This window comes from Crocosphaera sp. XPORK-15E (assembly GCF_034931425.1).
Lineage (GTDB): Bacteria > Cyanobacteriota > Cyanobacteriia > Cyanobacteriales > Microcystaceae > UHCC-0190.
Window position 1 is genome coordinate 57,672 of sequence record NZ_JAYGHQ010000013.1, and the last position, 57,671, is coordinate 115,342.

Below are 57,671 nucleotides of genomic sequence, written 5' to 3' on the forward strand. Positions count from 1 at the left end.
AAAAGTTTAGGTTAGATTCTAATCTTAAAAACCAATTTTTATCTAATAATTGCTCTAAAATATAGGGACATTCTTGAGGAAAATCTACAGAAAATCCCGTTTTTTCTTGAACATACTCTAAAGCATCTTGATAGATTACCGTTAATTCATTGCCTAAATAATTGTGTAGATTAGTGGTTAAGTATTTTCGTAATTTAGGAAGATTAGGAGAATCAATTAGTATTATTAAAGATGGCAAAGTTGTTACTTTAACGGCTGAACAAATCCCACCTTTAACAGAATATAGTCTTTAAGAATTCCTTGGATGATTTGTCGGGAATCTTGAACAGTTGCTTTCAGTTTGTTAAAGATGCTCATAGTTAGTTAATTGAATAAGTTGATAGATTAGAAATCATTTACAAGCTGCTCGATTTGCTTGCTAAATTGTTGTAGTTCTTGAGATTTTTGAGTAATCATAGTTTTGTTGGTTTGACGTTTTTCTATGGTTTCTTGATAGAGTTTTTCTTGTGCTTCTAACATATTTTCATAAAGAGATATGAATTCTGTGATAATGCTATCTGCTTTTTCCACTCGCTGATCAATAGTTGAGAACACTATCTCATCAAGTTTCTTTTTCATAGGGTCTAGGGATTTTCTAAAAGACTTCCACCCTTGCTCAAAAATTTTCTTTTTAAGTTTGATTTCTTTGTCCTTATCATGTTTTCTACTAAACCCGTCTATTCCAAAACCAGCAACCGATATAACTAAAAAGAAAGACCACACAGGCCATGCTAAAGGGGCTAATGCTAAATGTAAGAAACCCGCTACACAAGCACCTACTACATCAGCACCTATTTTTAATCCTCCAAAAATAAACTCTGTGTCAATTTGGCCAAGAGTTATATTCAGTTCGTTAGTTAGATTACTTTTTATCTGCTGATCTATTCCATCTATACCCGTTTTAATTTTGTCAAACTCTAGCTTTAAATGATGGTCTAGAATGAGACAATTCTCTTTAATAATAGGAATTAAATCGTTTTTTTCAAAATTAGTTATTTCACATTTTAAATCTTCAAAAAATTGCTGTTGATAATCTTTAATAACAGCTTTTTGATTCCAAAACATTGAATGTGAAGAATTCCAACGAATAACTTTATCAGTCAATCTATTTTTTAAGTTTTCTTTTCCCCAATTGTCTAAAGCTTCGTGAAGCTTCTCTTTGATTTGTTCGGAAGTTTCAGAAGCAAGTTTGTTGATTCGTCCGTCACAACCACTGACTTGACCTATTTGTTCTATCACTTTTTGCTTTTCAGCTTCATATATATTTAACTTGTTTTCAAAGTCTTGGTCTGTTTGTCCCAATTGTTTTATACTAACTTCAACTAAATTATGTATTTGATTAGGAACTTTCTGAAATTTTAGTAAACCCCTATCTTTAGCCAGGAAAGTCTCAAGAGACTGGGTAAAATATTGAAAATTATCTAAATGTTGGCTATCAGATTGTTCAATAATTGCCTTTAGAACTTTTTGAGCAGATAAAAAATGAATTCTGTTTTCACCAGCTATCAGAGCAGTTTCTCCCAAACAAATTCTTTCAATTCGTTCTTTAACGTCTTGACGTTCTTGTTCTTCTTCATCATCCAAAAGATCCCATTTATTAACCACAAGAAAAAGATTATGAGCAGGTTGCTTTGAATTTCCCCCATTGAGAGAGGTTTTTAATTCTTGAATAAGTTCTCGTTCTCCTTGCGTTAAAGGACGAGAAGCATCTGTTAAAAAAATAATAGCATCTATATCTTCAAGGAGTTGTTTCGTAACAGCAGTACGGTCAGGATGTTCATTTAAGCCTGGAGAATCAAGAAACGTTACTCCATTTTTACATAATTCTAAATTGGGATGCTCAAAAATAATTTCCTTAATTTGATTTTTCTTCAGTCCTTCGCTGGCACTATCTAAAGCGATATCTTTATCAATAGACGCTTTTTCTTGATACTGTTCTAAGGAAATATTTTCTTGTTTCCCATTCTTATATACACAGATAACTCGCTTTTGTTTGCCATATTTGAGAACACTGACAGTTCCACTACAAGGAATCGTTCTAACAGGTTGAATTTTTTCCCCTAATAAGGCATTTAATAAAGTTGATTTTCCTTGGCTAAAGTCCCCCACAACAGCTACTCTAAATGCGTCTGAATTTAGGAATTGACGAATTTTTTCTAAATCTTGAATCTGATCATGAGCAAGAACTCCCCCTTGATTACAGTCCATGAGAGTAAGAAGCATTTGATGACATAAAGATTCAATCTTTTGCCGATAAACTTGAAATTTTTCTAATTCTTTATAAACTACGTTCCCTTTTTTATCTAGAGCATTAGGTTTAGCTTGTGAAAAAAATGAAAAAATATCAACTAGCGTTTTATTCATGGGGATCTGTTTATCGAGTGGGTTTCTGACTCTAACATTCCCAGATGTCACTAAAAAATTAACAACATTCCCAAAAAATACGGATGAGTTAGCGAACCTAACCGATTAATCTGAAAAAAGATGTTCTTTACACCAGGAAAACGGCAAAATGTTGTTTCAGTTCTCTCCCCTCATTGAAGCAGGAATCGCAGCAGGTAAATATGCACCAGTCTTTTCTTCTGGGGTTCCCATTGGTCTTGCCAGAGATGCAGCCACAGGGCAGTTTGTTGGTCTTGCCCAAGGTTTTATAAACAGTGCAGGGATGGCAGCCAACCCCCTAACCGCCTCCCTACAAATCGTGACCAGTGGCGCACAAATGTATCAAACCCATAGAGGTTTTCAAGTCGTGCAACAAGGGCTTCAATCTATCCAAGCCAGTGTAGGAGTCTTGCAAGCTACTACCGCCGTCATTGGGGTAGGAGTGGCCGCAGGGGTTGCGCTTTCTGCTGTGAATCTCTATCACACCCTAAAATTAAGAAAAGCCGTAGAGAGACTGGAAATAAACGTAGAAAACGGTTTTATTGACTTAAAGCAAGCTTTGAAAGACCAAGGACGAGAAATTATTCAACTCATAGAAGAAGTCGCTCAAGATATTAAATTTGAACAACATCGTTTAATTTTAGTCAAAGCCTATGGTTTGTTTACAAAGGCAATAAATCGTTTGCGTTCAGCCCTTCAATTACAAGATATTAGCCGCAGAAATGCTGAAATCGATTCAGCACGAGGAATGTTATATGAAGCTCTAGCAGACTATACTAACCCCCAATTACTTGAGGAAATATCAGCCCCAGGAATCCTTCGCCGCGCCGAATGTGCTTGGGGTATTGAACAAACCATTATCTCAACTTACCAGATGCAAGGGGAGTTATCCGTTGTTAGCGATCGCCTAAAGTGTCTCCAAGGTAAGATCCGCCAAGATACGGTTAAAGTCGTTAAATCTTGTGAAACTGAAGACGAGCTTGATTTTCTGTTTCCTGAAATCAGCCGAATTCGTTATCATGATCTAGTTGTCATCGAGTCTTGGCAAACTCAAAATGATTGGATAAAGTCCCTCCCTTCTGAAGACCTAAAATTACTTCAAAGTGCTGATTTTAGCGAGACAGATGTTCCTCTTAGTAATAATCAAAAAGACATTCCACTTATCCCATCAGAACCTTTAGAACTTTCGCTTTATAAAGAGTTACAAGAAAAGTCTCATCCTGGTTCTCTACGAGATCAGTTATTCTTTATGATGGACTCTAATTTACGTCAAAACGCTGAATTATATATTAGTCAGCAAGCTAATTTATCGGCACATAAAACCTTAGCTTCATCCAATTTACAAATCGCTTCAGATTTAACCGTTGCTAATCTTTACTGGTATTTTAAATTAAGAGATGATTCAGAGGATATTTTAAAGTAGTAAAAGCCCTACAGAAAAGGTGTTATAAATCCGCCAAGAGACGGTTAAAGTTAGCGAGATTTATTTAATTCATGTTCTTTGTAAGCTTTAGCAGAAGCTTTTATCCAAGTGCTTGCAGCTATGACAAAGGGAACAAACATGACAAAAAACCCAGTGAATAAAGGATGTTGACGACCAAAAGGATTATTCATTAAAAAGGCAATAATTAAGCCACAATAAACTAATCCTACTAAGGGCAAACCAATAACTAATAGGGCAAATTTCGTATCTTTATCCACGGGAAACACTCCTCATTTTTTGTAAGAATATCGGTTAATTTGTGGGGTTTGGCTGTCCCATAACCTTTGCAAAGACTGGACGTTCCATCATCCTTTTTGCATATTCTGCCACAGCAGGATATTCATTAAAGTTCATTTTTAACATAAACTGAGCAAAGGTAAGAACTGAACCCACAGCAACATCAGCAACGGTGAATTCATCCCCAACTAAATAGGATTTATTGGCTAAAATTGTCTCTAAAGCTGATAATAATTTGGGAGTCTCCTTTTCTCGGTTTGCTTCCACAAATAAACCTGTTGCTAAGGAAGAATTACCAAACAATACCCATTGATAAAATACGCTTTTTTCCTCAACAGAAGTGGGTAATTTACCGTATTTTTCGGCCAAATAAAGTAAAATTGCCCCCGACTCCCACAGTGTAAAATCCCCGTCTACAATTGCTGGAACTTTGCCCATAGGATTAATGGCTAAAAATTCAGGTTGACGATGTTCTCCTGCTTGCATATCTAAGAGAACAAATTCATAGGGAACCCCTAATTCTTCCAAATACCATTGAACAATCGTTGCCCGTGAAATTTTACCACCATAAAGTTTTAACATGGATTGTTCTTCTCCTAATCAATTAAGGATTAATGACATCTACGTGGTTTTTTTCTGCTCAGGTTTTTGGGTTGCTAACTGAGTCAAAATTTGAGGATTTTCCTGTAAGAATTTTAACACACTATTTTGATCAATAGCAACATCCGAATCGAATCCTTTAACTAATTGTTGTCCCCAATTCATAACCGTTGGATTTTGTAAAAGTTTCGTTAAAATAGTCAAGCCACTGGTGGCCATTAATAGCTTAGTAGGGTCGCCATTTTCTCCGTTTTGAGTTCCGGCAAGAATAATAGGATTATTTCCCAATACCCCTGGTTGTGGTGCTAAAGCGGCCATAATTTCAGGTAACACTTTAATCAGTTTTTCTAGATTGTCTTCCGCAAGTTGTACAGTTAAAGCTTTGACAGAAATTGTATTTTGTGCTGCAATTTTTGCTTTTTCACCCTCTGCTTCTTTGAGAGATTTATCTAATTCTGCCGCCGCTTTAATTTGAATTGCTTCTGCAAGTTGTAAAGCGATACTCTTTTCGTTTTCTGCCATCAGTCTTTTTTGCTCTAATTCCCCTTTTTGAGCGATTAAAGCGGTTTCTTTCTGTTGTTCAGCTTTAATAAGGGCAATTTCTTTGTGAGTTTCTTCTTCAGCCCTTTGAATCGCGTCTTCCTGCTCTATTTTAGCCATAGAAACTGCTGTTTGCGATTCAATCAGATCTTTTTCAGCCACCGCTAATTCTTGATTCTTTTCTTTGATTCTAATCCCTTTAGCTATTTCTGCCGATTCGACTGTTTCTTTCTTTTGAATTTCAGCCACCTCTAATTCTTGATTCTTTTCTTTGATTCTAATCCCTTTCTCGATTTCTGCTGATTCGACAGCTTCTTTTTGTTGAATTTCAGCCACCTCTAATTCTTGATTTTTTTGCTTAATTCTAATGCCTTTCTCGATTTCTGCTGATTCGACAGCTTCTTTTTGTTGAATTTCAGCCACCTCTAATTCTTGATTTTTTTGTTTAATTCTAATGCCTTTATCAATTTCTGCCGATTCAAGAGCTTCTTTTTGTTGAATTTGTCGCTCTTGTATTTCTTGTGCAGAGGAGATCATTCCTTCTTTAATTTCTTGTTCTTTTTGCACTTTAATCAATTCTTGTGTAGCCCTTTCTGTTTGTCGGACTTCAAGAATTTGCCTTTCATTAGCAGTAGTCATTTGCTCAATTTGCAGACTATTTTCTAACTCTTTTTGCCTTAATTGCCGTTCGGCCGACAATTGTTTTTGGGTTTCTTGTAGTTTTAGTAAAGCAATTTCTGTTTTCGTTTCCTCTTGTACTTTTTCCAGTTCTTTTTTATTCTGTTGTACGATAGATTCTCGCGTAACAACTGCTTGAATATCTAAATAATTATCAGGATTATAATGATTAAGTTCATCAATGTTAGTAATGGCAATATTGAGTAATTGCAAGCCATAACGGGCCAAATCAGGTTCTATCTTAGATTTAAGATGATTTGTTACCATGTCCACGCTGCCTTGTAATTCCCCTAAATTCGCTTGAGAAGCAGCATCACGCAAATGGCCTTCCAGAATATCATTGACTCGTTTTTTGATGTCTTCTTCTTCTACTAAGATTTCTTTGTCCCCTTTTTTTCCACTTCCGAGCAACATGGCCGCGTTACGAATACTCTCTAAATCTGGGTTAACTCGTACCTGTAAACTGCCGTTAAATACTGCTTTGAGAAAATCTTTAGTTCTTAAGGGCTTTTCTACAGTATTACCCCGTACAACAGTAACCGTCACCTGATTAAGTGAAACAATGGTAATGGCTTCAAATCCAGGGAAAAAGAGGGTAGAACGAGTTATAACCTGTTTATCACGGGTGGGGCCTGAGATGACAAAAGCTTCATTGGTGTTACAAACCCGATAAAATCTAGTAAACATCAAGTAACTGATCATCAGCACCCCTAGGATGCTACCGCCAACAATTCCGACGGGTACAAGCCAAGCCCAATCGCTGTTAAGGGGGATTTGAGCGATATAGGGGGTTTCAACCGTAGAAGCCACCTCAATATAACTGGTTTGGGGTTGTTTGGGAGAGAATTTTCGGATTAAATTTAATTCTAGTTGTGGATTCATGGAATTATGACCTCAAATTATTGACAGCAATTCTTAACTTTATTGTTATAGTTCATTTATTGGTTTGTCAATTCATAAGTTCAGAAAATAAGTTCATATTATTCATAAAAGAAAAGAGAAAATTGATTTATATTAGGGGGTTATCCTTGATCGCTTTCATTTCATCGTAACTATCGGCTTTTACTACGGCATAGCGTCGAGGTGAAACTAAACCCAGAATGTAGACTTGATCTCCTACTTGAAAATGGCGATCGCTGGCATTTTCCCAAGGCAAACCATAAATTTGCACAGAATATTGCCCAACAGTATCATAAACATTAATCTCCATCAGTTCCTCTCCCAAGACAGAAAGAACTTTTCCTTTACAACCAATAAATCGCTCAGGAATCAGTTGTTCAGCAGTGGTATGGGTTTTTAATAAAGGTTTAAAGTGGGCAAAAATGCCGACTAGGAGTCTGGCCAACATTAACCCGACTCCTTTGATTATAAAGGATTCGGTCACATTAGGATACAAACCATATTGCCAATGCCACCATAAATTACCGCCCCAGCCGATCATCCCTATCATAAAGGGATAAATACCCAACAGAAAGAGTATGGGTGCTGATCCAACCCCGACCAAGGCTAATAATAGTCCAAAAACCGGAATTCTTAATAGGGGAACTGTAGTAGACTCCCCTTCCATCAAATCTGGTGCAAAACCCGTCAAGATGGCTAGGATCATTAACAGTAATCCTATAATTGCCATAATGATCAATCCTTGATTGGCCGGGGCTAAGAGATAACTCGCGGTTAAACTCATATCTTGCACCTATTTAAAATTGACAAGTTAACAGCAGTCTTTTGCTCTATTGTCAGGGTTCACTGCTTCATTTTGCAATTCATAAGTTCAGAAAATAAGTTCATATTCTTCACAAAATAAGTTCATACTACTGTTCCCGTTAAAGGGGAACTGGCGATCGCATATTCTTTAACGGGTATTCGTCCCCCTAAATAAGCGAGTCTTCCTGCTTCTGTAGCCATTCCCATCGCTTTAGCCATGATAACGGGATTTTGAGCTAAGGCGATCGCACTATTAATTAACACTGCATCCGCGCCCATTTCCATCGCTTGAGAGGCTTCACTAGGGGTTCCGATCCCCGCATCTACGACTACAGGAATCTTCGCTTCTTCGATAATAATAGCAATATTAGCCTGATTACGAATGCCTTGGCCCGAACCAATGGGAGAACCTAATGGCATCACCGTAGCACATCCTACATCTTCTAACCGCTTAGCCAATAGAGGATCAGCGTTAATATAAGGCAGTACAGCAAACCCTTCTTTAACCAACTGTTCAGCCGCTTCTAGGGTTCCTATGGGGTCAGGTAACAAATATTTATCATAAGGAATCACTTCTAGTTTGACAAAATTATTGTCTTCCTGGCCCAATAATTTAGCCATTTCTCGACCTAAACGGGCGACTCTGATGGCTTCTTCTGCGGTTTTACAGCCCGCAGTATTGGGCAACATCCAAATTTTACCCCAATCTAAAGCTTCTGCTAACCCTTCATGGCCGGGGGCGTTAGTTTGGACTCTCCTCACCGCAACCGTCACAATTTGACATCCACTGGCCACCACACTTTGCTGCATAATTGGGATGCTAGGATATTTACCTGTTCCTGTCATCAACCGCGAGTGAAATTTGCGCCCGGCAATGATTAATTCATCTACAGGGGAAAGCTGAGAAGTTCCGTTGTTGCCATTAATAGCTTGGGGAACTGCATAATGATTAAAAGTGGTCATAGATAGGGGTGGGGGAGAAGGTTTACTGTAGAAGCGATCGCCTTTAAAATTATCCAATAAGGGATCAGTTTTTTGGTTAATTACTAAATCAGCAATCATAGATGCTGTCACTGGGGCCAATAAAATACCGTTGCGATAATGTCCTGTGGCTAAAATTAAGTTATCACAACCATATTGACCTAAAATGGGCAATTCATCGGGAGTACCGGGCCGATAACCCCACCAAAATTCTTCGATGGGCCAGTCTGCTATTTTAGGATAAAGTCGGGTTGCTCGTTTAATCAGGGTTTCGATGCCTTGGGGGGTATTATGGGGAGTCCATCCCACATCTTCGGAGGTGGCCCCTATGATCAAACGTCCATTCTGTCGGGGGACTAAGTAGGTTTGTGGCCCGTATAATACCCTTTGTAGGGTATAGGGTTCATTTGGTTGTTGAGGCATCCTCACAGCTAACATTTGCCCTTTGATGGGACGCACGGGCAGGGGTAAAATTTGACTGGCCCAAGATCCACTAGCAATAATGTAGGTGTTACCTTCTAATTCTCCTTGGTTCGTTAAAATACTGGTAATTTTGCCCTGTTTTTGTTGTAGGGTATTTACAGTTACGCCATCTTTTATCTCAACCCCTAATTGTTGGGCTGCTTGACGTAGGGCCGGCATTACTTGGCGGTTGTCTACTTGTCCATCTTCAGGATACCACCAACCTCCTACCACATCATCCCCTAACCCTGGTTGATAGAGACGAATGGCGGTTTTATCTAACCATTGTCCCTTAGAATTGTTGCGTAATTCGACAGGGGGTAAGTCATAGACAGGGGCCAAGATACCACAAGGATTGTAACCGAGATCGAGTCCGGTGAGATCTTGCAGTTTCCGCACCCATTCAGGATATAACCAGCGAGACTTTAAACATAAGTCTAACAGTGGGCCAGAGGGTAATTCTTCCGCATAAGGGGCTAACATTCCTGCTGCTGCTACGGAGGCAGTTTGGGGGAAGTTTCGGTTACAAACAGTGACAGATGCGCCCCGCAGTTTTAAGTCTACTGCGATCGCCGTTCCAATGATGCCACCGCCTATGATGATAATATCGTTTGTTGCGTTCATGGTTTATCAGTAATTTCACCCCACTCTTACCTTAACTTGTTTGGGGTCTGGATTGGAAGGGATCACTGATGAAAATTTTAGTTTTGTTGTTTCTTCAGTCCAAGCAACAAAGTCGGTTTCATACAATTTTGCAAGGGTTTTAAGCATTAAAATTAAACTCCTTTATTGTCAGGTCAAGTTTATTGATTATTCACTTTCGGTAAATCCTTCTACAAAACCAACTGCTGCTTTATAGAATACATTATTTTCGCTGTAATGTTCTCCTACTTTAATTAATGCCGTTTTACCCCCATTTAACCATCGTTCCCTATCAAATACTGGTTTAATAACTTCCCATTTCTGCGGTTGATTTCTTTGAATTTCAGTAAATTCAGCTTGTATGATTTCTGTAGCTTCTGTTTCGTTAATGTTGGGATTTTCATGATTTAGCTTATTTAACATTTCTCTAATTTCATCGAGAGAATTTTTTATAGATGAGTCAGAAGTATAGTTATTCTGGTTTCCTTCAGCTTGATTTTTTTCATGATACTGAGTATTTCCATAAAAATTAAATGTACGTTGATCTGACATGGGATTTTCCTCTTTATTATCAAATGTAAATAAATCAGGTCGAACAATATCATTGACTAAACCCTGTACATTTACCATAGCATAACTATTGTTACATTTAATTGTGGGTTCTTTATCATCAATGTATTTATTAAGGATATTCCAAAGATAAAAATCAGGTGACTGACTCCCTTTACACTTTGAACAATTACAAGGGACTAATGTTTTATATTCGAGACGTTCATAAGACTTATGAATTTTATCTAATTCATGTCTCACTGTTGTTAATAAATCTCGTTTACGGTTTCCTGTGACTCTAATCCTAATTTCTCCTTTATGATAGCGATAAAGTTCAATAATTTCTGCCCTTGCACCATCTTTATTTAAAACAACTCCTGTTTTCCAAACACAAGTTTCATTTTCAATTATGGCATGGGTTTCCACAATAAAACGGGTTATAATACCTTTGGGCATAAATTCGTATTCATAACGCAAAAGCAGGTTATTTTCTTCATCCCAATTATACTCTGGTTGCTCTGTACTTAATAATTGTGGTGCAATATAATTTCCTGGTTGACTGGGAATTTCATAACATAACTTAAAGTTCATCATTAAGCGTAATAATTCTCCGTGCATGGTGATATATTTTTCTTCATTCCAGATATTTTTTAAATCATTGCGAGCAAATTTACCGAAGTTTTTTTAACAGTTTCATTATCTAATACTTTATAAACTGCATCTGTTCCCCAGGCAGTATTAAGAATGATTGTTTTTTTCAAAAGATCATCATTTTGAAAGTGGAGAAATACCCCTAAGTCAGGAAAATAACCACTTAATTGTAATTTATCTTCTAAACGTTTAAATCCCTGTTGTTGACAGATGTTTAAATATTCATCAAAATTCAATCACAGGGTAGGGACATAATATATTATGTCCCTACGATATTTCTTCAAAAAAGTATAAGGTAGGAAATGCAGATCAAATCAAAAGAATGATTAAAAGCCTCAAGTAAGATTTTAGTCATGTTAATCTACAATTAAAACCTAAAGAATATTTTTCACATAAGGATAGGCAAGTTATTAAAAGAGGGCGAATGCAATTCGCCCCTACAATAATATTATTTCCCCAATGGTAGGGGCGCATTGCGTGCGCCCCTACCATTGGGGAACATCTCATTGCGTCTCGCGGTCAAGTTTATTAATGATTTATGATGAAAAAAAATTACCTAGTTGTAGGGTGGGCATTGCCCACCGACAGATTATGCTAAAGCTAACTGTTTTTTCTTGTCTTCAATAGGTGCAGATAAAGCATCTTCTAAGTCTGCTTTTCCTAATCTTTGTTCTAGGATTTTCATCACTTCTCGTCCAAAATCATTGGGGTTTTGTTGCCATGCTTGTAAGCAAACTTCCCCAAAAAATGATCCCAAGGGTTCAGGGTTCCATAATAGTTTTTTCGCTGTCCAAGGCATTATACTCATGGGGTTATATCCTGGTTTAAGGATATTATGTTCAAAAGCATATTGCTCTAAATGGGTATGAGGTTGTAACCCAATGAAAAAGATGGCGGGTTCAACTTTATCTACTCCAAAAATTTTCTCTAATTCTCGATGATAAGTAATCGTTTGACGAATGGTGTCAAAGGTTTCATCAATGACATTAAAGGAATAATTGACGGAGACTAAATCATTAAACCCTGCCGCTTTTAAGTCCCGACAATTTTGTAAAACAGTGCGTAAATTGTAACCCATTCTCATTTTACGGACTAATTCTTGTGAGCCGCTAGTAATACCAATCTCAAAATAATTCATCCCCGTTTTTGCCATCAAATCACACAATTTTGGGTTTAAATTATCGGCCCGAATATAAGCAGCCCAATGAACATCTGTCATGCCAGACTCAAGGATTTTTTCTAATAATTCCTCCGCATCTTTCATATAGAGACGGGCAGGAATAAATTGAGCATCCGTAAACCAAAAATTACGAATTCCTCGGTCATAAAGTTGCTGCATTTCCTTAACAACTTCATCAGCAGGGTTAATCCTAACTTGTTTCCCCTCAACAACAGTATAAACACAATAACAACAATTATGAGGACAACCGCGTTTAGTTTGTACCCCAATATAAAAATCATTTTCTTGGAAATAATAACTAAATTCCGGCCAAATGGTTTCGATATAATCGTAGTTACAAGCCGTCTTTTCTAAAGGGGTTGGGGCTTCATGAATTAGCCGATTACGAGGTTCATTTTCCCCGACAACATAACATCTTTCATTAGAAAAATCTTGATCCCGCAAGAATTTCTCTAGTAAAGTTTCTCCCTCTCCTACTGATACAATAGTCCCTGAAGGTAGCTGAGTTTTTAACTGTTCATAAAACACACTCACAGCCCCACCACCAACCACTAAACGGGCCTCTGGATGATATTTTTTCGCCCTAGTTAAACCCCGACGAATTAGCCCTAAATTACGCCACAACTCACTATAATAGGCTGTTGTTACCTTTAACCCCCCTAACGCCCCTCTGAGACGAATTAAGGGGTTATGGGCGTAATAAAATTCAAAGGCATTTTGTAAGGGGTTGCCTCCCCGTCCCCCCACTGGGGCATAAATTTGAATATCTCGCCAAGAAAAAACGAGTAAGGTGGGCTTAAACTCATCAATACAATTATCTAAAGCTTTTTTGAAGTCTAAGGGGGGAACTGCCCCCAAATCAAAGATTTTCTGTTCAATATCGGGAAATAACTTATGAACATGATCCGAGAGATAAACAACACCAATGGGGAAAATGGGGTTACAGGGAAGGCGGCAGTAGAGAATGCGCTGTGCTGTGGTCATGGTTGTCTTAAAAGTGTGATGGGCCAGATGGTCTTCTCAACAGGCGATCGCTTTTAGCTCTGTTACAATCCTATTGAGCGATCCCCGCTTTGGTAAACTTATTTTTCGCCTCTCAGTTACCAGAGGATTTGTAATATATCTTAACTTTAACGATATTTTAACGGACTAGCAAGGGAATAACTGGACACTGACGGGCTTGCTAGGCATTTTCGGGTAAACTTTTTTATTATTTGATTTTCTGCACATTATACAATACTACTGCAGTAGTATGCCATATTTTGCAAGAAAAATATTGAATGTAATATTGATTACAACTAACGGGGATCACGGAGTGTTAGTGTAAAGAGGAAATGAACAATCAGAACTCACATTGCCTCAATTACTATGGCTCAGATCCTTGATCCCATTCCAACTGGGCAAAGGAACTCACTCCTTTGCTGTTATGTAAACGCAACGAATCAGATTCAAGTTGTTCGGATTACCAATCTTCCTAAGTGGTATTTTGAGCGTGTTGTTTTTCCTGGACAACGGCTTGTGTTTGAAACTTTACCGAAAGCACAATTAGAAATTCATACGGGAATGATGGCGAGTGCTATTCTTTCCGATACTATTCCTTGTGAACGCCTTTGTATAAACGATAGGGGTGAGGAAGAAATGGAAGAAGAAATGATTACCGTTCCTGTCCCCACTGATAAAAAACAAACCTTACAACCGAGTGACACATTCACTCATTACAAAGTTTCTACTTTAAAAGCTGCATTAGTTTAGAAAGTCGCATAACGACAATCAATAATTGACAAAATCTAGCTGAGGTTGCCCCATAAGGGGCAATTTTTTTTGGCAAGGTAATTAAGAGGCAACACTTGGACTTACTTTGACTTCGCTAACATACAATAAGATTAATACATCATTTTGCGACTATTAACTATGAATTTACCTTCTTTTTTATGGCTTTGGAAAATTGCAGCTTGGTCAATGGGTTTATCTTTATTTGCATACTTTTTATTAGGAATATCGGGAGGATGGATGTTTTATCAGCGAAATACTCAAGCTTCTCCTCCTTTGTGGTTGCGCCCTGTTCATTATATAATTGGGGCTATTCTGGTTATGTTAGTGTTATTATTATTAGTAATTGGCTTAGTTGGGACATTAGGCCATTATGGTAGTTTAGGCCATTCTTATCATTTAATTGCTGGCTTAGTAACCGTTATTTTAGTCTTAATTTCTGCTACAGCAGCCACCCAAATTAGTCCAGAACGTCCTAGAATGAGGATGCTACATATTGGCACTAATATTATTTTATTTATCAGCTTTGCTTTAGTTAGTTTATCAGGTTGGTCTGTGGTTCAGAAATATTTACCTTAAAGTTGAAGGTTAAGACTGTTATAAATATTAATTAATAAAAGTTTGAGGTAAGTTAAACTGTTTTAAAATTTCGGTTCTACCGAACTTATTATGTAAATTCTTAAAATAATAACTTACTTTTTTTAGTAAAAAGAAAATAGAATAAGAAACAAGATCCTTACAAGGCTTGCTTTTAGAGACATTTAATGGTTAAATAAATATTGAAAGAAAAGTGATATTTCAAGTTAACTTACACTCATGCCATCAAATTCTCAACTAAACTTAATGACAAATGTCCTTCAATTAGAAGGAGTTATCGTTATCAATGGACAATGGACAATTAACCAATTGTCCATTGTCCATTGGTGACATCCTCCCACGCACGACCTAATCTTCGTGCGGGGAACCTCCCTAACTCACGATAGGGCATTCCTGGTTATTCCCGTTTACACGAGGTTTCGCCACTTATCTAGAACACATTGGTACAAGCGATGAGTACATCTCCCACTGTTGGTTCCCCGACAGAACGACTAATCAGGCGTTTTCGTTTCCCAGAGTCCCTGGGTAGTTTGTCTGATTTCTACAATTTTTTTTCGTATTTCCCAAGTTCGGTCGGCCCCGTCTTGCGACTGTCTTTCACTCTCATCTTGGATGGATACATTCCAACTTCGGCTCAATTGGTGGTTTTTACCTTACGGCCACTTCTACCTTATCACAAAAACCCTGCCCTGGCTTTCCCACCGCAGGTGCGCGTAGCGACCCCTCGATTTTCGTTCCGAATAGCGGGGATTTCTCGCTCCCGAACTCGTTAAAATAAAAATAATTACACTTATCATTAATCTCAATGCCACTCACTCAAGAAACCTTATTAGGAAAATCTGTAGACGAATTAACCACCTGGGTAAAACAACAGGGACAACCCGCATATCGAGGCAAACAACTCCATCAATGGTTGTACGAAAAAGGAGCGCGATCGCTGACAGAAATCTCTGTTTTCCCCAAAACTTGGCGGGAAGAATTAAGTGATTATCCCATCGGACGATCAAAAATTGTTCACCGAACCATTGCCCCTGATGGTACAAGGAAATACCTCTTAAGTTTAGCAGATGGTTTAATCATTGAAGCTGTTGGCATTCCCACATCAAAACGGTTGACGGTTTGTGTGTCTTCCCAAGTCGGTTGTCCGATGAATTGTGATTTTTGTGCTACAGGAAAAGGGGGTTATGAACGCAATTTAACCTGTGCTGAAATCGTTGATCAAGTATTAACTGTTCAAGAAGACTTTCAACAAAGAGTAAGTCATGTTGTTTTTATGGGAATGGGAGAACCTTTATTAAACATCAAAGAAGTGGTAAAAGCCGTTAAAATTATTAATCAAGATGTAGGAATTGGCCAGCGATCGCTTACTATTTCTACGGTAGGTATTCCTCAAAAAATCTTACAACTTGCTCATTATCAATTACAAATAACTTTTGCTGTGAGTCTTCATGCTTCTAACCAAGCTTTACGGGAACAATTAATTCCTGGTGCTAAACATTACACCCTCGGAAAATTGTTAGCAGACTGTCGAAAATATGTTGATATTACAGGGCGACGGGTAACATTTGAATATGTTTTATTAGGGGGTGTAAATGATTTACCAGAACACGCCATTGAATTAGCAAATCACCTCAAAGGGTTTCAAAGTCATGTGAATTTAATTCCCTATAACCCCATTGCAGAAGCTGACTATCAACGCCCAGATGAACACAGTATTCAAAAGTTTATGCAACTCTTACAAGAGCGTAGAATTGCCGCTAGTGTTCGTTATTCGAGGGGTTTAGAAGCGGATGCTGCTTGTGGACAATTACGCACATCTCGTCATGAAGTTGGAAGCGTATAAATTATGTGGGGTCGAACAGTCTTCGACCCTAAAGAACTCAGATCAAGTATTTTGAATTCTCATGATATGATTATATATCATATTTAATTAATCAAAGAAACTATGCAAATAAAAGAAATTAAAGAATCATTCAAGCAGAGTTTATTAGAAATACGACGCAAACGACTAGAAGGAAGACCCACAATTTCAGAATCGGAAGTTTATAAAAGGTATGGAATTGAAAAGTAAATGAGCTATTCTGTAAAGTTTGAGCTAGATTTGACTGATGAAGAAAAGCAAAAGTTACTCCCTCAAGAAATTCTCACTAATATTAGGAAAAAATAGCTAATTCAAGATGTTTTAAAGCAGTTTCTAAGTCATCATTAACAATAGTTTTATCAAATTCTTGACTTGCTTCTAACTCCTGTTTGGCCCTGTCAAGACGACGCATCATAGCCGCTTCTGAGTCTGTTCCTCGACCCCTCAGACGACGTTCTAATTCAGCAAAAGAAGGGGGAAGAATAAAAATTCTCAAAGCATCAGGAAATGTTTGTTTAATGGCTTTAGCACCGATAACTTCTATTTCTAAAAGCACGGTGTTTCCAAGGTTGATTTGTGCTTCAACCTTGGCGCGGGGTGTTCCGTAATAATTGCCCGCATATTCAGCCCATTCGAGTAATTCATTTTGCTGAATCATTTTGTCAAAATCGGCACGAGGGAGGAAATAATAATCTTTCCCCTCCACTTCTCCAGAACGAGGAGAACGAGTAGTTGCAGAGACAGACAAATATAAGTCAGGGTGACGCGCTAATAAAGCGCGAACCAGCGTCCCTTTACCCACACCACTCGGCCCAGTTAATACAATAAGCTTTCCTGATGCCATGAGATTAGATTATTAAGTGAATCAGTAAATTTTAGTTACTATTAGCAATGGCTTCCTTACTAACCACAAAACGATGGGCCACTGTTTCTGGTTGGATGGCTGATAAAACGACATGACTTGAATCTGTAATAATAACAGCACGGGTACGACGACCATAGGTGGCATCCACCAGTTGACCCCGTTCGCGGGCATCGCTGATAATCCGTTTAATTGGGGCTGATTCTGGGCTAACAATCGCAATGACCCGATTCGCAGACACAATATTACCAAACCCAATGTTGATGAGTTGTATGCTTTCCATAGTGATTAACGGCTATGCCGTATGAGAAGTAATTAACTAGGTACCATTCCTATGATATCGCTTAAAATCAAGACTTACAACGTTAAAACTTATATAACTTTCTATTTTTTAGTTTCTTTTCAGCTTTTTATCATACTTCTTCCACAATTGTCTAAACTTGTCCATACCCGCCCCTATGGTTCAGGAATTCTGTCGGGGCAAATCCCCTGGTGTGGAACTATCTTGGCTATTTTAACCCTTTCTTAGAGCAATTGGGCTAATTTCTGAGACAAAGCCCCCGGACTAAATTGGTCTAAAGCCTCTTGTCGTAACCATTCCCCCTGACACCTTTGATCATTTCCTTGCAGAATTTCCAGACATCCTTGGGCAACCGCATCAGGATTACGGTGAGGTACTCGCCAGCCTAACTTTCCATCCTGTAGAGGATCGGCTGAACCGTCAGCATCTCCTGACAAAACGGGAATCCCACAGGCCATGGCTTCGAGATAAACAATGCCAAATCCCTCTTGTGAGGGCATGATATAGGCATCCGCAAGCCGATAATGGTTAACTAGGTCTTCGGTAGGGACAAACCCCGCAAAAACCACGCGATCGCTGACACCTAGATCTTTGGTCAACTGTTCTAAGCGAGGGAGATCATCCCCTCGGCCAATTACCAGATACTTAATGTTAGGAAAAGATTGTAAAATTTTCGGTAATGCCCTGATAGTAACGTCAACTCCTTTATAAATATCCCCTGACCATAATCGCGCCACTGTCATTAGTGTTTTAGCATCTTTTAGGTCATATTTTTCTAATAAATCAATCGGTTTTTTCCCTGGTGTAAATTGATTTCCATCAACAATACAAGGCAAAATCTCAACCGTTTTGGGATCAATATTATTCCCTTGGCATAAACAATCTCGACTATAGCGACTAATTGTCCAAATTGCCGCAGCATTTTTGAGGGCTTTTTGTTGTTGTGGAGGTAAAGGTTTCCAGACTTCTTTGCCATAGGTTAAAACTGTATAGGGAATAGCCAAGGGTTGGCAAAAGAATTGAATTAGTGGGGCTAAATTTATATGACCACAAAAAACTTTTTTCGGACGTTTCTGAATTAAATGAGTCAGTAAAGTATAGGCGAGTTTTAACCTTCCTTTCCAGGGAGGCATAGTTTTGAGATAGTGAAAGTTAATTAATTCAGTGTCAAAAGGATTATGACAGTCTGGGGAATCTCTTAATAAGAATATATCAGTTTTTGGAGGATTGGGTAATTGCTCAATTAAAGACAAGTAAGCTTGTAGGACATCTTTAACATAAGCTTGTATTCCCCCTTCTTGGGAGAAGATTTCTAAGAAAACAAAAGTGTAATGATCAGGATTAGACATTTTCAACATTTAAAAAAAGTTTAAAAAATTTCATTGATAACTAAATTATCTCGATGAATAATAGTTTCTGCTCCACTATACCCTAATAATTGCGGGATTTTATCAGAATGATTTCCTTTGATTTTATCAATTTCTTCACTATTATAATTGACAATGCCTCTCGCAATTTCTTGACCTGTTTCATTACATAATTCTACAGAGTCTGAGGCTTCAAATTCTCCTTCTACTTTGAGAATTCCGGCAGCTAGTAAAGACTTACCTCCTTGACAAATAGCGCGAACTGCTCCTTTATCTAAGTATAGTTTTCCTGTGGGCAAAAGTCCATAGGCGATCCAACGTTTACGAGCATTATCATGTTTAAGTTGGGGTTCAAACTGAGTGCCAATATTTTCCCCTTGGATAATTTTAAGCAGATTTTCGGGGTATTTTCCATGAGTAATAACCGTCCTTACTCCTGCTCCTGTAGCAATGCGGGCCGCTGTTAATTTGGTTGACATTCCCCCCGTTCCCCATTGTGACCCTTTATCTCCTGCTTTTACCTGTAATTGAGCAAATTCGCTACTATTCACCAGGTTAATAGGTTTAGCATCAGCAACTACACGGGGATCAGCAGAATAAAGTCGATCTACATCAGTTAATAAGAATAACCAATCAGCTTTAATTAAACTAGCAACCAAAGCAGAAAGGGTATCATTATCCCCAAATTTTAACTCCTCAATTGCCACTGTATCATTTTCATTAACAATGGGAATTACCCCTAATTCTAAGAGAGCTTCAAAGGTGTTTTTAACATTAACATAACAGTTACGGTCTATTAATTCTCGTCTGGTTAATAAAACTTGGGCAATGGGTTGTCCTAGGGTACTAAAAAGGTCATCATAGACTCGAATTAAACGTCCTTGGCCCACAGCAGCAACCGCTTGTTTAACGGCGATTTTTTTGGGACGTTCTTTTAAATTTAAACGGCCACAACCAACCCCAACGGCCCCTGATGAAACTAAGACCAAATGATAGCCTAATTGTCGTAATTCGGTTAAGGTTTCTACTAGAGATGCAATGGTTGATAAGGCTAATTTTCCTGTCTCTGGTTGAGTCAAGCTAGAGGTGCCAATTTTAACGACAAGGGTGAGTTTATTATTCATATATTCGACAAAAAGTCAATAATAAAAAGGGTTTTAGATTATCATTACTCTGCTGCCCGTAAAGTAGCCCCAATTAGGCCAATATCAGGATTTAAGATAATATGAACAGGTATTTGATTCAAGAGGGAACTCATTCGGCCTTTAGATTGAAAAGCTTGCATAAAGTCTCCATTTTTCATCAATGGTAATATTTTAGCAGCAATTCCCCCTGCTACATATAGCCCCCCGTAGGGTAATAATTTTAAGGCCAAATTACCTGCTTCTGCTCCATAAGCTTCAATAAATATTTTCATTGCTTGTTGACATAAAAAATCATCTTTTTCTAGGGCCGCTTTGGCAACTTCAGCAGAAAGATCAAGACTTTTTTCCTTTTCCCAAGTTTGATATATCTGTTTTAATATATGTGATTCTTGTTCAGGGTTTTTATGGCGTAAAAATTGATAAATTGCCGTAATTCCCAAACCAGAAACAACCCGTTCTACTGATACCCTGGACAATTGATATTTGTCTTGAATATAGGTTAATAATTCAAATTCTAAGGGAGTACGAGGTGCAAAATCTGCATGGGAACCTTCTGAGGAAAATACACCATATTTTCCGGTGGGTAAAGGAATAAGAAAACCTTCCCCTAAACCTGTTCCTGCACCTAAAACAGCGATAGGATATTTGGGGTTTGGTGTAACATCTTGTAGGGTATATAAATCATCTTTGGTCAACCCTAAAATACCATAACCAATGGCAGCAAAATCATTGATTAAACTTACTTGATTTAAAGACAGTTCTTTTTGTAAGCGATCGCTACTTAATGACCAACTTAAATTGGTTAATTCTGAAGTATTATTTACCACTGGCCCCGCAATACCAAAACAAGCACTTTTAACAGCTATTTCTTGATTTAACTGTGACTTAGCTTCGGCATAAAATTGTTGAACAATAGGAACAATATCGCTAAATTTTTGACTCTGATAAACTTGTTGATATAAAGTAATTAGCTGCGGTAATTTATCCCCCTTACTTAATATTTCTACATTGACAAGGCGTAAAATTGTTTTAGTTCCGCCGATATCTCCTGCTAGGATCATGGTCATGATTGGTTTTACTCCTTATCTCATATTATCTAGTATGATCAAATTAGCATTTTTGGGTAAAATGATCCATATCTATTTTATAGGTATCATAAAATTCAACTAGAGCAACCTCAATATTATAATCAATTAATAATTGACAGTTTCATGATTCATAATTTCTTTGCTTGATTAATCCAGGTTTGAATAATATCAGGAGACGGACATAAATCTTTGCGTTGTAAAGTCGCAACTTGTAGTTTAAGAATTTGTCTATGTAAGGAAGAAACTGGGGTTTCTGCTAACTGCTTGGTTGAGATGATACCTGAATGTAAAATAAGTCCACAATAATTGCATCCAATACTGGGAACCCTTGCTAAATCCGCTAATGCTACCCATTTACTAATTAATTTTAGTGGAGATTTTAATTGATTAGCTAAGGCTTGTTTTTCCGTTGGGTTTTTGGCATGATTAAGTAAAGATTGAGTCGTGTTAATTCCTAATGCTTTTAATTGTTCCTGCGCTATCTTACTTAATCCTGGTAACTGTTCAATATTCCAATAAGAAGGTTTCATATAAGGTTAATTAGCTCGTAAAAACGGTAAACTTAGATTTTGCCCCTAGCTTGAAAACCCTGATTTTTTACCTAATAGTAACGAAGTCATGCTTATTTTTAGTCTCTAAAAATCGGGGTTTTGTGATTTTCAAATCATGGTGCAAGATCTCAGCAAATAAATATGAGAAATGCTATACACTAATTCTGACCAATGAACTATGATAACGGCAGAAGTAATGTTTAAAATTCCTCCGAACCTTTGGCGTATTGTTGCTTATAAAACTTAGCATAACGTCCTTCTTTTGCTAACAACTCATCATGGGTTCCCGACTCTACAACTTGCCCCTTTTCTAACACTAAAATACAATCAGCACGACGCACCGTACTTAAACGGTGAGCAATGACAAAAACCGTGCGATTCTCCATTACCCTTTCTAATGCTTCTTGTACCAATGCTTCTGATTCAGAATCAAGGGCTGATGTCGCTTCATCTAATATCATAATACGGGGATTTAATAATACTGCCCTAGCGATCGCAATTCGTTGTCTTTGTCCCCCTGAGAGGTTAACGCCTCGTTCCCCTACCCAAGTATGATAGCCTTGAGATAACTGGACAATAAATGAATGAGCATTGGCAATTTTTGCTGCTGTTTCTATTGCTTCATAATCTAATTCTTCCTGTCCATAAGCAATATTTTGGGCGATAGTTCCTGAAAATAAAGTTGTTTCTTGGGGAACTATACCAATTTGACGACGTAAACTTGTTAAAGTAACATCTTTAATATCAATACCATCAATTAAAATTTGTCCATCTTGGGGATCATAGAAACGAGGGAGTAAATTAACTAAGGTGGTTTTTCCTGCACCAGATGAACCTACTAAAGCAATAATTTGACCTGGTTGCGCTAATAAAGTGAGATTTCTTAGAACAGGTTTATCTGATTTGTAAGCAAAACTAACATCAAAATATTCTACTTTTCCCGTCACTTGTGGCAAGATTAAGGCATTTTCTTTCTCGACAACTGTAGGGGTTTCTGCCATTAATTCAAAGATGCGGTCAACTGATGCTTCTGCTTGTTTAAACTCATTATAATTGCTGGTCATCAAATCAATAGGATGAAGCAAGATAGCAACGGCAGCTAAATAACTGACAAATTCTTCTGATCTTAAATTACCTTGAGAAATTTGCCATCCCCCAATCAAAAAGAGGGACATAATACTGACTGCTTCTAAAAATCCTACCACCGGATATTGAGTCGCTTTTAATTTTTCTGCTTTATATCTTGCTTGACGATTTTGTTTGGCTTCTTGACTAAATCGTTTGACTTCATAATCTTGTCCCGCAAAAGCTTGAACTACACGAATACCACTAAAAACCTCGGTTAACAAGGCGGAAAGGTTAGAGATTTGATTTTGACTGCGACGGGATAAAATTAATAATTTTTCCCCAAACTGACCAACCAAAGTGGCCATTAAAGGGGCTAAAATTAGACTCGCTACTGTTAACTGCCAGTTCAAATAAAACATATAGGCAGGAATCACAATTAATTGCAGTGCATTAGAAACAAATTGATGGGATAACTTGTCAACAATTTCCCCAATTTTATCAATATCTTCCGTTAAACGATAGGTGAGATCTCCCGTTTTGGCTGTTTCAAAATAATCTAAACCTAATTGATGTAAATGGGCATAAACACTCTTGCGAACATTTAAAACCATTTCTAAAGAAGCATCAATCATAAAGATATTTTGACCATATTGAAAAACACCCCTTACTAAAAAAGCTAAAGTTCCTAAACCTAACCAATAGGCTACTTGTTCAATATTACCTTGACCAATATATAAAGAAACTTGTCCCGCTAAAAAAGGTAAGGATAAAGTGACTGAGACAAAGCCTAAAATACAGAGTAAACCTTTAACTAATAAAGGCCATTGTGTCCATAAATAAGGTAATAATTGCCACCAATTTGATCGTTGTTTCATCTTAATTATGTTAATTATTAATTATTAACTGATCTTCTGTTACTCCCAGATAGGTTAACAAAAAACGGGCAATTCTGACAGAAGCCCCCGGCGGGCCAAAACGATTTTTGCCTTGTTCGACACAATCGGCGAGATAATCCTTATCAGCGAGGGTTTTAGCCACACATTGAGCCGCTTCTCGCAAGGTTTCAGGAGTAGCGGGGCCCTTTCCGATAGTTTGAGCGCAACTGCCGATTAATCGCGTTTGTGCTTCGGCAAATTCGTAGGTGAATTGGGGGCCTTCCCCTGGTACTTGAATCACAGGTTTTCCCAGAGCAATGCCTTGATCAACGGCTAATCCTGCCATTCCTAACATTAAAGTACAGTTATGCAAAATATCATTAAAAGCATCACCATAACACAAAACTTGAATAGTCCCTTTGTCTGTCTGATAGGTAAGTTTTCCATCTTCAGCTTGCCATCCTTGACTGTTAGCAATTTCCCCTAATTCTTGCATTACTTTGGGAACTAAAGCGGCTCGAAATTGAACTTGTTCAGGGGACATGACTTTAACAATTTCTAAAATTAGATTTAGTTGTAATTTAAAATTACGAACCGCTTCTGGTAATCTTGATCCTGGCAATAAAGCAACCATGGGAAGATCAGAATTTAAGTCTAAATCTTTGCCTGTTGGTTGCAGTTTGTCTAGGGAAGGAATTCCCCCAAATTGTGCTTTTGTGATGCCTTGTTTGCCTAAATCTTTTGCTGTATATGGATCTCTGGTAAATACCGTTAAACAACGTTTTGAACGCAAAAAAGTTCCGATAAAAGGGCCAATATTTAACCTTCCTTCGTAGAGAGCAGACAGACAGGAAATAAAGGAAACATAGGGATAACCTGTCGAATAAGCAAACCCTTGGGAAACAGTGTCCCCTGTAGCCATAATTAAATCGCAAGTAGGGGCATATTGCCAAACTGCTTGTAATTGTTGCCAAGTTAACCCCACTAACCCTGCTTTTAAGTCCGTCAGCAGACGTAAACGATTAATATAGGAAAACCCCCCAGAAGGCATATTTTGGGTAGGGCCAATGATCGGGACATTTAAGCGACGGTAGGCGTTTCCTTCCCCCACAATGGGCATTGCGGCTACTTCTAAATTAGGATACATTTGTAGTAGGGTTTCAATGACGTATGACGAGTGATTATCCTCTCCATGACCATTGCTGATAAATAATATTCGTTTAGAGGGTGACGACATAGGGTAGTTTCCTTGGAAATTTTTCAATAGTTAATATTTAACCCTAAATCTCGAAGTTACAGGCTAAAAAATACAAAAAGTCAGTTAAGATTGTCTGTGGGTTTGTTTTTCTATTCTTGAGAATTAGGTAATCTATCCAGATTTCGTTCCATTTGTCAAGGCTCAGTTTTACAAATCTTAATATAAGTAATTATGTATTAGTTGGAATAGGGTGTTAAATGCTCTTGGAACCGGATCATTGCTTAGTGAAGAAAAAAGAAAAGTAAGGACAAAACAACGCAATGTAGAGGGTTTCAGGCGTTAAATCTTGATTTTTAGACGGATTTCCACCTAATAACATTAGTATATCACATTCTGAAAATAGCCGAAATCTCATTTTAGGGCAAATTTCGAGAAAAGTGGGCAAAATCAGTTCATTGTAAAGTTAGGTGAAGCATTTAAACTGATTGAGATAAATCATAGTTAACTTACTTTTTAATCAGTTTAACTCATATATGAGGCAAGCGATCGCCCAACTTATTCATAATAAAAATTAAGTTTGTTAAGGAAAATTCTGATTAATAGTTATTTTTTTGTCGGGGCATAGAAAATTATGCCCCTCAATTCCGTCAGAAGATCAATGAGATCCCCGATAAATGCGTTGAGCTTGTTCTGGGGGAAAATGTTCATATCCTGGCAGTGAAGACCCATTATTGCCGTTATTCGTCTCTTTTATTCCCTTACCATTCCGGGTAGGGGTGGAGACAGTGGAAACTTTAAACACTGATGAAGCAGGAACAGGACAAGTGGGATGAAAATTATACTCCGGTTCGGGATACAGCAGACGACTTTGGGGAGGGACAAAATCATGAGAAAGAGGGTCATATTCCAAGACTTCCCCGCTTTCAAGGCGATAAATCCAACCATGTAAGGTTAAATTGCCTTGATGTAAACGGGAACGAATGACGGGATAGGTTTGCAAATTTTCCAGTTGAGTCAGCACATTTTCAGCCACTGTCACTTCTAAAAGTTCTTCCCCTTCTAAATTACTGTAATTATCTTTAATAAGTTGTCTAGTCGCTTCTGCGTGCTTTAACCAATTATAAACTAGGGGCATTTTTTCCTCTAGACTACTCAATTTAAGTAACCCTTTCATGGCACCACAATGGGAATGACCACAAACAATCACTTGTTCAATGTTTAAAGCAGAAATTGCATATTCGATCGCGGCCCCTTCCCCACCATTCGCGGCCCCAAAGGGAGGAATAATATTACCCGCATTACGAATGACAAAGAGTTCTCCTACTTGCGCTTGTGTAATTAAATTGGGATCGATACGGGAGTCAGAACAGGTAATAAAAAGAATACGGGGATGTTGTCCGTGAGATAATTCTTCAAACAGTTCACGATGAGAACTAAAATAACCTGTTTGGAACTTTTGTAGTCCCTCAATTAGCTTTTTCATAAGGAAAGTGGATATGTTTACTTAATTTAGCTTTAGTCTTTAATCTGTTTTTGATTATCCTATAACTTGGCTCTTTTGTATAGTGTAATCTCAGTTTAAGTTCTGTAAAAAATAGTTAAGTTATCTCGGTAGGGATAATTCATGAATTATCCCGACACAACACAATTTATAGATAGATTGAGGAAATTATAATCTATTGGACTAACCATTAACAATAATTAATTGAGAGGTTAGAAAACGGTTCATCCACCCTTCTAAATAGGCACGATTTTCTTTTTTTTGTTGGAGATCATTGGTATTCAAAGGATAAGGGGCCAACCCTTTAATAGCAGCCGTTGTTACACAAAACATTGATTTTTGAAAGCTTTGACAAATTTGAACCAATAAGTCATCTTCTTGACGAAAACTTTGGCGATAAATATCATGAAGATAGTCAGGTAAATAATGACGCATATCCTGCATTAATAGGGTTGGGGGAATACCTGCACCACCAACAGGTAAGGGATCTGCATATAAGGCCCCGTAAGTAAAAATAGCTTGTTCCGAGGGTATTTGATAGGCTTGAGCATTATAAGAAATGGTACCAGGAAAGGGAGTTCCTCGGAAGAAGATGGCTTCTACATAGGGAACAGCAGTATCCATTAAAAAGGTTAATTCTGCTGATTTTGGTAAGATATCATAGACCTTATCTTGTATTTTTACTTGATAAGTAATGGGCTTATTAGCATCTTTAACTAACCCATCTAAAATATGTTGAACAACATCAGGAATTGACTTAATTTCTCCTTGATCATAGCGATCAGATAAGGATAAGAACATATCGGCCATAACTCGCCAAAATTGCCCCAAACCACTATAATAAGACATCATTCTCATGTGTTCAGGCAAAAATTCAGGAAAGGCTTTATGCAGTCCTAACATTAAAAAATTGTTCTTAAATTTAGCTTGAATTACCTTCTCAACATTTTGTTTAAATTCAAGGATATCTAAGTAAGCATCTAACTCTCCTCCGCCATGCCACATCATCGCTTTCATACAGTATTCTGCATATTCAAAATTAATGCGATCGTGGTTCCAATGATGCCATAATTTATTGAAAGAAAACTCCCCATTAAAATATTTAAAAAAGGGAAATAAGACTAAAAATTGATGCTCGGCAATATAAATAAGATTACGGGAATAAGCATCTAATATCACCCCATAACTCTTAAGAATACCTACTACTTCCAGTACATTTCGCGGAGAGTCTTTGAGTAAGGCATCTCCCCTTTCCAGACGATAGATATACTCAGCAAGGGGGTGACGGGAAGCTTCTATTTGTATACTAACCATAATTTACTTATCTCTTATTCAGTTCTTCAGTCTAATCTTTCCATTATTCCATTATTATTGCATTTTAGGAAACTATTTTGATAAAGGGAACAGGTTAATTTGATAATTTATGTGTGTACTCACTTATCAATGAATAATGAATAATTCTTACTTATTTAGCTTCCATCCAATTTTTACCATGATGAATTTCTACTAATAAAGGAACAGTTAAATTAACAGCATTTTCCATAGTATTTTTAATTTTAGGCTGTAATTCTTCCCATTCTTGAGGCGGTACTTCAAACACTAATTCATCATGAACTTGTAACAATAATCTAGCTTGATAATTAGCTAAAATTTTCTGAATTTTTACCATAGCAATTTTAATAATATCAGCACTTGATCCTTGAATGGGAGCATTAGCAGCGGCCCTTAATAATTGAGCATCAGTATAATTCAAATTTAACTGCTCTAAATTAATGGTTTTAGGAGCATGGCCACGAAACTGATATAAACTATTTGTACTAAATTTAAAATAACGCCTTCTGCCTAAAATTGTTGTCACATATCCATTAGCGATCGCTTCTTTTTTCATAGTTTCTAAATACTCAAATACCTGGGCATAGCGTTGACGATATTTATTAATAAATTCTTTGCCTTCTGCCGCACTTACCCCCGCTTCTCTGGCAAATCTTTGGGCCCCCATGCCATAAATTACACCAAAGTTAATAGTTTTACCTAAATTTCGTTCTGCTGATGTAATATTATCCTTTTCAAATAACAGTTTTGCTGTCACACTATGGACATCTTGACTATTTTTATAGGCATCTAATAAAACTGGTTCTTGACTTAAATGGGCTAAAATTCTTAATTCAATTTGAGAATAATCTGCGGAGACTAATAACCATCCTTCTTGGGGAAGAAATGCTTGTCTAATTTTACGAGAAAATTCGGTTCTGATCGGAATATTTTGTAAATTAGGATTAGAAGAAGATAGTCTTCCTGTTGCGGTTACAGACTGATTAAAATTCGTGTGTATTCGGTTAGTTTTTGCATCAACTAATTCAGGTAAAGCATCTACATAAGTTGATTTTAATTTAGATAAAGTTCGATAGTCTAAAATATAATCAATGATCGGATGATCGCCTTGTAATTTTTCTAATGTAGCATGATCAGTCGAGTATCCTGTTTTTGTTTTGCGAGATTTTTTGCGGTTTAATTCTAATTTTTCAAAAAGAATTTCTCCTAATTGTTTTGGCGATCCTAAATTAAAGTTTTCTCCCGCTTCGTGATATGCTTGCTGTTCAATAATGTTTAAATTTTCTTCTAATTGTTGAGATAATTTTCCTAAGTATTCTGTGTCAATTATAATCCCTTGATCTTCCATGGCCGCTAACACGGGTTCTAAGGGTTGTTCGACTTCTAATAATAAGGTTTCAAGCTCAGAAGTTTGGGCTAATTTAGCTTTTAAGGGTTCTACTAATAACCAAGTAGAATAAGCATCTATACCACAATAATCAGCCACAGTTTCAAGATCAAGGTCGGCAATAGTTTTATTTTTTGCAATACCTAATTCATTATAATTTTGAGAGGTAATATCAGACAAATATTGTTGACATAAATCACTCAATTTATGACTGCCTTCCGGATCAATAACATAACTCGCTAACATAGTATCAAAAACTACCCCATCTAACTTAATTCCCTGATGGTGTAAAATGAGACGATCAAACTTTGTATTCTGAAAAACCTTGGGATATTTATTACTTTCTAAAATCGTTCTTAATCTTTCTAAAACTTGTTCTTTTTTGAGTTGTTCTCCCTGTTTATGTCCCACAGGAATATAGGCAACATCAGTGGGTTTATTTCCCCAACAACAACCAATTCCTACTAAGTCTGCTTGTCTCGGATTTAAGTCCGTTGTTTCTGTATCCCAAGCCACCGGAAAAGCAGAATTAGTCTGTTTAAGCAGAATTTCAACTAACTCATCTAACTGGGGTTTACTTGTAATAATTTGAGGATTAATTGAAGAATTTCTCTGCTTTTTTTCAATAGCTATATATTTCTTTTCTTCAGAAGATAATGAGTCAAAAATTGATAGTTGTTTGGGTTGATTATCATCAAATATTTTTGACTCTTTTGGTAGTTCTATTTGTACTTGTCCCCCAAATTGTTGCTGTAATTGATTGATTTTTTTTAAGAACTTTTTTAATTCCAGTTTTTCAAGTACAGGTTGTAATAAATCAAGATTAAACCCTTTAAGTTTACAATTTTCTAAAGTCAGATCAAGGGGAACATTAACAATTATTTCAGCTAAATAACGGGAATGTTCAGCGTCTTTTACTCCTTCCTTTAACTTCTTCTGGTTAGCCCCTTTAATTTGCTCAAGATTTTGATAAATCTTCTCAAGATTACCATATTCAGTTAATAACTTAACTGCTGTTTTTTCCCCTATACCTCGCACCCCAGGAATATTATCTGATTTATCACCACACAAAGCTTTATAATCAATAACTTGAGTCGGTTTAACCCCTAATTTTTCTTCGACAGATGCTTCGTTAAACAGGGTATATCCTTCCCCTGTAGAACTTTTAATGGCATTTCTTTCTAAATAAAGAACATTAATATTATGCTGATCATCTACTAATTGAAAAAGATCCCGATCGCCACTAACAATGATCACCCGATAACCTGACTCACTAGCTTTTTTAGCCAGGGTTCCTAAAACATCATCCGCTTCATATCCAGGGGCAGTAACAATGATTAAATTTAACGCCTCTAATAAGTCTTGTAAATTTTTCACATCAGGAATAAAATCCTCTGGTGTTTCCTGTCGATCAGCCTTATAATTAATGTCAGCTTTATGACGAAATGTAGGTTCTTTGAGATCAAAAGCAATCGCCATATATTGAGGTTTCTGAGACTCAATCACTTGGATTAAAGAATTGAGAAACCCAAAGCAAACACTGGTGGGAATGCCTGTGGAAGTCCGCAAAGGCCCTGTTCTAGCTTTGGCAAAAGCATAATAGGCACGAAAGGCCAAAGAATGACCATCAACGAGAAGAAACAGGGGTAAGGTTGGCTGAGGTTGCATTATTAAAATGGGTGATAATCTATCAAAGACTAAGAAAGCAACTCGTATTTATGTACTATACCATAATTGTGTTATTGGGTAACATCTCTCCTTAATCTTCCATGTTTGGGCAATTTTTTAGAAATTTTTGCTTTGAGATGTTACTTTTTTTTGCAATATGGGTACTCTAATCATCAACTAGATCTGATCTGACTTAAAGTCATTGTCTTTATGACATTAAAGATCTTAGCAAACTTTTACCAATTTTAGACATTTTTATCCTAAACTAACAAAGTCAATGAAAACCATCAACAAAAAAATTTGTTTATTAGGTCATTTTCATGCAGGAAAAACCAGCCTAGTGATTCAATTCCTGGAAAAGAGATTTCAAAATTATTATGGGGCTGATCTTGGGGTAAAAATTTTTGAAACTTGCCACCAATTTCATGAAGATCAAACCCTGAATTTATCTATTTGGGATATTGCTGGTTCAGTAGATGAATATTTTCCTAACCCAGTTTATTTAGCAGGAACCCACGGAGTAATAATTGTGACAGATATCAGTCAAACTGATGCCTTAGATCATGTTAACAGCTATTTACATTGGCTTGATACTCTGACTGATATTCCCCTAAAAATTGCTATTGCTTTAAATAAATGTGATTTAATAGATACGGCTGATTTATCCCTTGATTATTTCCCAACTAATCCCTTAGTTATTAAAACTTACGAAACTTCAGCCAAGACAGGAAAAAATGTTAATATAATTTTTCAAGAGCTATTTAATCACTTATGGGATTCCCCGTCAATACCATGATAAAAAAGTTAATTCATCCTCAATATCGAGACCATCTTAAAGTTGGACAAAATTGGTTAATTAGGGACATTTCCCAAGGAGTTGATCGGTTTTCCAATTCTCCTAATGCCCTGAAATCTGGTCAAGATATTCGGGATGTCTTTCCAGAAATTAGAGGACTAGAAAGCATCTTATCCGATGTTTTTCATGGCAAAAGAATTAGTTATGAAATTAAGCATCTTTGTCGCCATTCTTCTCAACAATCTCTCCATTATTTTAATCTTTATTTTTTACTAGATCAAAATAGTGATCATCAATTATTAGTTTTAGTAGAAGAAGCCAGAGAATCCCTACATACTTTGCAAAAAATGACGCAAATCACCAAAGAAACCTTACTTTCTGTACAAGAAAAAGAAAAATTTCTTGGTATTATTACTCAACAGATTTGGCGCTCTTTGAAACTCGAAGATGTTTTAAAACTCAATATTACACAAATTCGTCAAAAATTAGACTGTTGTCGCGTCCTCATTTATCAAGTTCACAATTTCCAAAAAAATTGGTACGGAAGAATTATTACTGAAACCGTTGCCCCAGGATGTAAAGAATTATTAGACCAGGAATTTAATAACCCGACTCTCCATCAAAATTGGGGACAATTGTACCGCGATCAGGAGGTATTCCAAATTGAAGATATCAACCATTATGGCTTAGAAGAATCCTGGCGTAAAACCCTCCAAGATAATCAAATTGACTCTCAATTAGTCATCCCAATTTGGATTAGTGATGCCGAAGCAGAAACCTCATTTGAAATTCACCTGTGGGGACTCCTGATTATTCATCACCATACCCCCCGTTATTGGTATAAAAAAGAGATTCAAATGGTCAAAAACCTATCAGAATACCTCACTATCTCCATCCAACTCGAAAGACTAGCTATCATTGATTATCTGACACATTTACCCAATCGTCGCGCTTTTAATAGTCAATTACAACAAGAATGGGAAAGACTGGCCCGTGAGAAACAACCCCTCGCTTTAATCTTATGTGATGTTGATTATTTTTCCCGTTTTAACAAAACCTATGGACACCTCAGCGGCGATCATTGTTTAAGACAAATTGCCTCCATTTTAGCCAAAAGTATTAAACGTTCAGCAGATACTGCTGCCCGCTATGGAGGTGAAGAATTTGCTATTATTTTACCTAATACAGAAATTGAGGGGGCTTACCAAGTCGCCGAAAAAGTTCGCCAAGAAATCAACGCACTCAAAATCCCTCATCAAGAATCCCCTAAACAATATGTCACCATCAGTTTAGGGGTAGCCAGTTACATTCCTAACACAAGCTTAACTATCGAAACCTTAATTCAAGCGGCGGATAATGCCTTATTAGCTGCTAAACAAGCGGGACGAGACTGCACTATCAAACACTAATCTAACCTTTCCCTAACCATTTTTCTAATATTTTATTCCCAATTTTGCCCTAATCATTCATAATCCTTAAGAGAGTATTGTCTGAGAAATACCGAAAAATGAATTTATTTGATCGCATTCGTTTAGGGTTAGCTGTTGGCGTTGCTAAAACCGTAACAGCAGGGGTTCGTTTCCTGGGCTTAGGGGCAGCGAGTGTCTTACCTGGGGAAATTTCCCGCCGTTTTCATCCGAGACTCTTATCCCTGCTGTGTGAGCAAGTGAAACAGGGGGTTATTCTTGTGGTGGGAACCAATGGCAAAACCACCACCTCTTTATTATTACGAACAATTTTAGAAAATCAAGGCTATAAAGTCGCCCATAATGATACAGGAGCTAACTTAATTAATGGCCTAGTTACTACCTTATTAAATAAGACAAATTTAATTGGAAAACTCCAGGCAGATTATGCCATTTTAGAAGTGGATGAAAATATTGTTCCTCTGATTTTAAATGACTGTAAACCTCGGATTATTTTGGCATTAAATTTATTTCGAGATCAATTAGATCGTTATGGGGAAGTAGACACCATTAGTCAACGTTGGCAAAAAGCAATCGCCCCTTTAGCCTCTGATACAGTCATTATTCTTAATGCCGATGATCCAACCCTTTCTTATTTAGGACAACAATTAGCACAAAAAGTACGTTATTTTGGACTGAGTGAACCTGATTTATATTTAGAAGAAATTCCCCATGCTGTAGATTCAATCTACTGTCCAAGCTGTGGCTATCCTTTAAATTATAAAGGGGTTTATTTATCCCATTTAGGGGACTTTACTTGTCCTAGTTGTGGCTTTAGTAAGAGTCAAACTGCCTTTCATAGCAAGGATTGGCCGCAGATTTTAATTGGAGTTTATAATAAGTATAATACCTTGGCCGCGGGCTTAGTCGCTCAGGAATTAGGCATTAATACCCCCGAAATTTTTGCAACCGTTAATAACTTTAAAGCCGCCTTTGGACGGGCAGAAGAATTAACTATTGAAGGCAAGCACGTGCGGATTTTACTATCAAAAAATCCCGTAGGTATGAATGAAACAATTAGGGCAGTTAATGAGATCAAAAAGACTGGAAAATCCTCCACAACTTTGTTAGTATTAAATGATAGAACCCCTGACGGTACTGATGTTTCTTGGATCTGGGATGTAGATACAGAAACCTTGGTAAGTTTAGGAGGAAATTTAGTGGTTAGCGGCGATCGCATTTATGATTTGGCCTTGCGGTTACAATATAGTCAAGAGACTCAACCCGAAGAAGCGGATCAGGTTAAACTGATTATTAAAGAAAATCTACAAGAAGCGGTGCAAACTGCCTTAAATTTAAGTTCTGAAAATGAAACCTTACACATTATTCCTACCTATTCCGCCATGTTGGAAGTCAGAGGAATTTTGACCGGTAGACAAATTCTATAACCTAATGATAATTTTCTCTTTAACTCTTGTGGAAAAAGCCCCATAATCTGTGGAAAAAGTGCATCTCTTGTGGAGAAAACTCTCTTAACAGAGAAAGGCATTGAAAGATTTTGTAACCTTAACAGCAGACAAAAGTAGTTAACTGTGTTACTATCTGGGGTAGGTTCATCAAAATTCCTCGATCACCTATGGGCAAGGTTCTGGTGTTGAATGCCTCCTATGAACCGCTCAATATCACCAGTTGGCGAAGGGCGGTTGTCTTGTTAATCAAGGGCAAAGCTGAACGGCTTGAAAATAATGAACAGTTTATCTATACTGATTTTCCCCTACCTTCAGTCATTCGACTGCGCCAATATGTTCGCGTCCCTTACAAAGAAATTCCTTTAACTCGACGTAATATTCTGGAACGAGATCGCCACACTTGTCAATATTGTTATTACCGAGGAGAACAATTAACCCTAGACCATGTAATTCCCCGTTCACGAGGTGGGGGTGATACCTGGGAAAACCTCGTCACTGCCTGTGTGCGTTGTAACGTGAAAAAAGGCAACCGCACCCCCAAAGAAGCCCAGATGAATCTGTATCATACGCCTCGCCGTCCTTATAGTAGCCTACATTTTGAACTGGTCAAGCATACCAGAGGAAATCTTAATCACGAATGGCGTAAATACGTTATTGGCATTTAAGGAAGTTAGGTGGCTTCTCCCTGGACTTCTGCTACCTGAAAGCCCATCTCACATTCGTAGAGGGAAACTTGCTCACTTTCCATTTTAGCCAAGGAGTGGCCACAGCCTAGTTGTCCTTGATACCAGCGGGGTTGTCCCTGACGGTTGGAGAGTAAACAGCCTGGACACACTTGCTGGACTGATAAAATATTTTCACGGGTTAAGATAACTAACATATTAAAACTCCCATTGACCCTCAATGGCATCAAATCCATTGTAAGGGGTATCATCCAGCATTGTCGTCTAATCTCTGAAATTGCTACATAGCTTAACCTAATATGTAATTTGCAAAGCTCAGAAAACTTTTTTTCAGTTAATTGCCAATTTTTTTGTAATAGAACACAATCTTATGCTATGATGAGTAATCGTGGGTTAAAAAGCTAATTAAACCCATAACCTAACGGGGGCGTGGCGGAATGGTAGACGCTGCGGACTTAAATAAATTGAGCCTTGATAGAGAAATCTAGCAAGTGTAAGCTCTCAAACTCAGGGAAACCTAAGTCTAGTATATAGATAAGGCAATCCTGAGCCAAGCCGAAACCGTAAGGTTTCGGAAGGTGCAGAGACTCGACGGGAGCTACCCTAACAGATAAAGCTGAGGGTAAAGAGAGAGTCCAATTCTCAAAGCTGAGATCAAGCAGTAGCGAAAGCTGCAAGAGAATGAAAATCCGTTGACCTTAAAAGTCGTGAGAGTTCAAGTCTCTCCGCCCCCATAATACCCTCAAGCTGCTTCAAGAAGCCTAGGCAATAATAGACACTATTGCCGTTAAATTCCTGGTTAACTCTAGGAAATCGGCATCTTCTACTAAACCGCCAGCAGCTAAAATGCGAATAATAGCAATTTTTTGTTACTTAATGTGGTTTGGAAATAAGGCGATCACTGTTAACTAAAGATTTGAACGGATGAGCTAAAAATACGATTAAGATCGCTGTTTCAGGATAAATTCAGCAATAGCTAAATCGACAGGGGTTGTTACTTTTAAATTAGTTTCTTCTCCTTCGACAATTTTAACGGGTAGCTGACATTTTTCAAACAAAGCAGCATCATCTGTCACTTCCCACCCTAATTGATAGCCTTTTTCATGACAATCTTTTAATAAGTTTACATCAAATCCTTGGGGGGTTTGAGCCGCCCATAAATTAGCCCGATTGGGAGTATCTTGAATTAAATAATTACTATCAACAACTTTAATGGTGTCTTTAACCGGAATGGCGGCAATTAATCCCTGACAATTAGATAATTCTAAAGCACAATTATCTAATAAATCAGCCGTGACTAAACATCTAGCTCCATCATGAATTAAAACCTGTTTAGCCTCCTTCGGTAAGGCTTTTAAACCATTAAAAACTGAAGCTTGACGAGTTTCTCCTCCTTGAATTAATTCCACAGGTTTACTTACAGAAATTGTGGATAAAATGCTCTTAAATTCAGGAAAATCATAGGCCTGTCCAATAATACCAATCCAGTGAATTTGTTGGGATGCTTCAGCCGCTAACAATGTCCAAGTTAAAAGGGGTTTTCCTAAAAGAGTGAGGAGAAGTTTATTGCGATCGCTTCCCATGCGTTTTCCTAATCCAGCAGCAGGAATTAATAAATACATTTTCTTGATTTTTCGATGATTTACTGTTTAATTATAACAAAAAAAGTCCCTAAATAAACTAGAGGATTGTCTCAATTTCTGCTACTTTTTGATCATAGTCAGTATCATTGAATATCTCTTGACTTTCTTCTAATAAAATTGAGTGATTGAGTTGAAGCCAAGAACTACATCCTCCATATTCATTAGCATAGGCAATTAAAACAGGTTTCGGTAATAAATAAACCCGTAATAATAAGAGAAAAAGGGGTTGCCCAGGTTTCCAATTAAATCGTTCTTTAACAAATTGTTCTGTCCAAATATGGTAAGGTAATAAAAGGTTTACTTTAGAGGCTTCTTGAATCTGAAAAATATGAGTAATATTAGCCCAACTATTAATAGTAATTGTATCAGGATGCCAACCAGAAGGCACAGGGGTTACTGAAGTCTGATAAACTGACTTTAATAAATGAGGTTTTTGGTGTTCATAGGTAGGGTATAATAAAATTGGATTATGCTTGACTTTAAAATGACCACCAACTTCTCGAATGCCACCTTTACGCAATAGCAAAATTGTTTGTCCTTTTTCTAGGGCATTAACAGCAACATCCCATTCTTTTAAAGCATGAATTAGAGGAGTTAACATCAGTCAAAAATCAATTAAAACAAGTAAATTATAGGAGTTCCAATTACCGTAACATTTTTTTGATAATTGTCAAGTATCTAAACAAAAATTAACCTTTGACTAACAAATATCTATGAATGAAATTGCAGCAGTCATATTAGCAGGAGGTTATGGAACGAGGGTTAAACACCTACTTCCTAATGTACCAAAACCCATGGCTCCGGTGGCAGGTAAACCCTTTTTAGAATGGATTATTAGGTATCTAAAACAGCAAGGAATTACCAAAGGAATTGTATCAACAGGTTATTTAGGGGAAGTAATTGAGGAACATTTTAAACAGCAAGAAGTCAAAGGAATGGACATTTATTGTTGTCGAGAACAACAAGCTTTAGGGACAGCAGGAGGATTTTTAAATGCTGTTAATCAGAGCGAGCTATCTCCTCAAGCTTGGTTAGTCATGAATGGAGACTCTTTAATTGTAGCCCAATTTAACCAACTGGCCCATTATTTAAAAGATGATACCATCGATGGGGTAATCTTAGGAGTATCAGTGGATGATGCCTCTCGCTATGGTTCTTTAATTATAGATGAATCAGGGCAACTTGTCAGTTTTGCTGAAAAAAAAGCAGGAGAAGGTATCATTAATGGTGGTGTGTATTTATTTCGGCATCAACTGTTAAAAAGATTTCCTTCAGGGTTTCCCTTGAGTTTTGAATATGATGTTTTTCCCACATTACTTGAGCAGAAGATTAATTTTAAAGTTCATCCTATTCAAGCCCCATTTTTAGATATTGGAACCCCGGAAACCTTACCCAAAGCTGAAGCATTTATCCAAGAAAACTTTAATCATTTAAGAGAGTTATGTTAATTTCACGCGCACCCGTTAGAATCAGCTTTTTTGGTGGAGGAACAGACTATCCTGAGTATTTTTTAGAACAGGGTGGAGCCGTTTTAGCTACAGCCATTGATAAGTTTTCTTATGTGACAGCGAGTCCCTTTCCCAGTCATTTATTTGACTATTCAATGCGCTTGTCTTATCGCAAAGTTGAGCTAGTTAAAACCGTCGAAGAAATTGAACACAAAGTTTATCGTGAATGTTTAAAATTTTGTGGCTTAGAAAAAGATATTGAATTGCATAATGTGGCTGATTTACCTGCTTTTACGGGCTTGGGTTCTTCCTCCGCATTTACTGTTTCTTTACTCCATGCTTTACATAGTTTTAAAGGGGAATTTGTGAAGCCTTTAGACTTAGCTTATGAAGCCATTTATGTTGAGCGTCATTTAGTTAATGATCGGGTTGGTTGTCAAGATCAATTAATGTCAGCCATGGGAGGATTTAATTTAGTTGAATTTAGAACAGAACAGGATATTATTGTTAATCGTGTGCCTGTTTCTCCTCAACGGTTAGCTGAATTTGAATCTCATATTTTTATTGTATTTACTGGTATTAAACGTCGTGCATCTCAAGTAGTAGAACAACAATTAAAACGAGTGGCTAATAATACTGAAACCCTCAAAAAAATGCGTAAAATGGTTGATCAAGGTTGGGATATTCTTATCAGTAATCAACCCCTTTCTGCGTTTGGGGAATTATTAGATGAAGCTTGGATAGCTAAACGTAGTTTAGATACTGTTATTTCTAACCCAGAAATTGATCATCTTTATCAATTAGGAAAAGAATCAGGGGCCTGGGGTGGTAAACTATTAGGGGCAGGAGCAGGAGGATTTATGTTATTTTTTGCCCCACCAGAAATCCATCCTCAGCTACAAAAAGCCTTTGCAAATCATCAGGTACTGTCAGTTAAAATTAATGCCCCAGGTTCTCAAATTATCTTTTCCTAGCGATTTATTGAGGTTTATTGAGGTTTGTAGTAAGCACTTTAGGGCTTCTTTTTAAGGCTAAAGCCTCAACTACGAACCTAATTTAAAATAAGCTTAATATATGAAAATTTTTGCCTATATATATAGTGATCCATTATTAGAATATTCCTTTGATATATCAACTCAGAATCTCGATGTTGATAAACTTTATCATGATATGGGGGAACGTCATCAGTTAGAAACCCTGTTAAAAGATTGTCAAAAAAATCCTCCTCATTATTTAGGAATTCGTTGCTTAGAAGAATTAGGCGACTCTTGGGAAGAAATCACAAAATATTGGCAACAGTTAACCTCTCTTGGTATTTTAATTATTCTGATTGAATCTGATGATAATAGGGAGAAATTATTTAAGAAAAAACCGTTAAATATTGAGATAAATTCTTCAGAATTACAAGAAAAAATTCAGCAAAATCAATATAGTTTAAAACTGCAAAAAGGACAGGCAATTAACCGTATTAAAGCCTTACCTCCCCCTGGAAAAGCACCCTATGGTTATCGTCGAGGCAAAGATCGTTATATTATTGATCGTAGTACATCCCCGGTTGTTAAAGATTTTTTTGAACAGTTTTTATTATTTGGATCACTAAGAGGAGCCGTTAATTATTTAGAAAAAAGATATGGCAAAAAAATTGCAGTTTCAACGGGTAGTCGTTGGTTAACAAATCCAGTTTATCGAGGTGATTTAGCCTATCAAAATAATGAGATTATTTCTGATACCCATACCCCCATTATTTCACGGGAAGAAGCAGCACAAATTGACCGTTTATTGCGAAGAAATCGTCAATTACCCTCTCGAACTGCCAGTGCTGCTCGTTCTTTAGCCGGCTTAATTCTCTGTCAAAACTGTCAGCAACCAATGACTATTACGCAAGTCACCCAAAGGAATAAAAAAGAAACTTATTTGTATATTCGTCCGAAAAATTGCCCCGCAAAACCGCAATGTAAATCAATTTATTATCAAGATGTTTTAGACAAAACTATTGAATATATTTGTCAAAACTTTCCTCAACGAGTGAAAAATTTTAACCTGAATAATCTGGCTATTTTTAAAGAAGAAATACAACAAAAAATACAACAAAAACGAGAAATTATTGAACAAATTAATGATTTAGTTACGACAGAAATTCTTGATGAACAAACAGCCCAAATTAGGCAGTATAAACTTAAAGTAGAAATCAGTCAATTACGTTCTAAACTGGAACAATTACCCCCAGAAAACCTCAAAAACATTGCAGATGCTGTGTCCTTACCGAGATTTTGGCAAGACTTATCAGAAGCAGAAAGACGCTTTTATTTTCGGGAATTTATTCGTCAGATTCAGATTAACCAAATTGATAAAAATAACTGGGAATTAGAAATTATTTTTATTTTTTAATGATGTAGGGACAATTCATAAATTATCCCTACAAATGTAATCACTATATAGGATGAACCATCAAAACAACACAAGAACGAGCTTTAACTGGATAAGTTTCCGTTTTAACTTGAGAAGCAGACTCTAACTCACAAAAGGTTTGATTCAAAGGTAAAGCCGTATCAATAATTCGATACCAACAGTCTCCATGGCCCAAAAGTGGTAATTCAAAATCGATAAGTTCCCAATAAGCATTAAACATCACGTGCAAATATTCATCAGCCTCAGGATGACGCAAACTAAAGGCCAAACAATGGGAATAATCAGACCAATCTGGTTGACCTAATTTGAACCCATGCCAACTAATATGAGGATGATGAAGACTAGCAGAAGTAACTTCCAACCGTCCCTCTTGACGAAACAATTCTAATCCTTGAGTAAAGTGAATTAAGCGTCGAATAAAACACCACAAATCATATTCTTTTTCAACCGCATCCCAATCAAACCAACTTAACTCATTATCCTGACAATAACCGTTATTATTACCCTTTTGAGTTCGTCGCACCTCATCCCCCATTAAAATCATAGGGGTTCCTTGGGATAAAAAGAGAATAGTCAGGATATTTTTAATTTGTTGTAGTCGCAATGCTTCAATTTCAGGATCATTTGTTTCCCCTTCAATTCCACAATTCCAACTATAATTATCATTCGCACCATCGCGGTTTTTTTCGAGGTTTGCTAGATTGTGTTTTTCGTTATAAGAAACCAAATCATTAAGGGTAAATCCATCATGACAGCTAATAAAATTAATACTGCGGTTAATGTCAACATCCATGCGGTGATAAATATCAGGACTACCTAAAATTCGGGCCGCTAAACAGGGAATCATACCATCATCACCTTTCATGAAACGACGGACATCATCCCGAAAAGGCCCATTCCACTCAGAAAACCAGTCCGCTAATTCCACAAACCGCCCCACATCATAAAGGCCCGCAGCATCCCACGCTTCTGCAATTAATTTTGTCCCGGCTAAAACGGGGTCAGATTCAATAACCCATAAAATATCAGGGGCATGGGTTTTCCAGGCTTGTAGAGGGCTTCCAGAAGCATCTCGCGCCAAAACAGAGGCGAGATCAAAACGAAACCCATCGATGTGCATTTCTGATACCCAATAGCGTAAACAGTCTAAAATAAGGCGACTGACCACAGGATGATTGCCCCGAAAGGTGTTACCGCAGCCACTATAGTTTTTGTAATGGGCTTTGTTTTTGTCTAAAATGTAATAGGTTTCATTGTCTATGCCTCGAAAGCAAAGGGTCGGCCCATGTTCATCCCCTTCTGCTGTGTGATTAAAAACCACATCAAGGATCACTTCAATTCCCGCTCTATGTAAGGCTTTCACCATGTCCCGAAATTCATTGAGGGGGCCGAGAGAACTTTGATCGGAACTATAGGGACGATGAGGGGTAAAAAAGCTGATGGTACTATATCCCCAATAGTTAGTGAGGCCTTTCATGGCATCTTCGGGATCAAAATAATGAACGGGTAATAATTCAACTGCTGTAATGCCTAAACTTTGGAGATAGGGAATTTTTTCGATTAATCCGGCAAAGGTTCCCCTTTTTTCAGGAGATACCCCAGAATTAGGATGACGAGTGAAACCTCCGACGTGCATTTCATAAATAACACTACTCGCATAGGAGGTTCGTAAACGGGGATGTTCTGTCCAGTCCCCCTCCCAGTCATAGGTTTCGTTATCTACGACGACGTTTCGTAAGGCTTGGGCGCAATTATCCTCTAATTTCATGGCCGCTTCTCGATTATAAATTGAAGATCCCACAATTGCTTTGCCATAGGGATCTAAGAGAACTTTGTTAGGATTGAAGCGATAACCATTGCTGGGATCATGAGGGCCATGGATTCGGTAGGCGTAAACTTGGCCTGCGGTGAGTCCAGGGATGAAAACGTGCCAATAGTAATGGGTTCGATTGATTTCGGGATCTAATGGGATAATTTGACTGGGTTCGGGGGCGTTGGGTTCATCAAATAACAGTAATTCTATAAATGTGGCGTGTTTGGAAAAAAGGCAAAAATTTACCCCATTTTTACCGTCTTTTTCAAAGGTAGCACCAAGGGGGTAACTTTCACCAGGAAGGGATTTCAGATTCATAATACAAAAGGAATTAAAACTTGACGGATACACCAGTAGTCTAGGCTAGTTTTTGGGGTTTCTCTGGTTTTTTTAGTATGTTTTTAAATGGTTTTTAGCTTAAGCTGTTGTGCATTTAAACTGGGTATTAGTCAAATCCAATAAAAAAGATGTATTCCAGTTCCCTTTTGCCTTTTGACTTTTGCTTTTTGCCTTGCTAATACGCATTTAAAATGCGTATTAGCTTAATCACCTTACCAAGAATGTAAGGCCCTTAACTGAGGGGTTTTTTTCGATTGATGGGCCTCCATTCTCGATAAAACCCCATCTAAAGTCGTCACAGCTTCTCCGACAAATTTCCCTTTATTTAACATGACACATTCTGCTCGTTCTCCCATCGCTGCATCAGTCATTTCTGCACGAGAAGGAATACTATTTTTGACTAAATTTTCTAGGACTTGAGTGGCCCAAATGACTGGTACATGGGCGGCTTGACATAACCAGAGAATTTCTTCTTGCATTTCAGCTAACCTTTGATAACCAATTTCAACGGCTAAATCTCCTCTAGCAATCATTACGCCAAAGGGTTGTTTTCCTGCCCCATGAATGATTAATTCTGGTAGATTTTTTACGGCAGTAGGAGTTTCAATTTTAGCGATTATTGCTACTTTTTGCCAATCTTTTCCGAGGCGATTTTTTAATTCCCATTGCAATATTTCAATATCGCTGGCTTTTTGGACAAATGAGTAACCAATTAAATCAGCATGAGTAGCCACAAAATCGAGATCTTGGCGATCTTTTTCCGTTAAAGGGTTAAGATCTAATGTGGTATCAGGAAAATTAATTCCCTTATCAGGTCGTAATTTTTCTCCTTTGGGACGGGCATGATCAATACGTAATAATGCTCCTTCTGGGATTAACTCTTTAACAGTTGCTCCTATATGACCATCATCAATCCAAACTGTTGCTCCAATTTGCAGTTGATCGAAAATTTCGGGCAGGGTACAATTTGCTTTGAAATATACTTCATCGGGTGTTTGTGGCTCATTTCTTGTTAATAAAAGACCATCTCCTTGATAAATCCGCTTTTTGCCATTTGGCAATAAAACATGATCTAACCTGATTTTTGGCCCCCCTAAATCCATGAGAATTTTACAAGTTTTTTCTAGAACTTTTTCTGCTTCACGGATATGATTGATCATGGCTTCCCATTCAGTTTTGGTATCATGAGCGCAATTAATTCTGAAACAGTCAGTTCCCCGTTTAATTAAGTCTAAGATCAACTCAAAATCAGTGGCGGCTGTTGTGGGTAACGTAACCATGATGCGGACTTCACGGCTTTCTGGTGGATGACCAAAAACTTCATCGGTATGACTTTTTAGGAGGCGATCGCCTTCAAAAAATGCCTTGAGGGGAGGATGTTTGGGTAAGAATGTCTGATCTTGGCCACACAAGGCCCCTAAAGTGGCAATGACTCCATCTAAATTGGGTAAAACTCGCGCTTCAATTCGTCCGAGGGAGGAAAGTCCCCAAGGTATTAAGGATAATTGAATTTCTCGCATATCATGGCGACGGAAGGCTAAATAGTAGGCTAAATTAACGGAACTAGGGATAAATGCTTTTCGTTCTATCAGCGATCGCCACTGTTCAAAAATTTCGGTTCCATCCCTCATAACAGCATGACGCACAGACTGCAAAACCTTGAGTAAAATATGAGGTGAGGCGAGTTGTTCTTCTGTTAGAGTTTCTTGATAAAAATCTATTTTCGACATAGCCATTACTCTCCTTATTTGTCGCAGTTATAAACGTTTAAAGTAAGGTAGCCTAGCTTTTTAATTGAATCTCTACGATTATTATTTCCTAATGGCTTTTAAGGGGAATTAACTGGCAATTCTCATGAATGCTAAGTAAACTATCTAATATTGCCTTTTATCTTAATCGTATAAGGTTAAGTCTGGGTTAAAACAACCAAAGTCCTGTAAGTAAGTCATCGGACAAAATTACGGTTAAATGCAAGCTAAAGCCACAGGCCAGAGTTTTTGCTAGTTTACATTTATTAACAAAAGTTATGGTTATTTATGTTCAGATACTTAACAGTTTTAGCTTATAATAGATAGAGAATTACAAAAAATACTGTATATGGACTGGAATTCATCTACCGTTGAAGAAAAAATCAGCTTTAACTTTAAAAACCCCGATCTGCTGTTTTTGTCCTTAACTCATCCTTCCTACGCGAAACAAATTGACCAGCCGGAAAATGATAATGAACGACTAGAATATTTAGGAGATAACCTCCTCAATTTTATTATTGTCGATTATCTTTATCATCACTTTCCCTATTTAACTATTAGCAAATTCACCGCTTTACGAGATAAACTATCAGAAGGAGAACGATTAACTAAACTGTGGTTTAATCTGGGATTAGGAGAAAGTTATCCATTTATTGTAACGAAAGAAGAAAGACACCGTTTGCGTGTTAAAAATAGTAACCCCTTTGAAAAAACCCTCAAAGCGTTAGTCGGTGCAATTCATATTGATCGGGGATTTTCTCAAGCCTATAATTGGATTAATAAACAGTTAATTGCCCCTTTATTAGAACGTCATCAAAAAGATTCAAAAGAGCGTATTTCCCCGGAAAAACAAGTCAAACTTCTGGGTGATACTCTATTTTCAGCCATCATCATTGATTATTTATATGATCTGCTTCCTTATGTTAATCCAGGAAGACTCAGCAAATTAGCTAAAACCTTGATGACTAAAGAAAAACAAGCAAAATATATTAGTAAAATATCCCCTGAAGATTGGGAAATCATCACAGCTAGAAATGAGAAAACATCTAAAACTTCATTTCCTACCTTATTAGGGACAATCTATTTACATTTTGAGCAAAAAAATCATAGAACTCGCTATCAAAATACTCAAAAATGGTTAATTGAAAATTGTTTAGATCAGGAAGAACTTTTACAAGAAACCATTACCTTGTTACTCAAAGATGGTGTTCCTCAAAAGTGGATTGTTAATGAAATTTTGGGATATAAAGGCAAAAATTACGATCAAGGAAGAAAACGTTTTCATGAATTAATGGATCAAAGTGGTGAGATAAAAATTGATGCTGAAGAAGAATAAAAAAACTTGTAGAGGCAATTCATGAATTGTCCCTACTCTTAGATAGTTGAATAACAAAATTTTGATGTTCAGGGGTAGCAATTCCTTGTTGTAATACTTCTAAAACTGTAGCTAAATCTCCCCTTAATAAAGCATTAATATCTAACCATAAACCAGGATAAACTTCACTTTTAATGATCCCTTTTTCATCAGGTTGCAGTTTAATATATTTTTCTTCTTTCAATCTAAACGAATCAAATTCATCATCTTCAACTCGCCAAACTAAATATTCTTGAACTTGATTACGACGATAGGCTTTAAATTTATCATGTAAATCAATGGAAACCTTACTCGCTGCAATTTCTACCACTAATTCTGGCGCACCTTCAACATAACCATCCTCACTAATTGTTGATTGTCCACCCTTTTCTATCCTTAGTAAAGCATCGGGTTGAGGTTCATTTTCAGGATCTAATCTGACAGTACAATTATCCCCTAATTGAACACCATTAGTATAAGCACTATAAAAACCAAGCCATCCCATAATATTAGCATGAGGTGCGCCGTGTTTATTGATTCGTAAAGGAGATCCCATATATACAATTCCTTCTATTAATTCTGCTTTTTTGACATGAGGCATTTGCTGATAACGGGTTTCAAACTCAAGACGAGTTAAGTGATCGCCATTTTCTAAATGACGAATTTTTCTAGTAGGTTTTGTGATACTTTGTGTCATTATTATTCCCCTTAACTTCACTTCTACTATTATATTGTAAATTCGAGGTTATCTTGTTGGTTAACTTTGAAGTAATAGGTTTATTCATAATGAAAACGACAAGAAAGAAAATCAATTTGAGTTTGACAAACTCGATAAATTAACTTGTTTATTCATCTTCTTGTTCAATTCCTAGCTCCTGTTTTAATTCTTCAAGGGTTTCTACTAAACTTCTCAAATCAGATTCTGCAATTAAAGCTACATTTTCTCCATGACGACGATTAATAATGAATACTTGATGATCTTCTGCGACTTTTTCTAATAACTGAAATAAGCCATTTCTCGCTTCAGTGGGTGATGTTATTTCATAGCTGAACATAATTTTTAGTTGATGCTGATATACAGATTTATGTACATTATACTAACTTCTAGTAAAAAAGGGTAAAATATCAAAAAGATAAAATTTTTTCACCCAAAGGCGAGTAAAAACTAATGAACATTATCCTTAACTCTAAACTAGAAAACCTCATTAAACAGCAAATTATCTCCGGTAAATATACCAGTATAGATAATGTACTGGAAGAAGCTCTAAACCTATTAGAAAAACGCAATCAATATGAGCAATGGATTGAAGAAATTGGGCAAAAAATTGACATAGCAGCGCAACAATTAGATCGAGGTGAAGGAATCGATGGAGAAACCGCTATTAACCAATTGAGGAAAAATTTACAACAGAATAAAGAAGGGTAATAATGACTCAATATATTATTGCACCCGAAGCCATTCAAGACCTTAAAATCATTACAGATTACCTTTCTCAAACCAATCTTGAAACAGCCGAAAAACTATTGAATCAATTCGAGAAAAAATGTCGTTATTTAGTACAGTTTCCTAAAATTGGTCGTAGTTATCGCTATATTCGTCCTTACCTGCGGGGTTTACCCCTAAATAGTTACATCATTTTTTATCGCCTGAGTCAAGATACTATAGAAATTATGCGAGTTGTTAGGGGTAATCGTGATTTAGAAGCACTTTTTAACACAGATCAAAAAGATTAAAACTCAAAACTATCTGAATCTTAAAAGCAGTGCAACTCTTTACAAAACTTCACGTCATGGCTATAGTATCTCTACCTGACCCCATTTTTTTAGGAGTCAATGCCGTTTATATGATATTACTATGAAAATCTTAGTTACAGGTGCTTCTGGGTTTCTAGGGACTAATTTATGTTCTCAACTGGAAGCACAAGGCCACGACTTAATCAAATTAAACTCCAAAAATTGCGATCTGACTCAAACAGATTCGTTACTTAAGTTTAATGATTTTAGCTATGATCAAATTTATCATTTAGCCGCTTGGACACAAGCTGGAGACTTCTGTTTGTACCATCCAGGGGAACAATGGATCATCAACCAACAGATGAATACTAATGTTTTGACCTGGTGGCAAAAACACCAATCCCAGGCTAAATTTATTTGTATGGGAACAAGTTGTGCCTATGATCCCGACTTACCTTTGGTAGAGGATAATTATCTAACAGGGATGCCCATTAGTAGTCTATTTACTTATGCTATGACCAAACGGATGCTTTATGCGGGACTTTTGGCCTTAAATAAGCAATATGGCTTAAAATATCTCTGTTTGGTTCCCTCAACCCTTTACGGGACGGGGTATCATACCGATGGACGACAGATGCACTTCATCTTCGATCTCATCCGTAAGATTATTCGCGGTAAACTCTATGGTGAATCCGTAATTCTTTGGGGAGACGGCACTCAATCACGGGAATTGGTTTTTGTCGAAGATTTTGCTAAGCTTGCCATGCAACTCTCCCAAACCGTTGATAATGACATCATTAACATTGGTGCGGGGGAAGAATACCAGATTCGGCATTTTGCTAAACTGATCTGTGAACAAGTCGGATACGACTTCAACCAGATTGAGTTTGACACCTCTCGTTATGTGGGGGCCAAGTCAAAGTGTTTAGTTGTTAACAAACTTAAGCAATCTTTACCCAATTTCAGCTTAACTCCATTAGAATTAGGATTAACGAAAACAATTGAGTGGTTTTGGCAGGAACAGGAAAAACTGGTACCTGCTAATTAAGTGAGGAAGGAACGGTGAATTATTGGATTCAACATAGGCTAAATAGCCTAGAGCAAGCGTTTAACCCTAAATACTGTCGTGCTGTTGAGCATACCATTGGCTTAATTGCCAGACAGTTTCAAGCTGGTAATAAATTGCTTATTTGTGGAAATGGTGGCTCCGCAGCCGACGCGCAACACATTGCAGCAGAATTTGTGGGGCGGTTTCAACTTCATCGTCGGGGTTTACCTGCGATCGCCTTGGGAACTAACCCTGCAACTTTAACGGCTTGGGCTAATGATTACGAGTTTGAAACTATTTTTGCTCGTCAAGTGGAAGCGTTTGCCAAACCAGGGGATATCCTTTGGGGAATTTCTACCTCTGGTAAGTCTGCTAATGTAATCAAGGCCATGGAAATGGCGAGAGAATTAGGGGTTATTACCATTGGTATGGCCGGAAATGGTGGGGGAAAATTAAAAGATCTGACTGATTATCCCTTGTTTGTCCCGGAATATAATACCCCCTATGTTCAAGAAATTCACCTCATTAGCTATCATCGTATATGTGAGCAGGTTGAGGCGCAATTGTTTGCTAAATCAGGTTTGGAAGCGCAAATTGCTGTCTAATTAACGGTGAATATGACAACGACGTTTACCCCTTATAAACAACTTCAAAAAGCTCTATTTTTGGATAGAGATGGGGTTGTTATTAAGTACGTCCCCTATTTGAGCAAACCTGAACAAGTTGAGCTTCCCCTCGGTGCAGGGGAAGCTTTAAAATATTGGCAAGATGCTGGTTATTTATTGATTTTAGTGACTAACCAAGCAGGGGTAGGGCGGGGATATTATTCTTTGGATGATGTTGAGATTGTACATCAGTTTATTCGTCAAGAATATGCCAAGTTTGGGGTACAATTTGCTGATATTTTCTTATGTCCTCATCATCCTCAAGATAATTGTTTATGTCGTAAACCTTCCCCCCAAATGCTGATTAATGCCTCTAAAAAACATCAGATTTCTTTGTCTCAATCTTTTTTTATTGGAGATGCGCCCAGTGATGTAGAATGTGCTATTAAAGCGGAATGTCAACCTGTTTTAGTTTTGACGGGAAGGGGACAGGAAACCTTGAGCAAATTGAGTGAATATTCGACTAGAATTGAGGTGTTTGAAGGCTTACGAGATACGGTAAAGCTGATTAAATCATGACTAATTATTACCCATGAGTCAAGATGAAGGAAAGGGAGAATTATTACCAATATTTGTGTCTTTAATTCCTAATTTGATGGGGGGTGAGGGCCACATTCTTCCTTATCATCAAGCTGTTAGCCAAGCGGTTAAACAGTTGGGATGGACTCATTTTGTTGCTGTTCCCTATAATAGCAAAGTTGATGATTTACCTTTGGGTTGGCATGAGGCATTAAGTAATTATGATTTGGAAAAAGAAGGGAGTTTAGGGGATAAGTTTTTAAGTATTCAGGGTACTTGGGAATTAGGAAAAAGTATGGCTGATTATTTAAACAGTCAGATTATTCCTCAGTCAAGATCATCAATTATTTTTTTTGAACGGTTTATTCATTTACAATTATTGGCTTTATTAATTGCTTTATTTTTGGTGAAAAATGATAATTTATCGGTTTGGTTACTTTATCGGAGGGATACCCATAAAGATCAAACTCGATGGATTTATAAACTGCTTAATTCTTTGGTTAAATGGCGATTAAAAAGTAATAAATTTCAACTATTAACTGATAGTGAATTGCTCAGTCAATCCTTAACTAATTATTTTCAAGAATCAGTTAAGGTGATGCCAATTCCTCATACCGATATTATTAGTTATAACACAAACTTAAGTGATAATGCTACAATTTTATGTTGGTGGCCGGGTTCCCCTAGGGAAGAAAAAGGATGGACTATAATTAATCAATTAATTAGTTATTCAGGGGAAGAAAGCCAAAATATTAGTTTAGTTTGTGCCGAAAGTTCCCAGTTAAAATCAGTTAAAAATGGGGTAGATTTAAAATTAATCAAAACTCATTTAACTAGAGATGAATATCATTATTGGTTTGGGTTAAGTAAAGTGATTTTATTACCTTATAATTCTCCCGCTTATCAAGCTAGGACATCAGGAATTTTTACAGAATGTATTATGGCGGGTAAAATTCCTTTAGTCACTGCTCAGACTTGGATGGCCTATGAATTGCTTAAATATAATTTAGCAGAATTAGTGATTGATTGGCAAGAGGCAAAAGCCGTTTTTGAATTAATCAAAACCATTGTTAAAAATGACATCATTCGAGATAAAATACAAGCTATGCAACGAAGTTATGAACAATTTCACTGTGTTGATAACTATGCTAATATCATGGACAAGCTATTTCAGGAGACAGTTGATTAAAAAGAATGCTTAAAGTTTGTGTTGACGGAACACCCATTAGAGGAAAATTAACAGGTATTGGCGTTTATACCTTAAACTTAATTAACGCTTTATATCAATTACAAGAAACGGAAAACTTTACCCTAGATATTTATTTTCATCCTTCCGTTAAAAATTGGTTACTGAGAAAGTTATCAACCCCTGAATTATTAAGTCACTATCCTCAAGTTTCTTCCTTTCCTATTCCGGTGAGTTTAGCAAATTTATTGGCTAAATATTCTCCAGTTGTTTTACCTTATTTTGATAGGTATTTAGAGCAACCTAATATTATTCATGGAACAGATCATTATGTTTATCCTTACCGTAAAGGGGTAAAAGTAATGACTATTCATGATCTAACTTTTATTAAACATCCTAAATATTCTACCACTATTGTTAAGGGGTATCTGGAAAGAATTAAGCGGTGTTTAAAGTGGACAAATTTAATTATAACTTTTTCTGAAAACACTAAAAAAGATATTGTACAATTGCTCAATGTTAACCCAGATATCATTTATATTACCCCCCAAGCAAGTCGTTATTCTGCTAATTATTTAACTCGTAAATTAATTTATGATCATCGAGATGTGATTGATTATTATTTGTATAAACCCTATTTTCTTTTTGTTAGTACCTTAGAACCTAGGAAAAATATTTTAACTCTCATTGAAGCGTTTGAATATTTAAAAAAGAATTATAAAATTCCCCATCAGTTAATATTAGTGGGTAAAAAAGGCTGGAATTATCAAGGGATTTTAGATAAGATTGAAGCATCTAATTTTAAAGAAGATATCCAACATTTGGATTATTTATCTGATGAATTAGTGGCTTTATTTTATAATCAAGCAGAAGCTTTTATTTATCCTTCTTATTATGAAGGGTTTGGTTTACCTGTGTTAGAAGCAATGACATTAGGTGCGCCTGTTATTGCTTCTGATACCTCCTCTTTACCGGAAGTTGGAGGAGATGCAGCTTTATATTTTAATCCTTATGATTATCATGAATTAGCCCAAATAATGTTAAAGATTATTGATGATTCTACCTTAAGAAAGGAGATGATAAATAAGGGGAAAAAACAGGCACAAAAGTTCTCTTGGGAAAGAACAGCACAAGCAACTTTGAAAGCTTATCAATCAACCGATCAGGATTTTTAGGATGATGGGATTAGCAGGATTAGGTTATGATTAGGATTGGGATGGGATTAATTATTAGTTGTATTTATTGTCTAAGAGAATGAAGCAAAAGTCAAAATTATTGATTAATCTTTCCTTACTGTTGTCAAAACCAACAGGCATAACTATTTATGCTAATAATGTTTTTCCTTATTTAAAATCGTTGGAACCTACGTTATTAAGTTCTCAACAATATCAAGATTTTAAAACCTATTTAGTACCGAATAATTTAACTCCAGAACAAGGAACTAAGGGCCATTTAAACCGTCTACTCTGGACACAGTTTAAACTACCTAAAATTTATAATCAATTACAAGCATCTTTATTATTTTCTCCTGTCCCTGAAAGTCCTTTATATAGCAAATGTCGTTCTGTGGTAATGGTTCATGATTTAATTCCTTTACGCTTTCCTAACAAAAAATCTCCCTTAACTCCTTATTTTAAATATTATATTCCTCAAGTTCTTAAACAAGCTGAACATATTATCTGTAATTCTCAAGCAACCGCTAAAGATATTGTTGATTTCTTTAACATTCCTGCTCATAAAATAACCCCTATTTTACTTGCTTATGATCGGCAACATTTTAGACCTTTAGATATCAAAGAAGATGCTGTAACTGTTCCCTATTTTCTCTATTTAGGCCGTCATGATCCTCATAAAAATGTCCCCCTTATTGTTGAAGCCTTTGCTAAACTGAAAAATAACTCAAATTATCAGCTTTGGTTAGCTGGCCCAACTGATAAACGTTATACTCCGAAATTAATACAACAAGCCGAAGAATTAGGCATTGAAAAACAACTTAAAATCTTGGATTATGTGGATTATGAACAATTGCCTATATTATTAAATCAGGCTTTAGCTTTGGTGTTTCCTTCCTTATGGGAAGGGTTCGGTTTTCCTGTTTTAGAAGCAATGGGTTGTGGTACTCCTGTTATTACTTCTAATATTTCTTCCTTACCTGAAGTCGCAGGAGATGCAGCTTTATTAATTAACCCTTATAATGTACAAGAAATAACAGCCGCAATGGAACAAATAACAACAGATGAAAACTTGCGATCGCAGTTAAAAATCTTGGGTTTACAACAGGCAAAAAAATTTACTTGGCAAAACACAGGACAACAAACCCTAGGCATTGTGCAAGATTTTCTAACTTAGAAGTTGACAAGGAAAAAAAATATATATATATTCAGGTAAGAATACTCACTTAGAACGAGAAATAACCCATGAGACAAGTAATTATTTATCCTGGAGAAGATGGTTATTGGGTTGCTCAATGTCCTAGTTTACCCCCTTGTATTAGTCAAGGAAAAACTAAGGAAGAGGCGATCGCAAATATTCAAGAGGCCATTGAACTTTATTTAGAAGTTCTCCAAGAAGAAGGTCGTGATATTCCTGATGATAAAGTAGAAACAGTTACCCTTGCTGTATGAGTAAACTACCTCAACTTTCAGGGAAAGATTGTATCAAAACTTTGCAAAAAGCAGGGTTTTACATTAAGCGTCAAAAAGGTAGTCATATTATTTTGTGCAGAGATGAACCTTTTGCAGAAGTTGTAGTTCCCAACCATAAAAACCTTGATAAAGGAACCCTAAGAGCTATTATTAGACAAGCAGAATTAGACGTGGATGAATTTATTGAATTGTTAAATAATTAGAGGATAATAACAGAATATGGCTATTGTAGGGGTCAACGGCCGTTGACCCCTAGGAAAATATTAAGCTACAGTATGAATGATAACTAGGTGTAAGGAGTTTTATGGAAATTGGTGTCCCTAAAGAAATTAAAGATCAAGAGTTTCGCGTTGGGTTGAGTCCCAATAGTGTTAGAGTATTATGCGATCGCGGACATCAAGTTTTTATCGAAACGGGTGCAGGAGTAGGGGCCGGGTTTACAGATGAAGATTATCATCAAGCAGGGGCAAAACTCGTTACCACCGCAGCAGAAGTATGGATGAAAGATTTAGTGGTGAAAGTGAAAGAACCCCTTTCCCCAGAATATCCTTACCTCAAAACCACTAAATTACTCTTTACCTATCTTCATTTGGCCGCAGAAAGACAGCTAACAGAAGCATTATTATCATCAAAAATAACAGCTATCGCTTACGAAACCGTTGAACTACCAGACGGAAGACTCCCCCTACTAACCCCCATGAGTATCATTGCAGGACGGTTATCCGTGCAGTTTGGGGCGCGATATTTGGAAAAACAACAGGGGGGTCGTGGAGTCCTTTTAGGGGGCATTCCTGGGGTTCCTGCCGGTCGTGTGGTCATTTTAGGGGGCGGTGTGGTAGGCACAGAAGCGGCCCGCATTGCTGTAGGAATGGGGGCGCAAGTGCAAATATTTGATATCAGTGTTGAGCGTTTAGCCTATTTAGAGACGATTTTTGGCTCACGGGTGGAATTGCTCTATAGTAACGCTTCTGCTATCGAAAAGGCGGTTCCTAAGGCAGATTTATTGATAGGTGCAGTATTAGTGACGGGAAGACGGGCCCCTATTCTGGTTTCTAGGGAATTAGTGGCTAAAATGCACCCTGGTTCGGTTATTGTGGATGTGGCGGTAGACCAAGGCGGATGTATCGAAACCCTACGCACCACTTCCCATAGTAGCCCCACTTATGTCGAGGAAGGGGTTGTGCATTTTGGGGTTCCTAATATGCCTGGGGCTGTTCCTTGGACTGCAACTCAAGCTTTAAACAATAGTACCTTACCCTATGTGTTGAAATTGGCTAATGAAGGGTTAAAAGCGTTAGATAAAGATGCTAGTTTAGCTAAAGGGTTAAATGTCAAAGATGGGGTGTTAATTCATCCCGCAGTAAAAGAAGTCTTTCCCGATCTTAAATGATAAGGTAGGGTGGGCATTGCCTACCTTACAACTTTTGGGTTGTGATAGGTTTATCCTTTGCGGTGAGAATTTGTTACTAAAGCGCAATAGTTATCAACTGCGATCGCTATATAATGAGGTTAGATTTTGAATCTACCCTTGACATAAAATAAAAATAGTCCCCAAGAAGACTACTTTGAGGACATCTTAAACAAATAACTAATTTGAGAGTAACATAATGTCAACAGTCACAGAGAATGACCTCAAAGAACTAAAAGACCTAATTATCAGTAATCACAAAGTCTTAGAGACTAAATTAACTAGCTTAGAGACTCGATTAACTAGCTTAGAGAAAGGTCAAACTGACTTAAAAGACAAATTAACAGGAATTGATAAACAATTAGGGATGGTAGAAACCCGTCTAGAAGACTGGAAACCTGCCATTGATAAGATTCCCGACTTAGCCGAAAAAGTTGGGGAATTAAAGAACTGGAGACAGTTTGTTATCATTACTCTAACTGCTACTATTAGCGGTGTCCTTGGCTGGTTTCTTCGAGGAGGAAATCTTAAACCTTAATCTTTGAAAATTACCATGTAAAAGGCAAAACTTTACCTATTTCAACTCAATCTATGTCTATTAATTAGATGTTTTAATGATATATTGAAAATGAAAATATTACTTTTTATTTTTAAAACTTTTCCATGAAACACCGTTATCTTTTCCTATTTCCCTTGCTTTTATGTCTCCAAGGATCAAATGCACCTCCCCTTAAACCCTTTGATCTGACTCAACTTTCTGGTAATCTTCATTTAACCCTTAAACATGGGGTTTGGAAACTCTGGGAAGATAAACCTGTTTATCAAAATATTACCCTAGATTTAGTCTGCGATCGCGGTGAATGTGAACAGGAAGTTTGGGGATATGCACCTAAGTTTAATCAAGAGGTTGATCATCAAGGAAAGCTACAAAGTAATAGTTTAACAAACCCTAAAATTAAAAATATTGAACTAAAAAAATATCTGGATGCTTGGCGGTTAAAAATTGCGATACAAATTCAATTTCATCCTTGGGAAATGAAAACCTCAGAAGCTATTTATGAGATTGAATTAGTTCCCCATAAAAATCAATTAATTGGCAGTTATCAAGGGGAATTTAATCAGCGTTCCCTACAAGGAAGTGTGACAGGAAATATTACCCCATTATGGCCTATCCCAGTTGCTGAACATCGTCCCATTTCTCCTCAAGAACATCCGCGTTTGATTTTTCGTAAACATGAATTATCAAGTCTTTTAAAAACTGCTCAAACCTCAACAGGAAAGGCAATTTTAGCCCGATTAAAACAGACATTAGAACAACCTATTTATTATGATGGTTATGTCCCTAATGGCGGATATCATGCCACTGGATACTGTTTTTTGGCATTATTGAATGAGGATAAAAAAGCAGCCGAAATGGGGTGGCAATTAGTTAAAAAATCTCTAGAAAATCCTAGTCCCCGTTTATTAGAACAGTCTCCTATCGTCGCGGGAGTTGCCTTAGCTTATGATCTCTGTTATCCTCTATGGAATGAAGAACAAATCACTATTGTTACTCGGTGGTTAGCAAGCCAAACTGCTCAATTAATTAAAGGAAGTTCCCCTAGTAAGGGTTGGAATAGTAATGCTGCTAGTAATTGGAATGCAAGGGCCAGAGGTGCTGCAGGTTTGGCGGCTTTAGCTATTATGAATGAACCTTCTATTCCTAATCATAATACTTACCCTTTGATGCGAATGGCTGAGCGTAATCTTAAACGTTATTTTACCACAGCTATTGGTGATCATGGGTTAGGAAGTGAGGGAGATCATTACACCACTGAACCCTTAGTTTTGACGGTGTTTCCCTTTCTACAAGCTTATCGCAATGTGATGGGAAAAGATCTAGTTACAGGTTCTCATGCTCAGTGGATTTTACCTCATTATGTTATGCGAATGGTAGTGGAGAATAAGCAGTTAAATGTTGCTACTTATGGACGACATCGCTACTATGCGGGAGGATCTCTTTTTGCCCTAGGTTTAGGGATTATTCCTGATGAATTTTTACCAGGAATTAAGGGAGTATTTGAACAATATTTAGGTAATCAGGGAAATCAAACTTTTGGCATTGATAGTCCTGCTCAAGCTCCTTTTATTTTAGCTTATTATAACCAAAAACATCAAATAAAATCTCAAAATCCAGTTACTTTATTTGATACAGTTTTTGTTGATAAACAAAAAGGATTTTATAATTTTCGTAATCAATGGCAAAATGAAACTGATTTTGTGGCTAATATTTACTTAAAAAAACAATCTATTGGGGGAAGTTGGTCTTTTCCTGATGTGGGAAGTTTTCGTATTTTAGGGTTAGGAGAAGAATGGGCGATCGCTGGTAATTCTGAGGGAAAATGGCAAGAAGAAAATGTTGTTTTTATGCCTAATAGTTCTCCCTGGAATGCTTCAAAACCAATCTTTTTTACATCAAATCCTGATGGTTCGGGAATTGTAAGTTTGCAAACTAATACAATTTGGCGCAAAAATAGTAAGCCTTCTGTGGGAATTTCTGGTTTACGTTCTTTTGCTGTTGACTATAGTAAAACATCGGGAGTTCCTGGTTTATTTGTCATTGTTGATCAGTTTAATGGTTCAATTTTAGCAGAAGAATTCAAGGAAAAAATTTGGGTAA

Annotated in this window: 52 protein-coding genes and 2 pseudogenes (3 of these 54 running past the window's edge); 26 read left to right on the top strand and 28 right to left on the bottom strand. The window is 37.0% G+C overall.

All coding sequences use genetic code 11. The features are described from left to right. Window positions 1-10, top strand: partial view of a quinone-dependent dihydroorotate dehydrogenase gene (locus VB691_RS15520; RefSeq protein ID WP_323292417.1) — the final stretch only. Its footprint begins 1,136 nt before the window's first position; 10 of the gene's 1,146 nt are visible here — the last part of the coding sequence; its start codon lies beyond the left edge, outside the window; the stop codon is at window positions 8-10. Here VB691_RS15520 and VB691_RS15525 read toward each other — a convergent pair. Both VB691_RS15525 and VB691_RS15530 read right to left on the bottom strand, forming a co-directional pair. Further along, window positions 1-196, bottom strand: a pseudogene (locus tag VB691_RS15525) (DUF29 family protein) (its annotated part extends 32 nt beyond the left edge of the window); the annotation flags it as partial. The gene VB691_RS15520 and the pseudogene VB691_RS15525 sit on opposite strands and share 42 nt — an antisense overlap. Window positions 197-384: 188 nt before the next feature. Then, window positions 385-2,403, bottom strand: a complete 2,019-nt coding sequence (locus tag VB691_RS15530; RefSeq protein WP_323292418.1) for a dynamin family protein — start codon at window positions 2,401-2,403, stop codon at window positions 385-387. Window positions 2,404-2,551: 148 nt separating this feature from the next. Here VB691_RS15530 and VB691_RS15535 point away from each other — a divergent pair, with 148 nt between their 5' ends. Beyond that, window positions 2,552-3,844, top strand: a complete 1,293-nt coding sequence (locus VB691_RS15535; protein ID WP_323292419.1) for a hypothetical protein — start codon at window positions 2,552-2,554, stop codon at window positions 3,842-3,844. 50 nt (window positions 3,845-3,894) lie between these two features. Here VB691_RS15535 and VB691_RS15540 read toward each other — a convergent pair whose 3' ends face one another. From VB691_RS15540 to VB691_RS15580, 8 genes and pseudogenes are all read right to left on the bottom strand, one after another. Next, window positions 3,895-4,122 (bottom strand): hypothetical protein, encoded by a 228-nt coding sequence (locus VB691_RS15540; RefSeq protein ID WP_323292420.1) that lies wholly within the window; start codon window positions 4,120-4,122, stop codon window positions 3,895-3,897. 34 nt (window positions 4,123-4,156) lie between these two features. After that, window positions 4,157-4,723, bottom strand: coding sequence for a glutathione S-transferase family protein (locus tag VB691_RS15545; RefSeq protein WP_323292421.1), 567 nt, complete (start codon window positions 4,721-4,723; stop codon window positions 4,157-4,159). Between the two features lie 39 nt (window positions 4,724-4,762). Next, entirely contained in the window at window positions 4,763-6,841 is a 2,079-nt protein-coding gene (locus tag VB691_RS15550) for an SPFH domain-containing protein (protein ID WP_323292422.1), read from the bottom strand. A 127-nt stretch (window positions 6,842-6,968) separates the two neighbouring features. Next, entirely contained in the window at window positions 6,969-7,643 is a 675-nt protein-coding gene (locus tag VB691_RS15555) for a hypothetical protein (RefSeq protein ID WP_323292423.1), read from the bottom strand. 122 nt (window positions 7,644-7,765) lie between these two features. Then, window positions 7,766-9,730 carry a glycine oxidase ThiO gene (thiO, locus tag VB691_RS15560; RefSeq protein ID WP_323292424.1) on the bottom strand — a complete coding sequence of 655 codons (1,965 nt, stop codon included), beginning with the start codon at window positions 9,728-9,730 and terminating at the stop codon, window positions 7,766-7,768. A gap of 15 nt (window positions 9,731-9,745) precedes the next feature. After that, a complete protein-coding gene (locus tag VB691_RS15565) occupies window positions 9,746-9,877 on the bottom strand; it encodes a hypothetical protein (protein WP_323292425.1) in 132 nt (43 codons plus the stop codon). A 39-nt stretch (window positions 9,878-9,916) separates the two neighbouring features. Continuing rightward, window positions 9,917-11,184 (bottom strand): annotated as a pseudogene (locus VB691_RS15570) (COR domain-containing protein). A 353-nt stretch (window positions 11,185-11,537) separates the two neighbouring features. Beyond that, window positions 11,538-13,112, bottom strand: coding sequence for a photosystem II high light acclimation radical SAM protein (locus tag VB691_RS15580; protein WP_323292427.1), 1,575 nt, complete (start codon window positions 13,110-13,112; stop codon window positions 11,538-11,540). A gap of 384 nt (window positions 13,113-13,496) precedes the next feature. Between VB691_RS15580 and VB691_RS15585 the strand changes: the two genes are divergently transcribed. The 3 genes from VB691_RS15585 (at window position 13,497) to rlmN (ending at window position 16,338) form a co-directional block, all read left to right on the top strand. Next, window positions 13,497-13,880 (top strand): DUF1830 domain-containing protein, encoded by a 384-nt coding sequence (locus tag VB691_RS15585; protein WP_323292428.1) that lies wholly within the window; start codon window positions 13,497-13,499, stop codon window positions 13,878-13,880. Between the two features lie 159 nt (window positions 13,881-14,039). Further along, complete coding sequence (locus VB691_RS15590; RefSeq protein ID WP_323292429.1) at window positions 14,040-14,477, top strand: DUF4079 domain-containing protein; 438 nt, start codon at window positions 14,040-14,042, stop codon at window positions 14,475-14,477. A gap of 823 nt (window positions 14,478-15,300) precedes the next feature. Then, a complete protein-coding gene (rlmN, locus tag VB691_RS15595; protein WP_323292430.1) occupies window positions 15,301-16,338 on the top strand; it encodes a 23S rRNA (adenine(2503)-C(2))-methyltransferase RlmN in 1,038 nt (345 codons plus the stop codon). Between the two features lie 310 nt (window positions 16,339-16,648). Here the strand turns inward: rlmN and gmk are convergent, their stop codons facing one another. The 11 genes from gmk to polA all read right to left on the bottom strand — a co-directional run bounded on the left by gmk (window position 16,649) and on the right by polA (window position 30,699). Beyond that, on the bottom strand, window positions 16,649-17,200 hold the full coding sequence (gmk, locus tag VB691_RS15600; protein ID WP_323292431.1) for a guanylate kinase: 552 nt from the start codon (window positions 17,198-17,200) through the stop codon (window positions 16,649-16,651). A 31-nt stretch (window positions 17,201-17,231) separates the two neighbouring features. Continuing rightward, a complete protein-coding gene (gene remA / locus VB691_RS15605) occupies window positions 17,232-17,501 on the bottom strand; it encodes an extracellular matrix/biofilm regulator RemA (RefSeq protein WP_323292432.1) in 270 nt (89 codons plus the stop codon). A gap of 242 nt (window positions 17,502-17,743) precedes the next feature. Beyond that, on the bottom strand, window positions 17,744-18,868 hold the full coding sequence (locus VB691_RS15610) for a glycosyltransferase (protein ID WP_323292433.1): 1,125 nt from the start codon (window positions 18,866-18,868) through the stop codon (window positions 17,744-17,746). A 20-nt stretch (window positions 18,869-18,888) separates the two neighbouring features. Further along, on the bottom strand, window positions 18,889-20,010 hold the full coding sequence (proB, locus tag VB691_RS15615) for a glutamate 5-kinase (protein ID WP_323292434.1): 1,122 nt from the start codon (window positions 20,008-20,010) through the stop codon (window positions 18,889-18,891). Between the two features lie 44 nt (window positions 20,011-20,054). Then, window positions 20,055-21,098, bottom strand: a complete 1,044-nt coding sequence (locus tag VB691_RS15620) for a glucokinase (protein ID WP_323292435.1) — start codon at window positions 21,096-21,098, stop codon at window positions 20,055-20,057. A gap of 149 nt (window positions 21,099-21,247) precedes the next feature. Beyond that, window positions 21,248-21,649, bottom strand: coding sequence for a DUF4332 domain-containing protein (locus tag VB691_RS15625; protein WP_323292436.1), 402 nt, complete (start codon window positions 21,647-21,649; stop codon window positions 21,248-21,250). Window positions 21,650-21,870: 221 nt separating this feature from the next. Further along, window positions 21,871-23,613 carry an ABC transporter ATP-binding protein gene (locus VB691_RS15630; RefSeq protein WP_323292437.1) on the bottom strand — a complete coding sequence of 581 codons (1,743 nt, stop codon included), beginning with the start codon at window positions 23,611-23,613 and terminating at the stop codon, window positions 21,871-21,873. A 10-nt stretch (window positions 23,614-23,623) separates the two neighbouring features. Then, window positions 23,624-24,850: a lipid-A-disaccharide synthase-related protein gene (locus tag VB691_RS15635; RefSeq protein WP_323292438.1), complete on the bottom strand. Its 1,227-nt coding sequence runs from the start codon at window positions 24,848-24,850 to the stop codon at window positions 23,624-23,626. Window positions 24,851-25,466: 616 nt separating this feature from the next. Then, window positions 25,467-26,294, bottom strand: coding sequence for a carbonic anhydrase (locus VB691_RS15640; RefSeq protein ID WP_323292439.1), 828 nt, complete (start codon window positions 26,292-26,294; stop codon window positions 25,467-25,469). A gap of 201 nt (window positions 26,295-26,495) precedes the next feature. After that, window positions 26,496-27,626: a CO2 hydration protein gene (locus VB691_RS15645; RefSeq protein ID WP_323292440.1), complete on the bottom strand. Its 1,131-nt coding sequence runs from the start codon at window positions 27,624-27,626 to the stop codon at window positions 26,496-26,498. 151 nt (window positions 27,627-27,777) lie between these two features. After that, window positions 27,778-30,699 carry a DNA polymerase I gene (gene polA, locus VB691_RS15650; protein WP_323292441.1) on the bottom strand — a complete coding sequence of 974 codons (2,922 nt, stop codon included), beginning with the start codon at window positions 30,697-30,699 and terminating at the stop codon, window positions 27,778-27,780. Window positions 30,700-30,976: 277 nt separating this feature from the next. Here polA and VB691_RS15655 point away from each other — a divergent pair, with 277 nt between their 5' ends. From VB691_RS15655 to VB691_RS15670, 4 genes are all read left to right on the top strand, one after another. Then, entirely contained in the window at window positions 30,977-31,495 is a 519-nt protein-coding gene (locus VB691_RS15655) for a GTP-binding protein (protein WP_323292442.1), read from the top strand. Continuing rightward, window positions 31,471-32,904, top strand: a complete 1,434-nt coding sequence (locus VB691_RS15660) for a diguanylate cyclase domain-containing protein (RefSeq protein ID WP_323292443.1) — start codon at window positions 31,471-31,473, stop codon at window positions 32,902-32,904. The genes VB691_RS15655 and VB691_RS15660 overlap by 25 nt, the downstream gene beginning before the upstream one ends. A gap of 98 nt (window positions 32,905-33,002) precedes the next feature. Beyond that, window positions 33,003-34,349, top strand: a complete 1,347-nt coding sequence (locus VB691_RS15665) for a Mur ligase family protein (protein ID WP_323292444.1) — start codon at window positions 33,003-33,005, stop codon at window positions 34,347-34,349. Window positions 34,350-34,537: 188 nt separating this feature from the next. Then, a complete protein-coding gene (locus VB691_RS15670; RefSeq protein ID WP_323292445.1) occupies window positions 34,538-35,035 on the top strand; it encodes an HNH endonuclease in 498 nt (165 codons plus the stop codon). A 5-nt stretch (window positions 35,036-35,040) separates the two neighbouring features. Here VB691_RS15670 and VB691_RS15675 read toward each other — a convergent pair whose 3' ends face one another. From VB691_RS15675 to VB691_RS15685, 3 genes are all read right to left on the bottom strand, one after another. After that, window positions 35,041-35,250, bottom strand: coding sequence for a hypothetical protein (locus VB691_RS15675; protein WP_323292446.1), 210 nt, complete (start codon window positions 35,248-35,250; stop codon window positions 35,041-35,043). 744 nt (window positions 35,251-35,994) lie between these two features. Continuing rightward, the gene (gene ispD, locus VB691_RS15680) at window positions 35,995-36,675 is read right to left on the bottom strand and encodes a 2-C-methyl-D-erythritol 4-phosphate cytidylyltransferase (RefSeq protein ID WP_323292447.1); all 681 of its coding nucleotides are present in this window, start codon (window positions 36,673-36,675) and stop codon (window positions 35,995-35,997) included. Window positions 36,676-36,733: 58 nt separating this feature from the next. Beyond that, complete coding sequence (locus VB691_RS15685) at window positions 36,734-37,297, bottom strand: DUF1802 family protein (RefSeq protein ID WP_323292448.1); 564 nt, start codon at window positions 37,295-37,297, stop codon at window positions 36,734-36,736. Window positions 37,298-37,409: 112 nt separating this feature from the next. On the opposite strand from VB691_RS15685, the gene VB691_RS15690 reads away from it, so the two are divergent. From VB691_RS15690 to VB691_RS15700, 3 genes are all read left to right on the top strand, one after another. After that, the gene (locus tag VB691_RS15690) at window positions 37,410-38,144 is read left to right on the top strand and encodes a nucleotidyltransferase family protein (RefSeq protein ID WP_323292449.1); all 735 of its coding nucleotides are present in this window, start codon (window positions 37,410-37,412) and stop codon (window positions 38,142-38,144) included. Next, complete coding sequence (locus tag VB691_RS15695) at window positions 38,138-39,118, top strand: GHMP kinase (protein ID WP_323292450.1); 981 nt, start codon at window positions 38,138-38,140, stop codon at window positions 39,116-39,118. The genes VB691_RS15690 and VB691_RS15695 overlap by 7 nt, the downstream gene beginning before the upstream one ends. A 100-nt stretch (window positions 39,119-39,218) precedes the next feature. Further along, window positions 39,219-40,532: a recombinase family protein gene (locus tag VB691_RS15700; RefSeq protein ID WP_323292451.1), complete on the top strand. Its 1,314-nt coding sequence runs from the start codon at window positions 39,219-39,221 to the stop codon at window positions 40,530-40,532. 43 nt (window positions 40,533-40,575) lie between these two features. Here the strand turns inward: VB691_RS15700 and glgX are convergent, their stop codons facing one another. After that, window positions 40,576-42,684: a glycogen debranching protein GlgX gene (gene glgX / locus VB691_RS15705; RefSeq protein WP_323292452.1), complete on the bottom strand. Its 2,109-nt coding sequence runs from the start codon at window positions 42,682-42,684 to the stop codon at window positions 40,576-40,578. A gap of 233 nt (window positions 42,685-42,917) precedes the next feature. Then, window positions 42,918-44,435, bottom strand: coding sequence for a pyruvate kinase (locus VB691_RS15710; RefSeq protein ID WP_416245180.1), 1,518 nt, complete (start codon window positions 44,433-44,435; stop codon window positions 42,918-42,920). A gap of 367 nt (window positions 44,436-44,802) precedes the next feature. Here VB691_RS15710 and VB691_RS15715 point away from each other — a divergent pair, with 367 nt between their 5' ends. Then, complete coding sequence (locus tag VB691_RS15715; RefSeq protein WP_323292454.1) at window positions 44,803-45,789, top strand: ribonuclease III domain-containing protein; 987 nt, start codon at window positions 44,803-44,805, stop codon at window positions 45,787-45,789. Window positions 45,790-45,808: 19 nt separating this feature from the next. On the opposite strand, the gene VB691_RS15720 is transcribed toward VB691_RS15715, so the two are convergent. Together VB691_RS15720 and VB691_RS15725 are read right to left on the bottom strand one after the other, a co-directional pair. Continuing rightward, on the bottom strand, window positions 45,809-46,504 hold the full coding sequence (locus VB691_RS15720; RefSeq protein WP_323292455.1) for a Uma2 family endonuclease: 696 nt from the start codon (window positions 46,502-46,504) through the stop codon (window positions 45,809-45,811). Between the two features lie 148 nt (window positions 46,505-46,652). Beyond that, window positions 46,653-46,862, bottom strand: coding sequence for a type II toxin-antitoxin system Phd/YefM family antitoxin (locus tag VB691_RS15725; protein WP_323292456.1), 210 nt, complete (start codon window positions 46,860-46,862; stop codon window positions 46,653-46,655). A gap of 113 nt (window positions 46,863-46,975) precedes the next feature. On the opposite strand from VB691_RS15725, the gene VB691_RS15730 reads away from it, so the two are divergent. The 13 genes from VB691_RS15730 to VB691_RS15790 all read left to right on the top strand — a co-directional run. Beyond that, window positions 46,976-47,233, top strand: coding sequence for a ribbon-helix-helix domain-containing protein (locus VB691_RS15730; RefSeq protein WP_323292457.1), 258 nt, complete (start codon window positions 46,976-46,978; stop codon window positions 47,231-47,233). 2 nt (window positions 47,234-47,235) lie between these two features. After that, on the top strand, window positions 47,236-47,541 hold the full coding sequence (locus VB691_RS15735) for a type II toxin-antitoxin system RelE/ParE family toxin (RefSeq protein ID WP_323292458.1): 306 nt from the start codon (window positions 47,236-47,238) through the stop codon (window positions 47,539-47,541). Between the two features lie 121 nt (window positions 47,542-47,662). Continuing rightward, complete coding sequence (locus tag VB691_RS15740; RefSeq protein ID WP_323292459.1) at window positions 47,663-48,589, top strand: NAD-dependent epimerase/dehydratase family protein; 927 nt, start codon at window positions 47,663-47,665, stop codon at window positions 48,587-48,589. Between the two features lie 14 nt (window positions 48,590-48,603). Next, window positions 48,604-49,194, top strand: coding sequence for a D-sedoheptulose 7-phosphate isomerase (gmhA, locus tag VB691_RS15745; RefSeq protein WP_323292460.1), 591 nt, complete (start codon window positions 48,604-48,606; stop codon window positions 49,192-49,194). Between the two features lie 12 nt (window positions 49,195-49,206). After that, window positions 49,207-49,773, top strand: coding sequence for an HAD family hydrolase (locus VB691_RS15750; RefSeq protein WP_323292461.1), 567 nt, complete (start codon window positions 49,207-49,209; stop codon window positions 49,771-49,773). Between the two features lie 13 nt (window positions 49,774-49,786). After that, on the top strand, window positions 49,787-50,962 hold the full coding sequence (locus VB691_RS15755) for a glycosyltransferase family 1 protein (protein WP_323292462.1): 1,176 nt from the start codon (window positions 49,787-49,789) through the stop codon (window positions 50,960-50,962). A 5-nt stretch (window positions 50,963-50,967) separates the two neighbouring features. Further along, entirely contained in the window at window positions 50,968-52,134 is a 1,167-nt protein-coding gene (locus VB691_RS15760) for a glycosyltransferase family 1 protein (RefSeq protein ID WP_323292463.1), read from the top strand. 79 nt (window positions 52,135-52,213) lie between these two features. After that, window positions 52,214-53,308, top strand: coding sequence for a glycosyltransferase family 1 protein (locus VB691_RS15765; RefSeq protein ID WP_323292464.1), 1,095 nt, complete (start codon window positions 52,214-52,216; stop codon window positions 53,306-53,308). A gap of 68 nt (window positions 53,309-53,376) precedes the next feature. Next, a complete protein-coding gene (locus tag VB691_RS15770) occupies window positions 53,377-53,583 on the top strand; it encodes a type II toxin-antitoxin system HicB family antitoxin (RefSeq protein ID WP_323292465.1) in 207 nt (68 codons plus the stop codon). Then, window positions 53,580-53,807, top strand: a complete 228-nt coding sequence (locus tag VB691_RS15775) for a type II toxin-antitoxin system HicA family toxin (protein WP_323292466.1) — start codon at window positions 53,580-53,582, stop codon at window positions 53,805-53,807. The genes VB691_RS15770 and VB691_RS15775 overlap by 4 nt, the downstream gene beginning before the upstream one ends. Before the next feature lie 101 nt (window positions 53,808-53,908). Beyond that, window positions 53,909-54,994, top strand: a complete 1,086-nt coding sequence (ald, locus tag VB691_RS15780; protein ID WP_323292467.1) for an alanine dehydrogenase — start codon at window positions 53,909-53,911, stop codon at window positions 54,992-54,994. Window positions 54,995-55,211: 217 nt separating this feature from the next. Then, on the top strand, window positions 55,212-55,550 hold the full coding sequence (locus VB691_RS15785) for a hypothetical protein (protein WP_323292468.1): 339 nt from the start codon (window positions 55,212-55,214) through the stop codon (window positions 55,548-55,550). 125 nt (window positions 55,551-55,675) lie between these two features. Then, window positions 55,676-57,671 carry the 5' portion of a hypothetical protein gene (locus VB691_RS15790; protein WP_323292469.1) on the top strand. Its footprint extends 305 nt past the window's final position, so only the first 1,996 of its 2,301 coding nucleotides appear in the window; its start codon is at window positions 55,676-55,678; its stop codon lies beyond the right edge, outside the window.

Bases quoted from the DNA above. Each gene is read 5' to 3' on its own strand.
- VB691_RS15530 (WP_323292418.1), bottom strand. From the start codon at position 2,403: ATGAATAAAACGCTAGTTGATATTTTTTCATTTTTTTCACAAGCTAAA.
- VB691_RS15535 (WP_323292419.1), top strand. From the start codon at position 2,552: ATGTTGTTTCAGTTCTCTCCCCTCATTGAAGCAGGAATCGCAGCAGGT.
- VB691_RS15545 (WP_323292421.1), bottom strand. From the start codon at position 4,723: ATGTTAAAACTTTATGGTGGTAAAATTTCACGGGCAACGATTGTTCAA.
- VB691_RS15550 (WP_323292422.1), bottom strand. From the start codon at position 6,841: ATGAATCCACAACTAGAATTAAATTTAATCCGAAAATTCTCTCCCAAA.
- VB691_RS15555 (WP_323292423.1), bottom strand. From the start codon at position 7,643: ATGAGTTTAACCGCGAGTTATCTCTTAGCCCCGGCCAATCAAGGATTG.
- thiO (WP_323292424.1), bottom strand. From the start codon at position 9,730: ATGAACGCAACAAACGATATTATCATCATAGGCGGTGGCATCATTGGA.
- VB691_RS15565 (WP_323292425.1), bottom strand. From the start codon at position 9,877: ATGCTTAAAACCCTTGCAAAATTGTATGAAACCGACTTTGTTGCTTGG.
- VB691_RS15580 (WP_323292427.1), bottom strand. From the start codon at position 13,112: ATGACCACAGCACAGCGCATTCTCTACTGCCGCCTTCCCTGTAACCCC.
- VB691_RS15585 (WP_323292428.1), top strand. From the start codon at position 13,497: ATGGCTCAGATCCTTGATCCCATTCCAACTGGGCAAAGGAACTCACTC.
- VB691_RS15590 (WP_323292429.1), top strand. From the start codon at position 14,040: ATGAATTTACCTTCTTTTTTATGGCTTTGGAAAATTGCAGCTTGGTCA.
- rlmN (WP_323292430.1), top strand. From the start codon at position 15,301: ATGCCACTCACTCAAGAAACCTTATTAGGAAAATCTGTAGACGAATTA.
- gmk (WP_323292431.1), bottom strand. From the start codon at position 17,200: ATGGCATCAGGAAAGCTTATTGTATTAACTGGGCCGAGTGGTGTGGGT.
- remA (WP_323292432.1), bottom strand. From the start codon at position 17,501: ATGGAAAGCATACAACTCATCAACATTGGGTTTGGTAATATTGTGTCT.
- VB691_RS15610 (WP_323292433.1), bottom strand. From the start codon at position 18,868: ATGTCTAATCCTGATCATTACACTTTTGTTTTCTTAGAAATCTTCTCC.
- proB (WP_323292434.1), bottom strand. From the start codon at position 20,010: ATGAATAATAAACTCACCCTTGTCGTTAAAATTGGCACCTCTAGCTTG.
- VB691_RS15620 (WP_323292435.1), bottom strand. From the start codon at position 21,098: ATGACCATGATCCTAGCAGGAGATATCGGCGGAACTAAAACAATTTTA.
- VB691_RS15625 (WP_323292436.1), bottom strand. From the start codon at position 21,649: ATGAAACCTTCTTATTGGAATATTGAACAGTTACCAGGATTAAGTAAG.
- VB691_RS15630 (WP_323292437.1), bottom strand. From the start codon at position 23,613: ATGAAACAACGATCAAATTGGTGGCAATTATTACCTTATTTATGGACA.
- VB691_RS15635 (WP_323292438.1), bottom strand. From the start codon at position 24,850: ATGTCGTCACCCTCTAAACGAATATTATTTATCAGCAATGGTCATGGA.
- VB691_RS15640 (WP_323292439.1), bottom strand. From the start codon at position 26,294: ATGAAAAAGCTAATTGAGGGACTACAAAAGTTCCAAACAGGTTATTTT.
- VB691_RS15645 (WP_323292440.1), bottom strand. From the start codon at position 27,626: ATGGTTAGTATACAAATAGAAGCTTCCCGTCACCCCCTTGCTGAGTAT.
- polA (WP_323292441.1), bottom strand. From the start codon at position 30,699: ATGCAACCTCAGCCAACCTTACCCCTGTTTCTTCTCGTTGATGGTCAT.
- VB691_RS15655 (WP_323292442.1), top strand. From the start codon at position 30,977: ATGAAAACCATCAACAAAAAAATTTGTTTATTAGGTCATTTTCATGCA.
- VB691_RS15660 (WP_323292443.1), top strand. From the start codon at position 31,471: ATGGGATTCCCCGTCAATACCATGATAAAAAAGTTAATTCATCCTCAA.
- VB691_RS15665 (WP_323292444.1), top strand. From the start codon at position 33,003: ATGAATTTATTTGATCGCATTCGTTTAGGGTTAGCTGTTGGCGTTGCT.
- VB691_RS15670 (WP_323292445.1), top strand. From the start codon at position 34,538: ATGGGCAAGGTTCTGGTGTTGAATGCCTCCTATGAACCGCTCAATATC.
- VB691_RS15675 (WP_323292446.1), bottom strand. From the start codon at position 35,250: ATGTTAGTTATCTTAACCCGTGAAAATATTTTATCAGTCCAGCAAGTG.
- ispD (WP_323292447.1), bottom strand. From the start codon at position 36,675: ATGTATTTATTAATTCCTGCTGCTGGATTAGGAAAACGCATGGGAAGC.
- VB691_RS15685 (WP_323292448.1), bottom strand. From the start codon at position 37,297: ATGTTAACTCCTCTAATTCATGCTTTAAAAGAATGGGATGTTGCTGTT.
- VB691_RS15690 (WP_323292449.1), top strand. From the start codon at position 37,410: ATGAATGAAATTGCAGCAGTCATATTAGCAGGAGGTTATGGAACGAGG.
- VB691_RS15695 (WP_323292450.1), top strand. From the start codon at position 38,138: ATGTTAATTTCACGCGCACCCGTTAGAATCAGCTTTTTTGGTGGAGGA.
- VB691_RS15700 (WP_323292451.1), top strand. From the start codon at position 39,219: ATGAAAATTTTTGCCTATATATATAGTGATCCATTATTAGAATATTCC.
- glgX (WP_323292452.1), bottom strand. From the start codon at position 42,684: ATGAATCTGAAATCCCTTCCTGGTGAAAGTTACCCCCTTGGTGCTACC.
- VB691_RS15710 (WP_416245180.1), bottom strand. From the start codon at position 44,435: ATGTCGAAAATAGATTTTTATCAAGAAACTCTAACAGAAGAACAACTC.
- VB691_RS15715 (WP_323292454.1), top strand. From the start codon at position 44,803: ATGGACTGGAATTCATCTACCGTTGAAGAAAAAATCAGCTTTAACTTT.
- VB691_RS15720 (WP_323292455.1), bottom strand. From the start codon at position 46,504: ATGACACAAAGTATCACAAAACCTACTAGAAAAATTCGTCATTTAGAA.
- VB691_RS15725 (WP_323292456.1), bottom strand. From the start codon at position 46,862: ATGTTCAGCTATGAAATAACATCACCCACTGAAGCGAGAAATGGCTTA.
- VB691_RS15730 (WP_323292457.1), top strand. From the start codon at position 46,976: ATGAACATTATCCTTAACTCTAAACTAGAAAACCTCATTAAACAGCAA.
- VB691_RS15735 (WP_323292458.1), top strand. From the start codon at position 47,236: ATGACTCAATATATTATTGCACCCGAAGCCATTCAAGACCTTAAAATC.
- VB691_RS15740 (WP_323292459.1), top strand. From the start codon at position 47,663: ATGAAAATCTTAGTTACAGGTGCTTCTGGGTTTCTAGGGACTAATTTA.
- VB691_RS15750 (WP_323292461.1), top strand. From the start codon at position 49,207: ATGACAACGACGTTTACCCCTTATAAACAACTTCAAAAAGCTCTATTT.
- VB691_RS15755 (WP_323292462.1), top strand. From the start codon at position 49,787: ATGAGTCAAGATGAAGGAAAGGGAGAATTATTACCAATATTTGTGTCT.
- VB691_RS15760 (WP_323292463.1), top strand. From the start codon at position 50,968: ATGCTTAAAGTTTGTGTTGACGGAACACCCATTAGAGGAAAATTAACA.
- VB691_RS15765 (WP_323292464.1), top strand. From the start codon at position 52,214: ATGAAGCAAAAGTCAAAATTATTGATTAATCTTTCCTTACTGTTGTCA.
- VB691_RS15770 (WP_323292465.1), top strand. From the start codon at position 53,377: ATGAGACAAGTAATTATTTATCCTGGAGAAGATGGTTATTGGGTTGCT.
- VB691_RS15775 (WP_323292466.1), top strand. From the start codon at position 53,580: ATGAGTAAACTACCTCAACTTTCAGGGAAAGATTGTATCAAAACTTTG.
- ald (WP_323292467.1), top strand. From the start codon at position 53,909: ATGGAAATTGGTGTCCCTAAAGAAATTAAAGATCAAGAGTTTCGCGTT.
- VB691_RS15785 (WP_323292468.1), top strand. From the start codon at position 55,212: ATGTCAACAGTCACAGAGAATGACCTCAAAGAACTAAAAGACCTAATT.